This window comes from Brevibacillus sp., assembly GCF_003521185.1.
Lineage (GTDB): Bacteria > Bacillota > Bacilli > Brevibacillales > Brevibacillaceae > Brevibacillus > Brevibacillus parabrevis.
Genome location: NZ_DOTK01000013.1, coordinates 61,822 through 109,967, shown reverse-complemented (window position 1 = coordinate 109,967; position 48,146 = coordinate 61,822). Strand labels below are relative to the sequence as shown.

The 48,146-nt window shown below is 54.5% G+C and carries 37 protein-coding genes (1 of these 37 running past the window's edge); 10 read left to right on the top strand and 27 right to left on the bottom strand.

Features of this window, described 5'->3' with window-relative positions:
- Nucleotides 1-79: 79 nt before the first annotated feature.
- The 12 genes from DEP07_RS03640 to DEP07_RS03585 all read right to left on the bottom strand — a co-directional run bounded on the left by DEP07_RS03640 (nucleotide 80) and on the right by DEP07_RS03585 (nucleotide 16,108).
- On the bottom strand, nucleotides 80-1,003 hold the full coding sequence (locus tag DEP07_RS03640; RefSeq protein WP_287102130.1) for a D-alanyl-D-alanine carboxypeptidase family protein: 924 nt from the start codon (nucleotides 1,001-1,003) through the stop codon (nucleotides 80-82).
- 173 nt (nucleotides 1,004-1,176) lie between these two features.
- The gene (locus tag DEP07_RS03635) at nucleotides 1,177-2,103 is read right to left on the bottom strand and encodes a bile acid:sodium symporter family protein (protein ID WP_122963380.1); all 927 of its coding nucleotides are present in this window, start codon (nucleotides 2,101-2,103) and stop codon (nucleotides 1,177-1,179) included.
- Between the two features lie 239 nt (nucleotides 2,104-2,342).
- Nucleotides 2,343-3,911: a glutathione ABC transporter substrate-binding protein gene (locus DEP07_RS03630; protein ID WP_287102128.1), complete on the bottom strand. Its 1,569-nt coding sequence runs from the start codon at nucleotides 3,909-3,911 to the stop codon at nucleotides 2,343-2,345.
- A gap of 120 nt (nucleotides 3,912-4,031) precedes the next feature.
- On the bottom strand, nucleotides 4,032-5,009 hold the full coding sequence (msrA, locus tag DEP07_RS03625) for a peptide-methionine (S)-S-oxide reductase MsrA (RefSeq protein ID WP_287102126.1): 978 nt from the start codon (nucleotides 5,007-5,009) through the stop codon (nucleotides 4,032-4,034).
- A 147-nt stretch (nucleotides 5,010-5,156) separates the two neighbouring features.
- A complete protein-coding gene (locus tag DEP07_RS03620) occupies nucleotides 5,157-6,539 on the bottom strand; it encodes a M20/M25/M40 family metallo-hydrolase (RefSeq protein ID WP_287102124.1) in 1,383 nt (460 codons plus the stop codon).
- A gap of 59 nt (nucleotides 6,540-6,598) precedes the next feature.
- Nucleotides 6,599-8,623, bottom strand: a complete 2,025-nt coding sequence (locus DEP07_RS03615; protein ID WP_281868496.1) for a S9 family peptidase — start codon at nucleotides 8,621-8,623, stop codon at nucleotides 6,599-6,601.
- A gap of 7 nt (nucleotides 8,624-8,630) precedes the next feature.
- On the bottom strand, nucleotides 8,631-10,424 hold the full coding sequence (locus DEP07_RS03610; RefSeq protein ID WP_174769205.1) for a S9 family peptidase: 1,794 nt from the start codon (nucleotides 10,422-10,424) through the stop codon (nucleotides 8,631-8,633).
- Between the two features lie 133 nt (nucleotides 10,425-10,557).
- A complete protein-coding gene (locus DEP07_RS03605) occupies nucleotides 10,558-12,195 on the bottom strand; it encodes a peptide ABC transporter substrate-binding protein (protein ID WP_122963384.1) in 1,638 nt (545 codons plus the stop codon).
- Between the two features lie 36 nt (nucleotides 12,196-12,231).
- Nucleotides 12,232-13,179 carry an ABC transporter ATP-binding protein gene (locus DEP07_RS03600; protein ID WP_122963385.1) on the bottom strand — a complete coding sequence of 316 codons (948 nt, stop codon included), beginning with the start codon at nucleotides 13,177-13,179 and terminating at the stop codon, nucleotides 12,232-12,234.
- Nucleotides 13,180-14,199: an ABC transporter ATP-binding protein gene (locus DEP07_RS03595; RefSeq protein WP_122963386.1), complete on the bottom strand. Its 1,020-nt coding sequence runs from the start codon at nucleotides 14,197-14,199 to the stop codon at nucleotides 13,180-13,182. It abuts the gene before it with no gap.
- A 28-nt stretch (nucleotides 14,200-14,227) separates the two neighbouring features.
- Complete coding sequence (locus tag DEP07_RS03590; RefSeq protein ID WP_063228298.1) at nucleotides 14,228-15,172, bottom strand: ABC transporter permease; 945 nt, start codon at nucleotides 15,170-15,172, stop codon at nucleotides 14,228-14,230.
- Nucleotides 15,173-15,175: 3 nt separating this feature from the next.
- Nucleotides 15,176-16,108: an ABC transporter permease gene (locus DEP07_RS03585; RefSeq protein WP_122963387.1), complete on the bottom strand. Its 933-nt coding sequence runs from the start codon at nucleotides 16,106-16,108 to the stop codon at nucleotides 15,176-15,178.
- Between the two features lie 388 nt (nucleotides 16,109-16,496).
- Here DEP07_RS03585 and DEP07_RS03580 point away from each other — a divergent pair, with 388 nt between their 5' ends.
- Complete coding sequence (locus DEP07_RS03580) at nucleotides 16,497-17,813, top strand: hypothetical protein (RefSeq protein WP_217364883.1); 1,317 nt, start codon at nucleotides 16,497-16,499, stop codon at nucleotides 17,811-17,813.
- Between the two features lie 324 nt (nucleotides 17,814-18,137).
- On the opposite strand, the gene DEP07_RS03575 is transcribed toward DEP07_RS03580, so the two are convergent.
- From DEP07_RS03575 to DEP07_RS03565, 3 genes are all read right to left on the bottom strand, one after another.
- Nucleotides 18,138-19,058, bottom strand: a complete 921-nt coding sequence (locus DEP07_RS03575) for a DMT family transporter (protein WP_281868493.1) — start codon at nucleotides 19,056-19,058, stop codon at nucleotides 18,138-18,140.
- Between the two features lie 103 nt (nucleotides 19,059-19,161).
- The gene (locus DEP07_RS03570; RefSeq protein ID WP_281868492.1) at nucleotides 19,162-20,088 is read right to left on the bottom strand and encodes an MsnO8 family LLM class oxidoreductase; all 927 of its coding nucleotides are present in this window, start codon (nucleotides 20,086-20,088) and stop codon (nucleotides 19,162-19,164) included.
- A gap of 202 nt (nucleotides 20,089-20,290) precedes the next feature.
- On the bottom strand, nucleotides 20,291-22,432 hold the full coding sequence (locus DEP07_RS03565) for an acyltransferase family protein (RefSeq protein WP_287102118.1): 2,142 nt from the start codon (nucleotides 22,430-22,432) through the stop codon (nucleotides 20,291-20,293).
- A gap of 590 nt (nucleotides 22,433-23,022) precedes the next feature.
- On the opposite strand from DEP07_RS03565, the gene DEP07_RS03560 reads away from it, so the two are divergent.
- From DEP07_RS03560 to DEP07_RS03550, 3 genes are all read left to right on the top strand, one after another.
- A complete protein-coding gene (locus tag DEP07_RS03560; RefSeq protein ID WP_173595903.1) occupies nucleotides 23,023-23,412 on the top strand; it encodes a hypothetical protein in 390 nt (129 codons plus the stop codon).
- A 323-nt stretch (nucleotides 23,413-23,735) separates the two neighbouring features.
- On the top strand, nucleotides 23,736-24,923 hold the full coding sequence (locus DEP07_RS03555) for a multidrug effflux MFS transporter (protein ID WP_281868490.1): 1,188 nt from the start codon (nucleotides 23,736-23,738) through the stop codon (nucleotides 24,921-24,923).
- A gap of 186 nt (nucleotides 24,924-25,109) precedes the next feature.
- Nucleotides 25,110-26,744: a multicopper oxidase family protein gene (locus DEP07_RS03550; RefSeq protein WP_173598738.1), complete on the top strand. Its 1,635-nt coding sequence runs from the start codon at nucleotides 25,110-25,112 to the stop codon at nucleotides 26,742-26,744.
- A gap of 104 nt (nucleotides 26,745-26,848) precedes the next feature.
- Here the strand turns inward: DEP07_RS03550 and DEP07_RS03545 are convergent, their stop codons facing one another.
- A complete protein-coding gene (locus tag DEP07_RS03545; RefSeq protein WP_173598737.1) occupies nucleotides 26,849-28,813 on the bottom strand; it encodes an ATP-dependent DNA helicase in 1,965 nt (654 codons plus the stop codon).
- Nucleotides 28,814-28,979: 166 nt separating this feature from the next.
- Here DEP07_RS03545 and DEP07_RS03540 point away from each other — a divergent pair, with 166 nt between their 5' ends.
- Nucleotides 28,980-29,339, top strand: a complete 360-nt coding sequence (locus DEP07_RS03540) for a Lin0512 family protein (RefSeq protein ID WP_122963395.1) — start codon at nucleotides 28,980-28,982, stop codon at nucleotides 29,337-29,339.
- On the opposite strand, the gene DEP07_RS03535 is transcribed toward DEP07_RS03540, so the two are convergent.
- Nucleotides 29,336-29,668, bottom strand: a complete 333-nt coding sequence (locus DEP07_RS03535) for an MGMT family protein (RefSeq protein ID WP_122963396.1) — start codon at nucleotides 29,666-29,668, stop codon at nucleotides 29,336-29,338. The two genes, DEP07_RS03540 and DEP07_RS03535, sit on opposite strands and share 4 nt — an antisense overlap.
- 103 nt (nucleotides 29,669-29,771) lie before the next feature.
- The gene (pepF, locus tag DEP07_RS03530; RefSeq protein ID WP_173598736.1) at nucleotides 29,772-31,577 is read right to left on the bottom strand and encodes an oligoendopeptidase F; all 1,806 of its coding nucleotides are present in this window, start codon (nucleotides 31,575-31,577) and stop codon (nucleotides 29,772-29,774) included.
- Nucleotides 31,578-31,815: 238 nt separating this feature from the next.
- Between pepF and DEP07_RS03525 the strand changes: the two genes are divergently transcribed.
- Nucleotides 31,816-33,042, top strand: coding sequence for an aminopeptidase (locus DEP07_RS03525; RefSeq protein WP_122963398.1), 1,227 nt, complete (start codon nucleotides 31,816-31,818; stop codon nucleotides 33,040-33,042).
- Between the two features lie 115 nt (nucleotides 33,043-33,157).
- Here DEP07_RS03525 and cdaS read toward each other — a convergent pair whose 3' ends face one another.
- The 7 genes from cdaS to DEP07_RS03490 form a co-directional block, all read right to left on the bottom strand.
- Nucleotides 33,158-33,817, bottom strand: a complete 660-nt coding sequence (cdaS, locus tag DEP07_RS03520) for a sporulation-specific diadenylate cyclase CdaS (RefSeq protein ID WP_122963399.1) — start codon at nucleotides 33,815-33,817, stop codon at nucleotides 33,158-33,160.
- A gap of 75 nt (nucleotides 33,818-33,892) precedes the next feature.
- Entirely contained in the window at nucleotides 33,893-34,654 is a 762-nt protein-coding gene (locus DEP07_RS03515) for a LamB/YcsF family protein (RefSeq protein WP_122963400.1), read from the bottom strand.
- Nucleotides 34,651-35,679, bottom strand: coding sequence for a biotin-dependent carboxyltransferase family protein (locus DEP07_RS03510; protein WP_287102114.1), 1,029 nt, complete (start codon nucleotides 35,677-35,679; stop codon nucleotides 34,651-34,653). The genes DEP07_RS03515 and DEP07_RS03510 overlap by 4 nt, the downstream gene beginning before the upstream one ends.
- Nucleotides 35,676-36,389 carry a 5-oxoprolinase subunit PxpB gene (gene pxpB, locus DEP07_RS03505; RefSeq protein ID WP_242771597.1) on the bottom strand — a complete coding sequence of 238 codons (714 nt, stop codon included), beginning with the start codon at nucleotides 36,387-36,389 and terminating at the stop codon, nucleotides 35,676-35,678. The genes DEP07_RS03510 and pxpB overlap by 4 nt, the downstream gene beginning before the upstream one ends.
- A 57-nt stretch (nucleotides 36,390-36,446) precedes the next feature.
- Entirely contained in the window at nucleotides 36,447-37,094 is a 648-nt protein-coding gene (gene pcp / locus DEP07_RS03500) for a pyroglutamyl-peptidase I (RefSeq protein WP_287102112.1), read from the bottom strand.
- A 31-nt stretch (nucleotides 37,095-37,125) separates the two neighbouring features.
- The gene (locus DEP07_RS03495; protein ID WP_122963404.1) at nucleotides 37,126-37,899 is read right to left on the bottom strand and encodes an IclR family transcriptional regulator; all 774 of its coding nucleotides are present in this window, start codon (nucleotides 37,897-37,899) and stop codon (nucleotides 37,126-37,128) included.
- Nucleotides 37,900-38,172: 273 nt separating this feature from the next.
- Nucleotides 38,173-39,057, bottom strand: a complete 885-nt coding sequence (locus tag DEP07_RS03490; protein ID WP_122963648.1) for a YitT family protein — start codon at nucleotides 39,055-39,057, stop codon at nucleotides 38,173-38,175.
- 291 nt (nucleotides 39,058-39,348) lie between these two features.
- Between DEP07_RS03490 and DEP07_RS03485 the strand changes: the two genes are divergently transcribed.
- From DEP07_RS03485 to DEP07_RS03470, 4 genes are all read left to right on the top strand, one after another.
- Entirely contained in the window at nucleotides 39,349-40,392 is a 1,044-nt protein-coding gene (locus tag DEP07_RS03485; RefSeq protein ID WP_173595894.1) for a DUF4855 domain-containing protein, read from the top strand.
- A 77-nt stretch (nucleotides 40,393-40,469) separates the two neighbouring features.
- Complete coding sequence (locus tag DEP07_RS27790; RefSeq protein ID WP_281868483.1) at nucleotides 40,470-42,074, top strand: SWIM zinc finger family protein; 1,605 nt, start codon at nucleotides 40,470-40,472, stop codon at nucleotides 42,072-42,074.
- On the top strand, nucleotides 42,071-44,938 hold the full coding sequence (locus tag DEP07_RS03475) for a DEAD/DEAH box helicase (protein WP_287102111.1): 2,868 nt from the start codon (nucleotides 42,071-42,073) through the stop codon (nucleotides 44,936-44,938). Before DEP07_RS27790 ends, DEP07_RS03475 begins: the two co-directional genes overlap by 4 nt.
- Nucleotides 44,939-44,940: 2 nt before the next feature.
- Complete coding sequence (locus DEP07_RS03470; protein WP_167470250.1) at nucleotides 44,941-45,078, top strand: hypothetical protein; 138 nt, start codon at nucleotides 44,941-44,943, stop codon at nucleotides 45,076-45,078.
- Between the two features lie 66 nt (nucleotides 45,079-45,144).
- Here the strand turns inward: DEP07_RS03470 and DEP07_RS03465 are convergent, their stop codons facing one another.
- Both DEP07_RS03465 and DEP07_RS03460 read right to left on the bottom strand, forming a co-directional pair.
- Complete coding sequence (locus DEP07_RS03465; RefSeq protein ID WP_122963408.1) at nucleotides 45,145-47,397, bottom strand: EAL domain-containing protein; 2,253 nt, start codon at nucleotides 47,395-47,397, stop codon at nucleotides 45,145-45,147.
- Nucleotides 47,398-47,582: 185 nt separating this feature from the next.
- Nucleotides 47,583-48,146, bottom strand: the 3' portion of a protein-coding gene (locus tag DEP07_RS03460; protein WP_287102110.1) for an IucA/IucC family C-terminal-domain containing protein. It continues 222 nt past the right edge of the window; 564 of the gene's 786 nt are visible here — the last part of the coding sequence; its start codon lies beyond the right edge, outside the window; it ends in the stop codon at nucleotides 47,583-47,585.

The window sequence follows — 48,146 nt, the reverse complement described above, 5'->3', positions numbered from 1 at the left end:
CATGCTGGGCGCACCAAGAAAAACGCCGATTCTTCCGTAGCGAAAAATCGGCGTCTCCTTTTTTCCGAAAAGCTTAGGTTTAGTTTGACTCAGTCTCATTGGCCGAGGCGGGAACCACACCTGAATACTCCTCCAGCGTGATGCCTTGCTCGCTGATTTGCTTGGCGATCTCCACGCCGACGTAGCGCAAGTGCCACGGCTCGTACATATAGCCTGTGATCGCTTCTTTTCCATCCGGATAGCGGATGATAAAGCCGTGTTCTGCCGCGTGCTCGGCAAGCCACAATGCTTCCTTCGTGCCGCCAAAGCAGCTCGTCGCCGCGCATTTGCCGTCTACGCCGGATACGTCGATCGCAAGCCCGGTTTCGTGTTCGCTCGTACCTGGCACGGCGCTGTAAGTGCGCGCTTTTTCCACGCCGTCTTTTTGCACGTAGCGGTTGAACAGCGCTTTCTGGTAAGCGTGAGAGCGGTAGGCCGATACTCCTGCAAGCGCTACTCCGTCCGCTTTTGCCGCTGCAAACAATTCCTCCAGCGCAGCCGCCGCTTCCTTGCGCATTTTCCGCTTCTCGCTCTTTTCCGGGAGCAGGTACGGGACTTTCGGGAATACCAGGTCGTTTGGCGTATAGTTTTCGGGAAGCTTGCGCTGTTTGTTGACCAGGACCGCTACACTTTGCGGTTCAGCGACTACCTCGATATCCGCAAGCAGCTCTTCGTACTTGCCTGCCCCTTCGGCAGACGGCTTTTTCGGCGGTTGGGCCTCTGGCTGCTTGGTTTCTTCCGGTTTCGTTTCTTCCGGCTTCGCCGTCTCGCCTGGCTTGGTTTCCGGTTGTTTGGCTTCCTCGGCAGGTTTGGGCACTTCTGCTGGAGCAGGCTGGGTCGTCTCCTGCGACGGCTTTGCCTGTTCTTCGTTTGGCGCAGCCATGCTGCTGCATCCAGACAGCGCGAGAATCGCGGCTGTTACCAGTATGATGGAATGATTCGTACGATTGGCAAAACGTTTCATCATGACGTCCTTTCGAATCGGGCCCGGCTGTACAGTCAGCCCGCATGGGTGTTGGGTACTTATCCAGCATGGAAGTACGTACCCATTATGACATAAATCGGGCCTTTTTCGTTACAGGAACGTGCCATTTTGGCAAAAAATCAGCGCGCCTTTGCCGGGAGGATGCCAGTCGCCTACTCTTCTTTTTTGGCAAAATAGGTGGCGAGCACAGAGCCGGAAAGGTTGTGCCACACGCTGAAGATGGCGCTCGGCACCGCTGCGAGCGGATTGAAGTGAGCCGCCGCCAAAGCCGCGCCCAAACCGGAGTTTTGCATGCCTGTCTCCAACGTCACCGCTTTGCGCTTCGCCAGATTCAAGCCGAACAGCTTGGCGAAAAAATAGCCGAGCACGTAGCCGAGAATATTGTGCAAAATGACGACAGCAAAAATGATCATGCCTGTCTCGACGATTTTGCCTTTGTTCAGAGCAACGACAATCGCCACGATCAAAACGATAGCAATGGTAGACACGAGCGGCAATGCCTTGGCGCTCGCTTCCGCCTGCTTGCCGAAAAACGCTTTGACGATCACACCGAGTACGATCGGGACAATGACGACCATCACAATATCGAGAAACAGCGACTTCGTATCAATCGCCATCCATTTTCCAGCCAAAAGCGAGATGAGTGCAGGGGTAGCGATCGGGGCGATCAAGGTGGACACAGCCGCGATGGAAACCCCGAGAGCGACATCGCCTTTTGACAAGTACGTCATGACATTGGACGCCGTCCCGCTCGGACAGCAGCCGACCAAAATGACACCAACCGCAATATCCGGCGGAAGCTGCAACGTGATCGCGAGCACAAACGCAAGCGAAGGCATGATCAGGTAGTGACCGACTACGCCGATCAACACATCGACCGGCCTGCGAAACACTTCGCGGAAATCTTCCGAAGACAAAGTCAGCCCCATTCCGAACATGATGACGCCGAGCAGGAACGAAATGTAGCCTTTTCCGCCGACGAACGCTTCCGGCACAAAAAAGCCGAGAATGGCAAACAAAATTACCCACAACGAGAACGTGCTGCCAACAAACTTGCTGATTCTCTCCACAGTATTCATGTTTCTCTCTCCTGTTTTTCGTTTTATGTCTATTTAAAATATTTTTGATTATACTGCACGTTTTTGCATTGTTCTATGCTTTTCGGCAATTCCGTCTATACCAAAAACCTATACAGCTATAGTCTGAGCCAAACAAGTAAAAAAGACGCGCCGTATACACCAGCGCGTCTGTCCCTTATGATCTTGTTCGTCACCCAAGCACCAGCGAGTGCAGCGCCCGTCCGGCAGCAGTTGTCCGCTTATTTTTGAATGCTGACCTGGTCGAGCATGAGATAGCCAGCCGGACTGATGGAAAAGCCTTGAACGTCGATGCTGATGACGGCGAGATTTTCCAGATTGCGAATCGGCACCAGCAGCGCATCCTGCATCTCCAGCTCCTGCGCTTTCGCGTAGATGGCGAGACGCTTGGCCGGGTCTGACTCGACTCGTCCGGCTTCGAGCAGCCTGTCCAGCTCCTGGTTGCTGTACTGAAAGCTGTTTCCGGCTCCGCCGCCCATCGTGTGAAACAGGTTGTACTGGTTGTAGTCCGCGTCACCCGTCGCGTTCCCCCAGCCGCTGACGAAAATCTGGTGCGTCCGCGTCTTTTCGATCGTCGTGACGAAATCGGCGTAGCTGACCACATCCATTTTGGCGTCGATCCCGATTCCTTTGAGCTGGGAACGGATGACTTGCGCAACCATGACCCGATCGTTGCGGTCGTAGGTCAGCATATGGATGGAAAAGCCGTTGGGGTATCCTGCTTTGGCGAGCAGCTCGCGCGCCTTGTTCAGGTCGTACGGATAGCTTTGGACGGACGCACTGTAGCCGAATACTTTTGGCCCGAGCGGCGAGTTGGCCTGCGTGCCTACATTGTTGTAGACGCCTTTGATGATGGCTCCTGTTTCGATGGCTGAACTGATAGCCTGTCTGACGCGAATGTCGTTGAGCGGCTCTTGCGCCACATTGAACCCGAGAAACTCGGTTCCCAACGCTTCGCTGCGATACACATGCAAGCGATTCGATGCGGACAGCCGATCGATCTCCTGCACCGGAATCGATTCGGCTACGTGGGCCTCGCCGTTTTCGACCATGGCAATACGCTTCTGATCGTCCGCCACGACGCGAAAAATCACATGATCGATTTTCGGCTTGTCGCCCCAATACTGCTGGTTTTTGTCCAGCACGATCTGATTTCCCGGCTCCCAGGAGCGAAACACAAACGGCCCGGTTCCAACCGGATGCTCCGCCAGCTTGCGCCCGTACTGCTCGATCGCTTTCGGGCTAATCATGCTGCCTTCGTGACTGGCTAATATAGAGAGCAGCGGCGTAAACGGCCGCTCCAAAATAAACTGTACGGTGTACGGATCGACGATTTTGATTTGCTTGATCTTGTCAAACATCGCAGCTCGCGGCGAAGCGATCTTCGGGTCCATGACCCGGTCCAAGGTTCGCTTCACTGCGGTGGCGTCAAACGGTGTGCCATCGTGAAAGAAAACGCCCTGTCGCAGCTTGAACTCCCAGACAAGATCGCTGACTTGCCGCCAGGAGAGGGCGAGCTGCGGCACGATCACCATGTTGGCATCCCGTCTGACCAGCCCTTCGTACACTTTTTGATGGACGACACTCGCGGCATTGATCGTGGAGATGAAGTGCGGATCGAGATTGCCAGCATCGGACATTCTGACAATCGTCAGCGTCCCTCCTTCCACCGCTTTCGCGGGAAGGTCTTCCTTTTCGGCAGGCGGTTCCGTTGCCATGGAACAGGCCGCAAGCATCGTCACGGCGAGCAGCAGTCCAATCAAGCTGGCAAAACGTCTCTTCTGTATCATCGTGGACTCTGTCGCATCCTTTCTTTCGCGAGATATACGCCTATTTTGTACAAAAAGACCGCCTTCCCGAATGATTCACAGAGAACGGCGGCCCGATGCTGGCAACGCGCTAAGGACAGGTCAGTCTTTTTGTTTATCAAACAACGACTTGTACTCGCCGAAGCCCTCTTCTTCCAGCTTGTCTTTCGGAATAAAGCGCAGCGCCGCAGAGTTGATGCAGTAGCGCAAGCCGTTTTCTCCCGGTCCGTCTTCGAACACATGCCCCAGATGCGAGTCTGCGTGCTTGCTGCGCACTTCTGTCCGAATCATGTTGTGGGTCAAATCGAGCTGCTCGGTGACATTCTCGCTGGCCAGCGGTTGGGTAAACGACGGCCAGCCGCAGCCGGAATCGAATTTGTCCAAGGAAGAAAACAACGGCTCGTTCGACACGATATCCACGTAGATGCCTTCCTCTTTGTGATTCCAGAACTCATTGGCAAACGGGCGCTCCGTGCCGCTGTTTTGCGTCACTTCGTACTGAATCGGCGTCAGTACCTGTTTCAGTTCTTCCTGCTTCTTTTTGTCGCGCCACGCTTCCTTCACGAACTTCGCTCTGCCCGACGCCGCCCGGTAATACTGGTAGCGCACAGGGTTTTTCTTGTAATAGTCCTGGTGGTAATCCTCTGCCGGGTAAAACGGCTTGGCAGGCAAAATCAAGGTCGCTATCGGCTTTTGAAAAATGCCGCTTTGCTCCAGTTCCTCACGCGAGCGAATCGCCAGGCGTTCCTGCTCTGGCGTGTGAAAGAAAATCGCCGGGGCGTACGATTGCCCCCGATCGCCGAATTGGCCGCCTGCATCTGTCGGATCGATCTGTCTCCAAAACATCTGCAACAGCTCCTCGTACGAGATGAGCGCCGGATCGTAGGTGATTTGCACGGCTTCATAGTGTCCGGTTGTATCCGAGCACACTTGTTCATAGGTCGGATTTTCGACGTGGCCGCCTGTGTAGCCCGAGACGACCTTGATGATTCCTGGCAGCTTGTCAAACGGACTGACCATGCACCAGAAGCAGCCGCCGGCAAAGGTTGCGGTTTCCCATCGTGAAATTTCGCTGTTCATGCAGTTCGCCTCCTGATCTATACGAAAGCTTCGATACCCTCGATTGTACATGTTTTGCAAAATGAAAGTCCACTCCGTAGCTGCCGCAAAAACAGTTAACCGAAAAAAAGACCCCGCATCGTGTCGAGGTCTTTGTTGGCAGAGCATTTATTTGGCCAGGGAAAGCGCCTGGGCAAATCCGGAAAGCATCACAACCATGTGGGCGATTCCTTCCTCGAAATCTTTCAGGCGAATCGACTCGTTCGGCGCGTGCACCTTGCAACCGACCCAGCCTACTCCCGTACTGACAACCGGAAGCTTAAGCTGCTCGCCGAAAATGTACATCGGGCCTGTCCCTGCCGAGTTCGGTGCGAGAACAGGCTCGTTCTCGTAGATGACGCGGGCGGTATCCAGCACATGGGCAACGAACGGATGGTGGAAATCGGAGCGGTACGCTTTTTGCCCGTTGATCATCGTCACCGTAATGTCGTCGTAGCCATGCTTCTTCAGATGCGCCTCGATGCAACGCAAGATGTGCTGCGGGTCTTGTCCCGGCACGAGACGGCAATCCACTTTGGCTCTGGCGTTTTTCGGCAGCACCGTCTTCGCGCCTTCTCCGGTATACCCGCTGTCCAGTCCGCAAATCGTCATCGTCGGGTGGAACACCATCGCCTCGCGCGGGTCCACGCCTTTTGCCTTCGTGATCAGCGGGCGTTTCAGGCCGTACAGTTCTGCCGTCGCTTCCTCGCTGAACGGCAGCTCGGACACGAATTTCTTTTCATCTGCTGTCGGTTCTTCGATGCCGTCGAAAAAGCCTTCGACCAAAATTTCGTTTTGCTCATTTTTCATCGTCGCCAGTGCTTGTACCAGACGCCATGCTGCGTTGTCTACATAAGCGCCGACAGAAGAGTGCATGTCGATGTCCGCGCCTGTGCAGGTCAGCTCCAAATACGCCATGCCTTTGATTCCGGCAACCATGCTGATGCGCTCGGATTCGTCTTTTCCGCCAAATTCCCAAATGCACGCATCCGCTGCGAACAGGTCTTTATATTGGCGCAAATACGGTTCCAGGTTCGGACTGCCGATCTCCTCTTCCCCTTCGATCAGGAACTTGATGTTGCACGGCAAGCCGCCCTGCTTTTGCAAAATTTTGATCGCGCTCAGCCGCGCTACCAGGTCGCCTTTGTTGTCGGCTGCGCCGCGTGCGAACAGCTTGCCCTCGATCACAGTCGGCGTGAACGGCTCGGTATGCCATTCGCTGAACGGTTCTGGCGGCTGGACATCGTAATGGTTGTAGTAGAGCAGCGTCTTGCTGGCATCGCCATTGCTGCCTGCTGCAAAAAAAGCATAGACGACGGGGTTGCCGCCAAGATCGTCGAGCACCTTCGTCTCGCCGCCAGCCTCGTGGATCATCTGCACGACGTAGTCGACTGTTTCCGGAATCGCTTTGTGCTGGGCAGAAACGGTGGGGTAACTCAAGTATTGCTTCAGGCGGTCAATCGCCTCCGGGAGTATCTCCTGTACGCAGCCCAATACTTGTTCCTTGTTCATGTTTCGTTCCTCCTCGTGAGCGCTCTTTGGCGGATTTGGATTTGGCATCGATACGACTACTACTGCTGCAAGCTTGGCACTTTTGGCTCCATATACGTCGCGAACCAGTCCTCTGTATACTGCAATCTCAGCACGCGCTGCTCGGGATCTCCGCTGCGGGACAGCTCATGTCCGGCTCCGGGGAAGCGAATGAAGGACACGGGTGCCTTGCCTTGGTGTTTGAGCGTGATGTACAGCTGTTCAGCCTGCTCGATCGGGCAGCGGTGATCCTGTTCCCCGTGCATGATCAGAAGCGGCGTCTCGATGTTTGCGACCAGACGAATCGGCGAATGCTGCCACATTTTCTCCGGATTGGTGAACGGATTGGCCTGAATTTCTTCGGCGCTGAAGTAGTAGCCGATGTCGCTCACGCCGTAAAAGCTCACCCAGTTGCAAATGCTGCGGTCCGTCACACCTGCGCGGAATCTGTTCGTCTGCCCTACAATCCAGTTGGTCATCAGGCCGCCGTAGCTTCCGCCTGCCACTCCCAGGCGGGACTCGTCCACGAAATCAAACTGCTGGCACGCGTAGTCGACTGCGCTCATCAGGTCGAGATAGTCCTTGCCGCCGTAATCTCCGCAGCACGCCTGCATGAAGCGCTCGCCGTACCCGTAGCTGCCGCGCGGATTGGTGTAAAGCACCGCGTAGCCTTTTGCCGCCAAAATCTGAAACTCGTGGAAAAACGTATTGCCGTACATGGAGTGCGGTCCGCCGTGGATTTGCAAGACGAGCGGGTATTTTTCACCTGGCTTGTAACCGACTGGTTTCAGCATCCAGCCGTGCACCTTCCAGCCGTCTTGCGCTGCAAATTCGATTTCTTCCGGCACAGCCAGCTCCACATTCGCAAAAAAGTCGCGGTTCAGTTCGGTCAAACGTTGCTCTGCCTTCGTTTCCAGGTTGAAGTGATACAAGTCTCCCGGAATGAGCGGATCACTGATCGCTGCGATCAGCGTCTGCTTTTGCTCGTCAATCGTGAATCCGTACACGTTGCGGTTGCCGCTAACGATGTGCTCTTTTTGTCCGTCCAGAGCTACGCGGTAAATGCCGGAATTGCCGCGCTCGCTTACAATCACGTACAACGCGGTTCCGTCCTCCGTCCAGACCGCTCCTGGAGTCGGGTGGCCCGGCGAGCGCACATCGCCAATCGTCGAATCGCCGATTTGCACATCCCAATCAGCGGTCACGCAAGTCAGCTCGCCGCTTTCGAGATCGCATGTCCATACTCGCTTTTGCGTTGCGTTCAAGTAAATTCCGTCCGCCAAGCTGCCGATGAACGCGAGCTTTTGGCTGTCAGCAGACCAGGTTGGGTTGGAAAATGTCCCGTTACTGCTCGTCAGCTTCTTCCATTCTCCTCCCGCTGTCCGCAGCAAATACACATCGACCGTGTGCAGCATGTCAGGATTTTCGTTGCGGTTGGCTGTGATCGCCAGCCATTTTCCGTCCGGCGACCAGGAGCCGATCGTGTGATGGTAAGGCCCGTCTGTCAGCGCTTTTACTTCTCCCGTTTCCACATGCACGAGGGCGAGTTGCCGTGTTTTTTCGTACAAATAGCCGTAATCGTCCGATTTGTATTTCATCCGCTCGACATGGATTACTTTCGGCACGACTGCTTCTTTTGCTTCGCCTTCCTGATCGTCAAACGTCTCGCCGCGATCCATCAAGGAAGAAAAGACGATAAGCTGTCCATCCGGCGACCAGAGCGGAGTGCTCACCCCTGTTTTGCAGTGCGTCAACTGGCGCGGCTCGCCACCTTTGGCGTCAATCAGCCAAACTTGTGCTGTCCCGGAACGCTTGGAGACGAAAGAGATGCGCGTACCATCCGGCGACCAGCGCGGATACGTGTCACGCACAGCACCGCTCGTCAGTTGCACCGTTTCTCCTGTCTGCAAGTCGCGGACGAACAAGTGGTTGCGATACGCCCGCTCTTCGTCGATCATCGTCTTCACGTAAACAACCGCATCTCCCTGCGGGGAAAGCTGCGGGTCGCTTGCGTACGTCAGTTGATACAAATCTTCTGCTGCGACTTTTCTTTTTTGGCTGTTCATTTGTCACTCACTCCTTTTCACTGTGGACCGTTTTCAAATGCTCCAGGAAAAAGCGGGTAATGCCCTGATTCAGCGTGATGTGGTTGTCCAGTTTTTCGGTAAAGTGGCCTTCGTCTTCGAAAACGTGCAAAGCCACCTGTTGCCCCCGGTCTTGCATGTCTGCCACAAGCTGCTCCGCCTCGCTGACAGGGACCCGGGTATCGTTACGCCCGTGAAAGACGAGCAACGGTGCCTTGATTTTGGCAGAGTGATTCAGCGGCGCGATTTGTTCGAAGAAATCGTCGTCCTCGCCCAAGTAGCCGTATTCGACTTCGCGCAGCTTTCTCCGCCACTCTCCCGTGTTTTTCAGGAAGGTGCCAAAATGCGAGATGCCGACGATATCGACTCCGGCTGCCCACAAATCCGGGTAATGGGTGAGGGCGGCAAGCACCATGAAACCGCCGTAGCTGCGGCCCATAATCCCGATTGCCTGCGGGTCGACCGTTTCCTTTTGCGACAAGTCTTTGACCAGCCAGGCGAGGTCGGCGACAGAGTCCATCCGCTTGCGGCGATCGTCGAGTTGCACGTACGTACGGCCATAGCCCATGCTGCCGCGCACGTTCGGTGCCACTACCGTGAAGCCCTGGTTGACCAAATATTGAAAGACCGGGTGGTACTCTGCGCGAATCTGGCTCTCCGGCCCGCCGTGGACGTAGACGACAACCGGACTTTTGCCGGAATGGTTTTTGCTGTAGAGAAAATACGGCACCTCCAGCCCGTCAAAAGAACGGAAGCTGCACAGCTCTGGCTCCACGAGGCTGTCTTGAATTTCTTTTGCCACGCCAACATAAGTCACGCGCTCACTCGATTTTTCCGCAAGCGAATACGTCCAGATGTCGCCGGGCAATGTCGGGCTTTTCAAGGCAAAGGCAAGCTGTTCATCCGAGCGGAACGCGAGTCCGCTGATGACGCCACCCGGGATGTTCTCTGCCATTACTTGACGCTGCTCGGTCAAAGAGTAAAAGCCGAGAGCCGAACGCCCGCCTTCATTGATGGCGAAAGCAAGCACTTCCTCGCTGTGCGAAAGTTTCGCTTCCTCCACGTCCCACTTGTCGATCTGGACGAGCTTTTCCAGTTCGGCGCCATCCAGCGCAAAGCGGCAAAGCGCCATCGTGTTGTCATCGCGATCGGTCACGATGTAGCCGTGTTGTCCGTCACGGGTCAACTGCAACGAGTGAAAGCGCGCTTGCTTGCTGCAAATCGGCAGCTTCCGGGCTTGTCTGGTCTGCAAATCCAACAGGTACAGGGCATTGTCGATATTCGTTTCCTGTACGCTGAAAATCAGCCCTGTGCCGTTCGGCAGCCAGGCAATCGGATCGCAGCGCCCGTCATGACGGTACACTTCCTCGTACTGGCCGCTCTCTACGTCCTGCACAAAAATATCGAAGCAGCGTGGCTCGCGACGGTTGCTCGACCAGGCAATTTTCTCGCTGCAAGGCGACCAGCCGCCGAAGTAATGGAAAAATTCGGGCGCATCCGTCAATGGCTTGACGACTGCTCCACCCTCTTTCAACAAAAAAAACTGCTGGCGCTCGTCTCCTTTGTTGTCCATGCCGACAACGGTCTTCGTCCCGCATGGAGAATGGGCGAACTCGACAACCCGGTCAGGCAAAGAAGTCACCTGACGTACGCTCGCGGTTTGCTCATCCCAACTCCACACCTGGGCAATGCCTGTGAGCTTCGTCAAAAAAGTCAGCCCGTTCGTTTTCGGCACCACTTTCAGCTGATAGGCCGACTTGACTTGCAAATAGTCCATAATCATGTGCCATCACCCTTTCCTCGTCATCAAGAAGTGTATGTATAGTAATTCATGGTTGACGAATCGCCAAGAACAGCCAAAAGCAGCTGACTGTTCCGTGTGAAAAGGGAAAAAAGAGGAGAGACTCCTCTTTTTTCTATTTTTTCGTTGCCCAGCGTGCGCTTGGGAATGCATTGACCGGATACGTCAATCCTTCCAAACCTGGTTTTACTAGATAGTTTTGTTGATAGTGGTAGATCGGGATGAACGGCATTTCTTCCATCAAAACAGCCTCTGCTTTGTGCAACAGTTCCATGCGCTTGTTCGGATCTTGCTCCACTTTTGCTGCCATGTTCAGGTCGTCGTACTCTTTGTTTACCCAGCCTGTACGGTTGTTCGGGCTGTCACCCAAGTAGTAATCGAGGTTGAACGCCGGATCGCTGATTTGACCTACCCAGCCCATGCGGCCCATTTGGTAGTTCTTTTGTCTCGTTGTATCGAGGTATACTTTCCACTCTTGGTTGGTCAGCTTCACATCTACACCCAAGTTTTTCTTCAGCATTTCCTGGAGGGCTTGGGCTATTTTTTTGTGGCTTTCATCGGTGTTGTACATAAGTGTTACTTCAGGCAGCGTAGACCAGCCTGCTTCCTGCATGCCTTCTGCCAGCAGTTTTTTCGCTTCTGCCGGATCTTCCTTGAAGTAGTCGCCGCCTTCTTCGCGGAAGTCTTTGCCTGTTGGCGTAATCGCTCCGCGCGGCACCATGGAGTAAGCCGGAGTTTCGCCGCCTTGGCTCACCATTTCGGTCAGTGCTTTGCGATCGATCGCCATAGCGAATGCACGGCGCACTTTTTTGTTGGTGAACGGCTCTTTCGTCACGTTGAACATGTACATGTACGTGCCGTAGTAAGGAACGGATTTGTAGTCAGGGCTTGATTTTTCCTGAGCGAGAATGTCAGATGGCATCTCTTTGTTGAAATCAAGCTCTCCGCTCTTGTACATCTGGTAGGACGTTGTGGCATCGTTCACCATTTTCCAGGTGATCTTCTCCATTTTTACGTCGTCCTTGTTCCAATAATTCTCGTTCTTTTCAATCACCAGTTCGGAGTCATGCTTCCAGGAAACGAGCTTGTAAGCACCGTTGGAAATATACGTCTCGGCGTTGGCTGCCCATTTCGGATCGGCTTCCGCCTGCTTTTTGTTGATCGGGTGCCAGTAGCGGGTAGCAAGCATCTTGTCAAAGTAAGAAGTTGGGGCTACCAGTTCGATTTCCAATGTTTTCGCATCGAGAGCCTTGATTCCGACGTCTTCTGCTTTGCCTGTTCCTTTGTTGTACGCCTCTGCTCCCTTAATATAATAGAGGAGATACGCTGTCGTAGAGGCTGTCGCCGGATCGATATGCTTCATGAACGTATAGGCGAAATCTTCTGCGGTTACAGGCTCGCCGTTTGTCCATTTGGCATCGTCGCGCAAAATAAAGGTGTACTTGAGCTTGTCGTCAGACAGCTTCACTTCTTTGGCTACCCCGAGAACCGGATTGCCTTCTTTGTCTTTCGTGTACAAGCCTTCGCCCAAGTGATCCATGATCCAGAACGATGTCGTATCCGTCGAAGTGAGCGGGTTCAAATCGGGTGGTTCGGACTTGGCGTTGAATACGACTTCTTGTTTGACGGCAGCAGCAGGAGTGCTGGACGCCGTACCCGGGTTGTTCGTTGCTGTCCCTGAGCTTCCGCCGCAGCCAGCAAGCGCTGGTACTACGAGCGAGACGGACAGGGCAAATGCAGCTAATTTCTTCACAATGGTTCCCCCTGTATATAAAGATATAAAATCGTACTACCTGTAGAGATGGCAGGCGACCCAGTGATTGGGCGCTGCTTCCATCCATTCCGGCACCTGCTCGGCGCACTGCGCCGTTGCTTTCGGGCAACGCGTCCGGAAGACGCAGCCGCTCGGAGCGTTGGCCGGGCTGGGCAAATCGCCTTGCAAAATGATCCGCTCCCGCTTGATCGTAGGATCGGGAATCGGGATGGAAGACAACAATGCTTGTGTATAAGGATGCAGCGGTTTGGCGTACAGCTCGAAGCTGTCGGCCATTTCCACCATTTTTCCTAAATACATGACGCCAATTTTCGTGGAGATATGCTTGACCATGGACAGGTCGTGGGCGATGAACAAATACGTCAGCCCTTTGTCCTGTTGCAAATCTTCAAGCAAATTGACGACCTGCGCCTGAATCGAGACGTCGAGCGCAGAGATCGGCTCATCGGCGATAATAAATTCCGGTTCGACGGCAAGAGCGCGTGCGATGCCGATCCGCTGCCGCTGCCCGCCGGAAAATTCGTGCGGGAACCGGCTCGCATGCTGCTTGGAGAGGCCCACCAGCTCCAACAGCTCCTTGACGCGGTCTGCGCGATCTTTGCGAGGAAAGCCGTGAATGTCCAGCCCTTCGGCGATAATGTCCAACACCGTCATGCGCGGGTTGAGACTGGCCTGCGGGTCCTGGAAGATCATCTGCACGTCGCGGTTGAACTGCGCAGAGTCTTTGCCTTTCAACTGATGCACATTTTTGCCCTTGAACAACACTTCTCCATCTGTACGGTCGTACAGGCGAATCATCGTCCTGCCGAGCGTAGATTTGCCACAGCCGCTTTCACCCACCAGCCCGAGCGTTTCCCCCCGATTGATCGTAAACGTGACTCCATCCACCGCCTTGAGCTGGATGCCGTTACCGATCTCGAAGTGTTTTTTTAACCCTGTTACTTCTATTAAAGTGTCTCTCATCTACGTCTGCCTCCCTGCCGCCACGAGTTCATCCAGCTTCGGCGCCCGCGGATCATGCAGCCAGCATGCCGCCTGGTGCGCATTTTCGAACACGGTTACCTCTGGCATTTGCTGCTCGCAAATATCCATGGCAAACTGGCAACGCGCTGCAAACGGACAGCCTTTTGGCGGGTGGAACAAATCTGGCGGCGATCCGTCAATCGGCACCAGCCGCTCTTTTTCTTCGCCGTCAATTCGCGGCATCGAGCGCATCAGGCCCCATGTGTACGGATGCTTGGGACTCTTGAAAATATCTTCGACTTTTCCCGTCTCTACGACGATTCCTGCGTACATCACGACAGCGCGGTGAGCGATTTCAGCTACGACCCCCAGATCGTGCGTGATCATGACGATGGAAAGCTGTTGCTTTTCTTGCAGTTCTTTCAGCAAGTCCAAAATTTGCGCCTGAATCGTCACATCGAGGGCGGTTGTCGGTTCGTCGGCAATCACCAGCTTCGGATTGTTCGCCAGCGCAATCGCGATGACCACGCGCTGCCGCATTCCGCCGGAAAATTCATGCGGGTATTGATCCACCCGTTTTTCCGGATCGGGAATGCCGACCAGCCGCAGCATTTCCATCGCTTTTTTGCGCGCTTCCTCCTTCGAGACGTGGTGAGTCCGCACAAAGCCTTCGACGATCTGCGTTCCGACCTTCATCGTCGGATTCAGCGCTGTCATCGGGTCTTGAAACACCATCCCGATCTCGGTTCCCCGCAGCGAAAGCAGTTCTTTTTTGCTCAGTCGGGTAATGTCTTGTCCGTCAAAACGAATCTGTCCGTCGACGATCCGGCCCGGCGGATTCGGGATCAGCCCCATGATCGCCTGGGCGGTTACGCTCTTGCCACAGCCGCTCTCTCCGACCACAGCCAGCGTCTCGCCACGATCGACGTGAAACGTGACGCCCCTGACCGCCTGTACTTCTCCCCCGTACGTTTTGAAATGAACGCGGAGGTTTTCTACTTGCAGCAAATGCTCTGTCATGTCTGGTTCCTCCTATCCTTGGGCGCGGTTACTCACGAATCCGCGGGTCGAGTGCGTCCTGCAAGCCATCGCCAAAAACGTTGAAGGCGAACATGGTCAGCGAGATCATCAGGGCCGGGAAGAACAGTCTCCACCAGTCGCCTGTCAAAATCACGCCTAACGCATCGTTGGTCATCGTCCCCCAGCTTGCGATGGGAGCCTGGACGCCCAAGCCGAGGAAGCTCAGAAACGACTCGGCAAAAATCGCAGACGGTATCGTGAAAGTCAGGTTGACAATAATGACGCCAATCGTGTTCGGAATCAGGTGGCGCAGCAGAATGCGCGGAAATTTTGCCCCGAGCACCTGTGCAGCCATGATGAACTCCTGGTTTTTCAGCTGCAAAATCTGCCCGCGTACGAGACGGGCCATCCCTGTCCAGCCTGTGGCCGACAAGGCGATAATAATCGTCACGATCCCCGGCTCCATGACAACCATCAGCATGATCACGACGAGCAAGTACGGCAGTCCGTACAACACTTCAATCAGACGCATGATGATCGTATCGATCCGATCGCCGCGTTTTCCCCGGCCTGCCATATATCCGGCAATTCCTCCGACGGTAACGCCGATCACCAGGTCGATCAGTGCCGCCGTAATTCCGATGATGAGCGAGATGCGCGCTCCGTACCACGTACGGGAAAACATGTCGCGTCCCAGCTCGTCCGTCCCAAACCAGTGCTCGGCGGAAAGTTCCTGATTGGCTGTCAAAAGGCTCTGATCCGAATAGCTGTACGGCACCAGATGCGGCCCGATGAGCGCCATGAGCACCATCAGTACGATGAGGGTAAAGCCAACCATGGCGAGCTTGTTGCGGACCAGCTTGCGGGTCACTTGCTGAAAATGAGTCAGGCTCGGCCGCATCGCGACGACTTGTCCGTCTGTTTTTTGTGATCTTGGTCGAAACAGCTCATTCGCTGATTGTTCTGCCGCCATTGGCTACCTCCCCCTTCCCGACAATTTGATGCGTGGATCAATGAACATATAAGCCAGGTCAATCAAGAAAATGATCAGTACGAGAATCGCGCTGTAAAAGACGGTCGTTCCCAAAATAACCGGATAGTCGCGGTTGAAAATGCCATCGACGAAATATTTGCCAACGCCAGGGACGGCGAAAATTTTCTCGACGACAAACGTTCCTGTCAGCAATCCCGCAACCAGCGGCCCGAGAAAAGTAACGACTGGAAGAATCGCATTGCGAATGCCGTGTCTGACCACGATCAGAAAAGTCGGAATCCCTTTTGCCTCGGCAGTCCGTATGTAGTTCTGATTCATGACCTCGATCATGCTCGTCCGCATGTAGCGAGTGATGATCGCGAGCGGCCCGAAAGCGAGCGCAAGCGACGGCAACACGGAGTGCTTCCAACTGGCGAGCGTCGCAACCGGAAACAGCGGCAGCTTGATCGCCAAATAGTTGATGAGCAGCGGCGCCATAATGAAGCTTGGTACAGCAATTCCCAACACCGCCATGACCATTGCCATGTAATCAATCCAGGTATTTCGGTTTAATGCCGCAATTATTCCGAATATAAGTCCAAAAAAAAGTGCGACAGCGATTGCCTGCATCCCGATCAGCGCTGATGAGCCAAAACCGTCCTTGATCATATCGTTGACGCCGCGCGTCTCAGACTTGATCGAAGGCCCCAGGTCGAGCATCGCCAAACTTTTCAGATAAGACAAATACTGCATCGGCAGTGGCTCATCCAAATGGTACTTGGCGCGCAAATTCAGCAAAATTTGCTCCGGCAGTTGATCGGATTCGGATGCAAACGGATCGCCCGGGATCATATGCATCAGCGAAAAGGTCAGCGTCACGATAATCCACAAAGTCACGATCATCATCAAAATTCTTTTTAGCAGATAACGCGCCATGTTTTACTTATCCCCCCTATCCAGGCTCGCAAAAACGACGTATGCTTCGCCCGCTGTTTTCTTTAACGGAAATTAACCTAAAACATTCCTTAAATCAACAATATAGACCTGTCTGTATTTAATGTCAATTCTGATTTTTTATTTTACTGACTATTTTTGCAACAATTGAAATGATGCCGGTTCCATAGTAAACTACCCTAATACGGAATTTTTCCCTAAAACATCCCTTAAACACTTTTTCGTTGCCTGTTGGATTTCCTTTTCTCTCACCGGCGATATATGGCATTTGCATAAGAAATCAAAACATACTATGATGCCGAAAAGAGGATCGATCCGCTTCGCGACGAATAGAGTAAACCCGTACTTTACCGTTTAGTTGGAGGACATAATGATCATACGAGTCGGCATAGTTGGTCCAAAAGATTCCGTGGAATTAATGAAAAGGGTCGGACGAGAGTTCGCAGACCGCATCGTGCTCATTCCGTTTATATACCAGCGTGCGGAGGAAGCCGCCACCATTGTCGCAGAAAACGAAATGGATGTAGACATCTGGTTTTTCTCCGGGATTGGCCCTTATTCCATGGCTAGACAGCATTTGCAAAAGCAGAAAGCTTTTTATCCGCAGATCAACGCCAGCGTGCTTACGAAAGTTCTTTTGGAATTGGTATACCGCGATGGCCTGTCACTTGATCGTGTCAGCTTCGATACGGTGTCCGAAATGCATTTCCGCGAGACGCTGGAAGAGCTTGGCCTGCAATGCGACCAGCCTTTTCTCAATCCGTACCAGGAATTTCGCCTGACCAACCATTTGGTGGCTTACCATACCGCGCTCGTGCGGGAAGGAAAAGTAGACGCTTGCGTCACCGGGATGCTCTCTGTCACCGAAGAATTGCAACGCCAAGGCATCCAGGTGTATCGGATGGGGTTCACCCGCTTGACGTTCCGCGAGATTTTCAAGCAAATTTTGCAGGAAGGCGAGACGTTGCACTTCAAGCGCTCGCAAATCGCCGTTCAGCTGCTCGAAGTATCAGAAGTGGAGAAGCTCGCCAGCGAGCCTGCAAACGCTTACGATTTGCGTCGCCTCGATCTCAAGCTGCAAGAGCTTGTGCTCGATTATGCCGAGTCGATTTCCGGCAGCTTTGTCTCCTTGGGCAATTACAAGTTCATTTTGTTTTCGACTCGCGGCTCTTTTGAGGACAATCCGGCGTTTCACCCCACTACCCTGCTGGAAAAAATCATGCTGCTCACCAGCTCTTCGGCCAATATGGGCATCGGGTTCGGCGTCTCTGCTCTGGCGGCAGAACGCAATGCGCAACTGGCTCTCGTGCATGCGAAGAAACACGGGAACGCCGCTGTCCTCGTCGACCACGACGGCTCGATCGAAGGCCCGCTGCGCCAGGCGAAAAGCATCAGCTACGAATATTGGACAGAAGACAAGGAGATCAGCGAGGGGCTGAAAAAGGCGGGCGTCAGCATCACGACGCTGAACAAAATTATCTCGGTGCAAAAAGCTTTGGGCCAAAACTATATCAGCGCAGCGGAGATGGCGGAATGGATGGGCATGACACCGCGCAATGCCCGGCGAATTTTAAGCGATTTGGCGGAGCACAACGTCATCGAGCAAATTGGCGAGGAGACGCCGACCAACCGCGGGCGGCCACGCAAAATATACCGCGTGCTCCCCGCTTTGTCCGAAAGTCCGTAACGCCTGCCATCTGACATGTCCACCTTGCGCCAGCAAACCATACGGGCAACGCCATGGTGGCCTGCGCCATCATACCAAACAGGCACGAACACGTCGCCCTGCGCAGGCGGCCACCTCCCTTTTCAGGAAAAGCATCAAGCCATTTCGTTTTTCACGCAAAAAACCAGTCGCAGGCACGACCATGGCGCCCTGCGCAGACAGCCACATCCCTTTTCAGAAAAAACAGCAAGCCATTTCGTTTTTTACGCAAAAAAAACCAGTCGCAGACACGACGCACTCGGAAGTGCCGTGTCGGACTGGTTTTTTTGTGTGGCGCACAACATTCTAAACGTTGCAGCGATTCGGGCCATCTGCCATCCGCTGTGCTGCCGCCGTCTGAACCGATTGCTTTTTCCGCATGCTGGCGACGACCACCCCTGCGACAATCAGCAGGGAACCGCCCGCCTGAATCGCGGTGACTTGCGAGCCGAGCAGCAAAAAGCCGACCAGCATCGCGACGAACGGCTGCAAATTGAGGAAAATCGCCGCTTTGCCCGTCCCGACGATTTGCAGTTGCGAGTTCCAGACGATCCCGCAAACCCCTTGCATAAGGATAGCCGTGACGATCAGCATGCCCCACGCCCACGCTTCATGGCTGATGTGCGCCGAGGAGTCGAGCGTCAGCAAGGCCGCAGGCGTCAAAAACAGCGTCCCTACTGTCGTCGAATACACCGTCGTAATAAACGGCTGCATCGTCTGCGTCAGCTTGCGAATGATGATCATCGACGCCGAGAAAGTCACCATCGCAATGACAATCAGCAGCACGCCTTTGGAGATCGAAAGGCCCGCTCCGATCCCGACGACGAAAAAGGTGCCGAGCAGCGCGATCCCCGAACCGATTTTCATGCGTAGCGTAAACTGCTCCTTTAAAAACATCGAGGCCAAAACCGCTGTCACAATCGGAGCCAGCGACAAAATCAGCGAGGCGGTCGTGGCGTCAGTCGTCAACAGGCCGTTGAAATAAGCGGTCTGGTTTGCCAATGTACCGACAAGCCCGAGCAAAACGAGCAGTCCCAGCTCACGCAGCTTGATTTTTACGAACTTTCTCGTCACCCACGCGTACAGGACGAGAAACAGCGACGTGAACAGCAACCGGACATCAGCCAGAAAAAGCGGTGGAAATTCTTTGACGAGCATGCTCCCGAACACAAAGTTACTCCCCCACAGCGTCACACAAAAAAGCAACAACAAGTACGACCGAATCATTGTTTTTCCTTCTTTCACCCGTTACATGATAGAATCACGTATGCAATCGTACATGAGAAGCCCGAAAAAGTCCATGTGAAGATGCGCTATACTCTGAACTAATTTATGTCTTTCCACATCCTGACGAACCACGGTCAAACACGGAATTGGCGATTAGCTCGTACGAACGCAGTCTCCTGGCGTAATCGGGGAAGTCGGTAATGACCATGATTTCCTCTGCCTGATAGCGCCACGCAATTTCTTCCAGCTTTTCGCGAACATGCGACGGGTCGCCGACAATTGGCGGCCTGCGGAAAGCTTTTTGGCTCAACCGGACACAGGCGGTTGCTTCCTCCATCGTTTCCGCGCAAATAACCCCGACGGCGACGATTACCTCCGGATTTGGCTGATGAACGGACGGCTTGTAGTCTCGCCTGTAGGCAGCAACGACTTCCTCCCCCTCCGCTTCGCTCATGAACAGGCCGTAGACGTATCCGGCCCCGTTTTCTGCGGCGTAGCCCGCGCTTTTTTGATTCGTGCCCAAAAGCCACAGCTTGGGCGGCAGCGGCGGGATCGGGCGAGCCACCACCGACTCGCCCTCTACGGTAAACTCCTGACGCAGCAAGGCAGACAACTGTTGCACCAGCTCCGGCATGCGGCCAACGTCCTGCAAAAAACGATCGTTCAACGCAAGCGTCGCATGGGCAGAGCCACCCGGAGCGCGGCCCACGCCCAGATCGATTCGCCCCGGATACAAGGTAGCCAGCAAGTGAAACGCCTCGGCCACTTTGTAAGGCTTGTAATGAGGCAGCAGCACCGCTCCCGACCCGATTCGGATACGGTGCGTCTGCGCCCCGATATGGGCGAGCAAAACTTCCGGTGTGGACGAAGCCAGTCCAGGCATGTCGTGATGCTCGGCAACCCAATAACGGCAATACCCGAGCTGCTCGGCAGTTTGCGCGAGCAAGACTGCTTGCTTCAAGGCGCAAGCTGGATCAACGCCCTCATAAATCGGCGCCAGGTCCAGCACACTCCATTTTTGTATCGGCATAAAAGCATTCCACCTGTTTGTTAGTCGCAACCGTTTCTTTCGTTCCCTCTAGCATAGCGCGATCCGCCTTGCGTGCACAACCGCTCCGGTGCCCCGAAGCTTTTCCCTTTTCCTTGTCCATGCTCCCCTGATCGGTGACGTAACGACAAAAAAACAGGCCCGCTCCCCTTTCGGATGACGGGCCTGCCTACAGGCTCCTGCTTTATTCCTGTGTATCTTGTGCTTCTTTTGGAGCGGCAGTCTCCTGTTTGTTTTCGTCCGAAGCTGGCTTTTGGCTCTCCTCCGGCTTCGGTGCTGGCGCTGGTGTTGCCTCGTTGGCTGGCTTTTCGGCTTTTACCGGAGCAAAAGTTTTCGCGACGAGCAAAGCATACGCCCGCGCGCCTTCCGAGTTGAGATGCACGCCGTCCTTGTAAAAATACGTATTTTTTCCGGCACTCGCGGAATGCCAATCGATCAGCGTCATGTTCGGATGGGCAGCTGCCACCTCTGCCAACGTCTCGTTGACGACGCTCTCCCACGGTCGCGGCACACGCGTGTTGATCAAAATGACCTGGTCAACGCCATCCAGCGCCTTCAACAGCTTGTCGAGCTGACCCTTGCTGAACGAGCCATTCGTTCCCAGTTCGATAATCACCCGGCTGCCAAGCTGTCCCTTCGCTCGCAGCGCCTTGATGACATCGGGCGCTTGCGCCATTTGTCTGCCTACCTTGCCGTCAATGACGATGCCTGGCAACAGCTTCGCCAAGTACGGCTCGATATCGAGCATGACCGAATCGCCGATGGCGGTAATTCCTTTTCCGGAAGTAGCGGCAACATCAGGCTCCTCTGATGCTTTTGGCTGTTTGGAAGCAGCGGAATTGTCCTGATTTTTTGCGGGAGCCGTTCCGCCTTGGACAGGCTTTCCAGTGTTCGGTTTTGACTCGGTTTTCGGCTTCGTCGCGGTTTGCGTACTCGGCTTTTGTGTTGGTTCCGGCTTTTTCTGTGTCACCGGTACTTGCGGGCCGTGCGGTTTGGCATCCACGTCTTGCTCTTGTGAATGGTCTTTTTGTCCCGAATTTTCGGCCGCTGCCGACGCTTCCGCAAGTTTTTGCATGGCAGACGTGTCTCCCGCTGTCGCTCCGGAGGTCAGCGATGCCACCCCGAAGTAGAGCACAGCCAGCGCGAAGGCGCAGCCTGAGGCGAGAATCTTTTTGGAACGCTTGGGAGCGCCCTGCTGCTTGCTTGTGCCGAGCTTCGCCCACAGTTTTCCCAAAGCGCCGTGGCGAATCGGCTCCTCCATGTACTTCCACGACAGGGCAGCAAGCACGATGCACGCCAACACTTGCAGACACGCCCGCAACACGGCGAACGCCCCGCTTTCCTCAGCCGCAGCAGTCGGGCTGGTGAACACAATCACCGGGTAGTGCCACAAATAAATGCCGTACGAGCGCACGCCGAGCCACTTGAGCGGCTTGCAGCCCATCCATTTTGCCAAGGAGCTTGCCGGGTGAGCCAGCACAGCTACCAGTATCGCACTGACAATCGACAACAGGACAAGTCCGCCCCGATACAGAAAATCGTCGTACTGGTTTGTCTTCCAGATCGCCAAGAGCAAAATCGCCAGGCTCACGCATCCGATCACATCCAGCGTGGCCCGCGCTTTGCCGGAGATAGTTGTGGACAGCTTGCGACTCGGCCACATCATCGCCAGGGCGGCCCCGATCAACAGAGCGAATACCCGCGTATCCGTCCCGTAGTAAATCCGGCTCGGGTCCTCTCCCGGTTCATACATGACAGCCATCAACACGGCGGAAACGGCTGCCAGGCCGATCGTCAAAATCACGAGCGGGCCGCGGCGCTTGATCAAGGAAAGTCCGAGCGCGACCAAGAGCGGCCAAATCAGGTAAAACTGCTCTTCTACCGCCAAAGACCACAGATGTCCAAGCGGCGAAGGCGGACCGAACTTCTCGAAGTACGATACTTCGGAAAAGACCAGCCACCAGTTGCTGACGTAGAAAAGAGCGGCCCAGACGTCTCCGCGCAAGCGCCCCATCTGCTCGGGCGAAAACAGCGCGACACTGGCGACAACCACCACCAGAAGCAACAGCAATGCCGGTAAAAGCCGTCTGGCCCTGCGCAGCCAGAAGTCTTTCATATCCAATCGCCCGTTTCTGCTCCACTGGGCAATCAGCAAATCCGTAATCAGGTAACCAGAGAGGACGAAAAAGATGCCGACTCCAAGGAGTCCTCCTGGCGCCCAATTGTAATTCAGGTGATAAATAATGACTGCGAGTACCGCCAGAGCCCTAAGCCCGTCGATCCCGGGCATGTAGCGGCTGTGGGCAGCCTTGATCGGTTCAGGCATGCTGGCGGCCTCCTCTGCTTGTTGTTTGGCGAGTCCGTACTTCCTTGCGTGTGTTCGTCAGATCCTTGCCATTCGTAACATTCCTTGCTTGCTTCTTGCTTACCGTGCTCGCCATGCAGTTCATCTGCATTCTCCCCTTTAATTTCCGTTCTGTTTTGTTCATGAGTTGACGGGGGCAGTCATTACACATCGGGAATTGCGTGCTTTATGAATGCAAAAACCCCTGGTTTCTTTGGTCCGCTGAAGAAAACGGGGGTTGGTCTCGTTCATTATCTTTATGGAAAATGAATTGTTCCAATCATCATTGCCCGTATTCAGGATGTGGTGCCCAACGTTTTTCCTGTGAAATGTGCTCCTTCTTCTTATGTATGGCTGTTTCCCCTCTTTCCTTCCTTGGATTTTTTCGGCACACTCGGCTTTCCTTTTTGCATGAAAGGAGCCTGGCCTGCCTTTTGGCCGACTGGAAATGGGCTTCCTTCTGATCGACCTAAAAAAATTGCCCGGTCATGTTTTTCTGTCGTCTTGCGTCGTGTCCGGCAACTTCTTGTAACCTGATTATAAGACGCAAAACAGTAAAAACGCGTTACAAATTGTTTACATTCCTTCCCGATTTTTTCCGGGCAGAAAAACGCGGCAAAAGACAGGCGGAAAGCTTCCTCTTCCCGTTTGCAGACAAAAAAAGCCGACGGGGAATTTCCACCGTCAGCTCTACTTTTGTCCTGGATATCAAAAAAGGATGTCCGCTACATATCAGGCCCGCATGGGATCGTCTATTAAATGTGATGAGTAAACAAATAGTTCAGGAAAAATCCCCCACTAATGACGGCAATGGCCATACAGACGATGCCGCTGCGCACCCGTTGGGAGAGCAAACGCATAAAGCCTACACAGAAAAACACACCCGTTACCAAAAAATAGGAAATCCCGACCCAAAACACATTCCAAGGCAGGCTCGCAAAATCCACGTTACCCAAAAGTGAACACCATCCCTGTACCAATCTACTTTTCTTTCATTTTTGCATAAAGGATACTCCATTATAACATTGATCGCCCCTTGATTTGCCAATTTCACTCAGATCGTAACAGAAGTGTCATATGTTTTGGGCCAGAACGCTTCCTGATCGCATTCTGCTAGTTCCGCCAGGATGTTTTTTGCTATAATCAGCGCTAACAAAACTCCCCCTATGAAAAAAGATTGGTGAAATGAAATGATGGCATTCTCACAACTGACGAAGTGCAAACCCCCGATCCCGTAATTTCCCTCTGACCGTTTGAGATTTTTCAACGAATAGGGGGAAGTATTTTGCATACCAAAATCTCAACACCGTCACTGTTTTTGCTCATTTTGCTCGTCGGTTTTCCGCAAATCAGCGAGACGATCTACACGCCGTCGCTGCCGGATCTCGCCAGACAGCTTCACGTTGGCAACAGCACGGTTCAACTGACGCTCAGTATATATTTTCTCGGATTCGCCTTCGGTGTGTTTTGCTGGGGCAGGCTCTCTGACGCCATCGGACGCCGCCCGGCCATGCTCTGGGGAATCGTCGTCTACGGATTGGGCAGCCTTGGCTGCTATTTGTCCGCTTCGGTCGAGTGGCTGCTCGTTAGCCGTTTTGTGCAAGCTTTTGGCGCAAGTACAGGTTCTGTGGTCACACAGACGATCTTGCGGGAGTGCATGGACGGTCCCAGACGGCATGCCGCTTTTGCGCAAATTTCCGCCGCGCTCGCTTTTACCCCTGCTATCGGACCGTTGATCGGGGGCTGGGTCGACCAATGGTTCGGGTTTTCGGCGGTATTTTTTACGCTCGTCTTGATGAGTGTCGGGCTGTTCTTCGCGACCTTTTTCTCGCTGCCTGAAACAAGGGTGGCGTCCCCGGCCAAGACAACTGTTCGTACCGTTTTCAAGCAGATGCTTGCGGACCGGAGAATTTGGGCCTTTGCCTTTTTGATCGGGGCGACGAACGGCATTTTGTTCAGTTATTATGCCGAAGCCCCGTTCATCTTCATTGAATTTTTTCAGATGACACCAGGCTGGTTCGGGTTTTTGGGCGTGCTTGTCGCCCTGTCCTCGATCTGCGGAGCCATGTTAGCGAAAAAATGGCTGCCCCGGTTTGCTGCGGAAAAGATCATTTTGATCGGTTCTTTGGTGGCGACAGGCGGCGCAGCATGCTTGACTGTTTTGACTTTGGCTGGCGTGGAGCCGAATCTGCTCTCGCTGTGCCTCATGCTCGCGGCAATTTTTATGCTGCTGCTTGGAATCGGCATCGCCATCCCCAATTGCCTGAGTCTCGCACTCGTGGACTACGGCGCGGTGCTTGGAACGGCTGGCGCGATTTTGGGGCTAGGCTACTACGTGCTGGTCAGCCTGATTACGACTGGCATGAGCTACTTGCACAACGGCTCGCTCGTCACGATGCCTCTGTACTTTTTCGCGTTGGCACTGCTCATGTCGCTGGTCAGCCAAAAACTTGCCGCTCCCAAAAATCGCTAGGCCACGCAGACAGATGTAGCAACTAGCCGCTGTACCTTTCAAGCCGATTTTCCTGTTGCGGGAAGATCGGCTTTTTGCGTGTTTGACGCCTGCTCTGCTGCTTCCTGTTGCCGTGCCTTCATGGTTTCTCCACATTCCTTTGCTACGCTTTTTTCGAAAAACATTATGAGGAGGATGCAGAAATCCATGAATCAATCTATGTTGCGAAGCAGCGTTTTTCCCGTGTTGCTTGGCGGTCTGGTACTTCTCGCCGCTTGCTCGCCGGACCAAGCTTCCACTACAGAGCATGCCGGACACAATATGGCGGCTACCCAGGACAACACGCAGGCAACCGCCCCTGTGACCCAGCCGATGGCAGCGGCAAGCGACAGTCCCATGCAGGTGCTGACTGGCAATGCGTTCACTTTGACGGCAAAAGAAAGCATGCTGCATCTCGATGACCAGACGATGAAAACGGCTTGGACGTACAACGGAACTGTTCCAGGCCCGCAGCTGCGCGTCAAGCAAGGCGAAACCGTTTCCGTCACGCTGAAAAATGAACTGCCGGAGCCTGTGACGATCCACTGGCACGGACTGCCCGTACCCAACAACATGGACGGCATCCCCGGCGTTACGCAAAATGCGGTAAAGCCAAACGAAAGCTTTACGTACCGCTTCACAGCCGATGTCGCAGGCACGTACTGGTACCACTCGCACCAGAACAGCTCGAAGCAAGTAGACAAAGGACTGTACGGCTCGCTCGTCGTCGAACCGAAAACGTCCGCCCCAGTGGACAAAGACTTTACGCTCGTCCTGGACGAGTGGATGCAGGACGACAGCATGGCAGAGATGCACGGAGGATCAGGCGCGATGGCAGGCATGAATCACGGGACTACTCCCGCTTCGCCGGGCACCTCGGCCGGAAGCGGCCACGACATGCCGGATATGAATGGCATGAGTGATGCGAAAATGATGCCGCTCATGTACACGATCTTTTCCGTCAATGGCAAGACAGGTTCGGCGATTGCACCCCTGCGGGTGAAGGAAGGGGAAAAGGTGCGCATCCGCCTGATCAATGCCGGGTATTTGTCCCACAAGCTGAATTTGCAAGGACATGCGTTCAAGATCGTCTCCACAGATGGGCAACCGCTGCACAATCCGCCGCTTGTCAAAGATCAGCTGCTCAACATCGCCCCTGGCGAACGATACGACCTCGAATTTGTCGCAAACCAGCCGGGAGCGTGGCTGCTGGAAGAAAAGAGCAGCAATCCCGGAGCCAAGTCGTTGGCCGTTCCCATCGTCTACGAAGGTCAGGAGCACGCGCAACGCCAAGCCGAATCGGCGAACCCCCTGCCTGTCGTCGACATCACGACTTACGGCGAGGCAGCGAAAAGCAGCTTTTCACTCGATCAAGCCTATGACGTGACGTACCGGATGGATTTGAACACGGACACGCGCGATGGACAAATGGCGTTTACGATCAATGGGCAAACGTTTCCGAACGTCCCTCCCCTCGATGTGCAAAAAGGCGATCTGATCAAAGTCACACTCGTCAATAACTCGCCGGAGGATGTGCACCCGATGCATTTGCACGGACACTTTTTCCAGGTGTTGAGCAAAAACGGCAAGCCTATTTCCGGCTCGCCGCTGCGGAAAGATACGTTGAACGTACAGCCCGGCGAGTCTTATGCCGTCGCTTTTGCAGCCGACAATCCGGGCGAGTGGATGTTCCACTGTCACGATCTGGGGCACGCGGCAAAAGGCATGGTGTCCGAAGTCAAGTACGCAGGCTTTCAGCGCGATTTCACCGTCGATCCGACTGTCGGCAACATGCCGGAATAAAAAAGAAGCAGGACGCCGCCTTGGCTCCTGCCTCTTTTTTGCTTTCCTTTTTTCCACAACAGAAGAACGGCGTGCAAGCTCCCGTTCCCGTCTCCTGCACACGTCTACACCAATTCGCTTGCCCAGGCATCACGCCACTCGACCCCGGCGGGAAAGACGCTCTGCACATGTTTTCGCAGCTGCTCGTCGTTCCACAGCTCCGGGCTTAAAATCGAGACGATGCCGCTGTCCTCGCGCGTCCGAATCAGACGGCCAATCCCTTGGCGCAGACGCAGCAGCATGTATGGCAAATCGACCTCGGCGAACGGCGACGCCGCGCTTTTCCGCTTGGCGGCAAACACCGGATCGTTCGGAGGAAACGGCAGCGACCAGATGATCACGTTGGACAGCGACGGCCCCGGCACATCCAGCCCTTCCCACAACGTCACGGCGCACAGGATGCTCTCCTCGTCGTTCTGAAAACAGGAGATCAGGTGGCTGATTTCCGCATCGCCTTCGTACCAGAAACGCATGGAAACGCACTCCGGGTAAGCTCCCACAGCCGCTTTGAACTCCTGCATTTCCTCCATCGACGAAAACAGCAGCAGCGCACGACCGCCCGTTTTTTGCAGCAGCGACACAGCCAAATCCATTTTTTCCGCAAACGGCTGCGTACAGGACAACGGCGGCACGAAAGCTTCCATCTGCTCCGCATATTCGTAAGGCGAAGCGACGGAGAACGACAAATAGTCTTCGATGCCGAGACTGTCCGCGATGTAGTCAAACGAGCCTTCTACCGACAAGGTCGCGGAAGAGAAAATAATCGGCATGTTTTGCGCGAAAACGCGTTCCCGCAAAACTTCCTGCACCATTTTCGGCATGACGACCAACGTAGGGCCTGTCCATTCTTCGCTCATCCAGGAAATGACGTGATCAGGCTTCTGGAACAAGCCGAGAGCCAGCTGCATCATTTCCAGATGCTCTTCCACAATCCGCAATTGGAACTCGTCCAAAGAATACAGGCCGCTCTCCAGCGCCAGCTCCTCTTCAATCGAAGCAATCAGGCTCGTAAAACGGTGGATCGAGGCAATCAGCTGCGGATGGAAGGAGATCTCCTTGCGCGTCGAACCGGCAACCGGCTTGCTTTCGGCGTTCAGTCGCAAAAACAAATCTTCACTCTGGATAATCGCTTCTTCAATCGCTACCGCCAGCGACTCCCTGATTTCGCCTTGCAGCAGGCGCGTAATGATTTCTTCAAACACGGAATGATTCAGCTTGTAGGTCAACGCCTTTTGCGCCGCAGGCTCCAGCAGATGCCCTTCGTCGAAGATGACAGAGCTGTGATTAGGCAAAAGCGGCAGTTGTCCTCCCCGCTTCCGCGCCTCATACGTCCAGACATGCTCCATGTAAAAATCGTGCGAGCAAATGATCAGATCGGCAGACTGGCGGTAATGGTTGCGCGACAAAGTCTGTCCGCACCGATGCTGTCTGTCGCAGACAAAACAGTCCTGGAAAGCGTCCCAGTTCATTTGCGACCACTGCTGGTCGTTCAGCGCGGAGTAGGCGCTGCGGTCGCCGTATGGAGTAAACGATTGAAGCGCTTCATGCTTGTGGACAAACGATGGCAGCTCCTCGTAAATGTGCATAAACACTTCGTCGCTGTCCAGCTTGTAACGCGCCTCGTCCAGCTTGCGCAAGCAAATGTACTGGTCTGGCGACTTGCCGAGCCTCGCGTCAATGGTCAAGTCGAGATGCTTGGCCAGCTTGGCGATATCCCCCTCCGGCTTCACCAGCTGTTCGATCAACGACTCGTTGGCACAGGCGATGATCGCCGGCTTTCTCGTATAACGCGCATAGCAGATGGCGTACAGCAAATAAGCGAGCGTTTTTCCCGTGCCTACGCCTGCTTCGGCAAAAATCGTCTGTTTCTCCTGGAAGGCCCGCTCCAGCTGAAAAGCCATGTAAATCTGCTCGTCGCGCACTTCGAAGCCAGCCTCAGGCAAAATATCGTAAAACACGTCCGCTACCCAGTCACTTACTTGCGAGATAAACGGCTGGGCGGGATCGTAGGCAAAAGGATACCGTTCCACTTCAAACCTGCCTCCATTATGAACCAAGAATCGTCGAGCAATGATGCCAAAGTGTAATGATGACACGAGTCATGGATAAACACAATACGTCAGGCAGGAAAAAATCGCGATTCGTGGTAAGATGGGAGAGAAACGACGAAGGAAAATAGTAGGAGTGAATGCGACAATGGACAAAGTCATGTTTATCGAAATCGGCATGGGGATCGATCTCCATGGACAAAACGTTACCAAAGCAGCCGTTCGCGCTGTCCAAAACGCCATCCATCACAACTCGATGCCGGGTCTGCGCTCTGTGCTGCCCGGAAATGATATTCACAAAATGAAAGTCAACGTGCGTCTCGCTGTGCCTGCCGACCGCGACAAGCTCGATCTCGATACCGTGCGGGCGGAGCTGCCTTACGGAGAAGTGTCGTTTGAAGTCGTGGACGGCGGCATGCTGACGAGCAGTGGCGTCGTCATTGCGGAAAAGGAAGACAAAAACGATCTGGCGTACGTCGTGATCGCTTCGGTGGAAGTCGGCTACTAATCAGGAAATCGAGCCAGTCCAGGTTCAGGGTGGTGTTGAAACCGTTCCAGATCGATGTCGCCCGTCTTGGACACCGTTACGCCTTCGCCTTCCAGCAACATTTTTTGCAGCGTCATGGAATCGAAGTCTTGCAACCCGATTTTTCCTTTGGCATTGATGACCCGGTGCCACGGGAGCTTGTGCTTTTGCGACATGGAGTGGAGTATCCGCACGATTTGTCTGGCTCCCCGCGGACTCCCGGCCAATGCGGCGATCTGTCCGTACGTCATGACAGTGCCTGCTGGAATGCTGGCGATAATCTGAATGGCGCGCTTCGTAAATTCGGTCATTTCCCGTTCTCCTGTTCTCTTTCATCCAAAAGTCGAAAAAGGCTCGTGATGCTTTCGTCATCACAAGCCTTTTTTCCTGTTCAGCTAAGCTTTGGGCAACTGGTTATTTTTCAAACAGTCTTTCCAGCTCGTCTACGAGACTGCCGACATACGCCACGGCATCGCGGATCGGCTGCGGCTCTGACATATCTACGCCTGCTTTTTTCATCAGCTCCAGCGGCTTCAGCGTGCCCCCTGCTTTCAAAACAGAAAGCCAACGGTCGACAGCTGGTTGCCCTTCCGCTTTAATGCTTGCCGCCATCGCAGTGGAAGCGGTCAATCCCGCCGCATACGTGTACGGATACAGTCCCATGTAGTAGTGCGGCTGGCGCATCCAGGTCAGGCTGGCTGCCTCGTCAAGCTCCACGGTGTCTCCCCAGAACTCTGCCAGCACTTGCCCTTTCCACTCCGACAGCTTTTTCGCTGTCAACGGCACGTCGTTTTGCGCGGCTTCGTACACTTTGCGCTGCATGCGGCCTTCCAGCAGATGCGTCACGAAGTTGTGGTAGTACGTGTTCATCAGTTGCAAAATGACCCAGCGCTTGAGGCGCGGATCGTCAGACTGCTCCATGATGTGCTGGGCGAGCAGCAGCTCGTTGATCGTGGACGGTGCCTCGATAAAGTACAAGGACGGACGCGAGTTGGTATAGCTTTGCTCACGGGTAGCCAACGTGAAGTGACCGCAATGTCCCAGCTCATGAGCCAGTGTGAAGGCGCTGCGCATGTTGCCCGACCAGGTGATCAGAATATAGGAGTGATTGCTGTACGGCGTCGAGCAGAAAGCCCCTGTCGATTTGCCCACGTTGTCGACGTAATCGATCCAGCGCTCGGACAGCGCTTTGTCCATGATCTCTGCGTATTCCGGTCCCATCACCTGCAAAGCGGACTTGATCAGGCGCCCCGCTTCCTCAATCGTAATCGGCGGGCTAAATTCAGGATCGAGCGGCGCTTTCAAATCGCAAAACGTCAGCTTTTCCAGTCCCAGCTCTCGCGCTTTGAGCTTGGCGTAACGGCGCATGTGCGGAGCCAGCTCTGTTCCGATAATATCGAGAATGTTGTGGTACAGTTCGAGCGATACTTGTTGAGGATGCAGCAGCATGTCGGTGACGCTGTCGAAGCCGCGCAATCTGGACAGGACGGTCTGCTTCTTCACCTCTGTGGCATAGACGGCAGCAAACGAGTTTTGATAAGCCGCCAACGTTTTCGAAAAAGATTCGTAGGCAGCCCGGCGCAATGTCGTATCGGAAGACATTTCATAGTCCGCTTCAAACAAAGCAAACGAAACCGGACGTTCTGCCCCCGCCCCATCTTTGACAGGCGCGAAGGACATGTCGGACAGCTTCCCGCGTTGATAAATCGTGTAAGGCGCTGCAAACACTTCACCGAGTGCGGCAATGGCAGACTCCGTATCCGCGGACAGTCGATACGGCTTCGTTTCCAGCAAATCGGAAAGACTTCTGGCAAAAGGCGCAAGTCCCGGCTCTTCTTGCAGGTATTTCTCAATCGTGCCGTCTGGCAGCGCCAAAATTTCGGAAGGCACAAACGAAAGCGCTGCGTTCAGCGTCGACACGACATCGCCCACCCGCGCAGAATTTGCCTGATTGAGCGGATTGGTGCCATCTTCGGAGGAACGCAGGCGGGCGTATGTCGCCACCAGATTCGCCCGCACCTCCATTGCTTCTTTTGCTTCCAGACATGCGAGCAATGTCTCTGCTCCTGTATGTAGCTGTCCTTGGAATGCGGTGACAATCGGCAGCTGATTGACAATCTCGTCAAGCTCCTGCTCCCATGCTTCTTGGCTGGCAAATAAATCGTCCAGGTTCCACGTATGTTCTACGGCCACCTGGTCACGCATGAGTCTCGTTTTCACTCTGTCTGCCTCCTTGTCATTCCCTCAGTAAAATGTTTTTGATTATTCAAGTTTGATTCTATTTGAATTTTCCTCCAATTCGCGAAAATATACAAGTCCGCTTTGCACGCGAAATCCGCCGTAATCTGTCTTTTCCTGCGCTTTCCGAGGAAATTCTTTCGAAAATAACTAGCAAGCCATTCCAAATTCCCAGGTATAATAGAAAAGAATTTATCGCCAAGGAAAGGGAGGTTTTCTTATGTCTTTTGAAGTGATGTTTGATCGCTATGCCGATCTCGCTGTAAAAGTCGGCGTCAACGTACAGCCGATGCAGACACTTGTTGTTAGCGCACCGCTCTCCTCCGCTCCGTTTGTGCGCAAAGTAGCGCGCAAAGCGTACGAAGCGGGAGCAAAACACGTACATATCGAATGGACCGACGACGAATTGACCCGCATGAAATACGATCTGGCACCCGATGAAGCTTTTGCCGAGTATCCGCAGTGGAAAGCGCAAGGCATGGAGGAGCTGGCGCAAAACGGCGCTGCCTTCTTGTACGTTTCCTCCACCAACCCTGACTTGCTCAAAGGCGTGAAGCTTGAGCGAATCTCCAGCGCGAACAAGGCAGCCGGACAAGCCTTGCAGACGTTCCGCAGCTACACGATGTCAGACAAAGTAAGCTGGTGCGTGCTCGCCGTTCCATCCGAGGCATGGGCCGCTACCGTGTTTCCTGACTTGCCAGCGGACGAGCAGGTCCCCGCTCTGTGGGACGCGATCTTCAAAGCGACTCGCACAGACGCGGCTGATCCGGTTCAGGCTTGGCACGACCATCATGCCACGCTCAACAGCAAAGTCGCGTATTTGAACGCGAAGCAGTATCGTTACCTCCACTACGAAGCGCCAGGGACCCAATTGACGATCGAGCTTCCTGACCGCCACGTCTGGATCGGAGGGGGCAGCGTGAACGAAAAAGGCGTTTCCTTCATGGCGAACATGCCTACCGAAGAAGTGTTCACCGCTCCGAAAAGAGACGGCGTGAACGGAACCGTCCGCAGCACGAAGCCGCTCAGTTATCAAGGAAACATCATCGAGAATTTCAGCTTGACGTTTGAGCAGGGAAAAATCGTTTCGGTCACTGCCGAAAAAGGCGAAGAAGCGCTGAAGCAGCTCGTCGCAACGGACGAAGGCTCGCACTATCTCGGAGAAGTCGCGCTGGTTCCCCACCAGTCTCCGATCTCTTTGTCCAACATCATTTTTTACAACACGCTGTTTGACGAAAATGCCTCGAATCACCTGGCGATTGGCAGCGCTTACTCGGTCAATATCGAGGGCGGTGCAGACATGAGCCAGGAACAATTGGCGGCACACGGCATCAATACGAGCCTGGTGCACGTCGATTTCATGGTTGGCTCCGAGCAGATGAACATCGATGGCGAAACAGCTGACGGTGTCCGCGAGCCTGTATTCCGCAACGGAAACTGGGCATAAGCAAGCGGCAAGCAAAACGGCAAAGCGGTTCGCCGGATTCACGGAACCGTTCCAGCGCATGCGCAAGAGGACCGCGCGCCCTTTTCAGGTGCCCCGGTCCTCTTTTTCGTTCCTGCTACATATGGGTAATGATCGGGTAAAGCCTGCCTTGCAAGGCAAACGATGCTTTGCCTGTCTCCTCGGAGACGACGATGATCAGCGCGTCGCATTGCTCGCTGAGTCCCAATGCCGCGCGGTGCCTCGTTCCCAGCTTCTTTTCCCCGACGGTAATCTGCGACAGCGGCAGGACGTTGGCAGCCGAGACAATCTGATCTCCGCGAATGTACACCGCCCCATCGTGCAGCGGACTGCCCGGAAAAAAGATCGATTCGAGCAAGGAATGGCTCAACACGGCCCCAATCGGGATGCCCGCCTGCAAAAAGGGAGCTACGGAATCTTCCCGCTCCATGACGACCAGGGCACCTTGACGCTTTTGCGCCAAATGCGAAACAGCCAAAGACAAGTCGGTATATGTAGACGAATACGGAGCGAGATAGCATTGCAAATAAAAGGAAGCCGCTGTCGTCTCCAGTCGGCTGAATCTGCTGCGAATCTCGTCAAAAGTGCCCAGCAAGCAGCCTTCCGCTTGATCGAGAGCGAGCAAGCTTTGCTGCATAACCGCGAGGATGCTGGTCAATTCCTGCTTCAGCTCCGCTTTCAAGGAGGATGTATCGCAGTTCATCTGTACGATGGTCGTCCTCTCCCTCCACCAGCTTTTCCTCTGATTGTTCCCCATTCACTCCGGTTTCATCCTGCCAGTTGCCTGTGCGCCTTTTCCGGAGGCTGACCCGTTTTGATCTAGCTCATCTGCTTACGAGCGCACGGGACGGATGGAAATATGCGCGGCGGCAAGCGCCTGACGAATGCACTGGGCAAACTCCAGAGCGTGGGCACCGTCTCCATGAATGCAAATCGTATCAGCCCGTATCGACACATCTGCGCCTTGCACAGATTGCACGACTCCTTCTGTCACCATCCGCACGACCTGCCGCACGGCTGCCTGATCGTCCGTGATCAGGGCGTTTGGCTCTGTGCGGGGCGTCAATGTCCCGTCTGCCTGATACGTCCGGTCGGCAAACACCTCATGGGCGGCGCGTAGCCCGATTTTTTCCGCTGCCCGTGTCAATTCGCTCCCGGCCAGCCCAAACAGCACCAGCTCCGGGTTAACCTTGAACACTGCTTCCGCTATCGCTTCCGCCAGGGCCGGGCGCGTTGCTGCCATGTTGTACAAGGCTCCGTGCGGCTTGACGTGCTGCATCGTGCCGCCTTCTGCCTGGACAAAAGCTTGCAGCGCACCGATCTGGTAGACCGTCAGCTCGTAGGCGTCCTGCGCGGAGATATCCAGATTGCGACGACCGAACCCAACCAGATCGGCCAGGCCAGGATGGGCGCCGATTGCCACTTCGTTTTCCAGAGCCAGCTTCACTGTTTTTCGCATCGTCGCCGGATCGCCCGCATGCAGGCCGCAAGCGATATTCGCTGAACTGATATACGGCAAAATCGCCTGATCATTGCCCAGGCGATACACGCCGAAGCTTTCCCCCATGTCGCAGTTCAAATCGACAGTCTTCATCGTTTGCTCCTCCCTCCCAAGTAAAGCTCAATTCCCGTTTCGAGTTCTGCGAGCGCCTTTTCCTGCTCGTACCATGCCTGCTGGGCAGCGCGCAAGGTCACTTGTTGAAACTGTACCCGATCATGTGGACGCAGCTGGGCCAGGATGGGCAAATCGACAGTCGCCACATGGCCGATTTTCGGATAGCCGCCTACCGTTTGCCGATCTGCCAGCAATACGATCGGCATTCCACTCGGCGGAACTTGGATCGTTCCGGCAGACACAGCGGAAGAGATCAGCTCGACAGGTTCGTTCAGCGCAAGCTCTGGCCCGTGCAGCCGATATCCCATCCGGTCTGACTGCACGCTGATTTGATATGGTGTTGTCCAAAAATCGCGGCGGCTTTGCGCGGTGAACAGCTCGCTCTCGGCCCCGGGCATGACCCGTACGACCGCGTCTTTTTGCTGTGGATAAGGGAAAAATGATTGTGGGACAAACCAGTCGGCCTCGCAAAAAGAATCGGCTCTGTTCACGCTCCTGTCTTGCAGTTGCCGGGCAAGCCGTACACTCTTTTTTCCCGGCTTTCCCAGGGACAGCCTGTCTGTTTCCGCAAGCGCTCTGCCCCATGCCCCGCCAAATTTGGCCCGCACGTTCGTGCTTCGGCTGTTCATCACGAGCGGCACGTCAAAGCCGCCTGCGATGGCGAGATAGGCGCGGCACCCTTCTCTCGCATGCCCGAAGCGGAGGACACTGCCGCTTTGGACCAAGACTGGGCGATTGCGGCGAAGACGGCGCTCATCTAAAACAGGCTGCATGTCCGCCCCGCATACCGCCACGAGCACATCCTGGTGAAAGCGCAGCGCTGGCCCTTTCATGGTCAGCTCCAAAACAGCTGCGTCAGGCTCGTTGCCGACGAGCAGGTTCGCCACTCGCAGCGCCAGCGCGTCCATCGCTCCGCTGACATGGACGCCATGCCGCTGATACCCGTATCTGCCCAAATCTTGTACGGTCGTGAACAAGCCTGGCGAGATAACTTCGACACTCATCGCCCCACCTGCTTTCTCTGTTCATACTCGGCCGCAGAAATCGGAACGAAGCGCACCCGATCACCTGCGCGCAGCAAGCTGGGCGGATGCTCTTCCGGGCGAAACAGACGCTCTGGCGTGCGACCGATAATTTGCCAACCGCCGGGACTTTCCAGCGGGTATACGCCTGTCTGTGCCCCACCGATCCCGACGCTGCCCGGCGCAATCGCCGTACGTGGCGTCGACCTGCGCGGAGTGGCGATCCGCTTGTCCAGCCCGCCCAAATACGGGAAACCGGGGGCGAAGCCGATCATGTGCACGATGTACGCTTGACCGCTGTGAATCTGGATGACTTCTTCCTGCGTCAAACCGTGGTATTCGGACACTTCTTGCAAATCCGGGCCGTACTGTCCGCCGTAGCAAACCGGAATGTCCACCACCCGTTGCTCCGATGCGGCGGAAAAAGACAATTGGCGCAACTGATTTTCGAGCGCTGCCTGGAAACGATCGTACGCCAACTCTTGCCCAAGCGGATCGCGCCATGCGAGCGGGTCGTAATAAATCGTCACAGTCGTGTAGCCAGGCACGTATTCGGTCATTCCCGGCAGCGGCTGCTGCTCCAAATACGCGGAGATCGCCATGATCTTTTGCCGCGTCTGTTCGTCGATCACATCCCCCAGCTTGAGAACAATTCCTGCATCTCCGAGCGGAAAAAACTCCAGTCGCTCCACTCTGCACTCCTCCTGCCCATCTGTGTCGCTACGCTGCTGTGCCACGCGATCTTGGTGTCAGCTGATTTGTCCGCCGCCCTCCACGATGTCGCGTTCGTGGTTCACAGCCGTTTCGATGGCAATCTGCAAACCGTTGACAATCGTCTCTACCGACATGCTCGGCTGCCCCGGATGCTTGGCCGCTTGTTCAGGCAAATACGGAATATGGACAAAGCCTCCGCGAACAGCCGGATATTCTTTGTCCAAGCCGTGCATCAGCCCGTAAAACAGATGATTGCAGACAAACGTGCCCGCTGTTTGCGACACGGAGGCAGGTATCCCTTTTGCCCGCATTTCTTTGACGATAGCTTTGATCGGCAAACTCGACCAATAGGCGACAGGGCCGTCTTCCACGATTGGCGTGTCGATCGGCTGCTTGCCCTCGTTGTCCGGGATTCGCGCATCGTCTACGTTGATCGCTACCCGCTCGATGCTAATATCCGCACGTCCGCCAGCCTGTCCGATGCAAAAAACGAGATCGGGCGAAATCTCGCGGATCGCTTGCAAAAGCAGTTCGACCGATTTGCCGAACACCGTCGGGAGCTGCCTTGTCACGATGCGGTACTCCCCAGCTTCCACCTCAGCCAGCCGTTTTACCGACTCCCAGGCTGGATTGATCGCCTCCCCGCCAAACGGGTCAAATCCTGTGACCAAAATCGTTTTCATTTCGCTTCTCTCCCTTTTTTCTAAAAGTAGATTACTCATTCCGGTTTGCCCGCCGATAGCCAAGCGCCGTCGAGATCCGCTCCGCCGCATTCGTCAGGTGAGCAACCAGTTCAGGTAGCCGCGCCTGCGAGAACCGCTCCTGTGGCCCGGCAATACTGATGCCCGCACAAATCCGGCCGAGATGGTCAAAAATCGGTGCAGCAATCGCTACCGTATCGTTTTCCAGCTCGGAATGGCTGATCGTAAACCCTTTGGCCCGAGACTCAGCCAGCAGACGGCGCAGCTCGTCCTTGTCCGTAATCGTCCCGCGACCGATTGGCTGCAAATCCACCTCTTGCAAATAGCGTTCGCGCTCCTGCTCCGCCAAAAAAGCAAGGATGATTCGCGAACACGCCCCCGCGTACAAAGGCGCCCGTCTCCCGATCTTCGTATACAGCCGCACCGGATGCGGAGTATCGAGCTTTTCCACATAGATCGCCTCGTCGCCGTCCCGAATGATCAGGTGGACCGCTTCCTCTACCTCGTCGCGCAGGACACTCATCACGGGCAAAGCGAGTTGCCGGATATCCAGCCGCTCCGCCACCAGTTGTCCGAACTGCAAAAACAGCAGCCCCAACGCATACTTGCCATCTTCTCCCCGCTGCAAAAAGCCCATCGCTTCCAGTGACCCTGCCATGCGGTGAACAGACGTTTTTGGCATTTGCGCGTACGCGATCATTTCATTCAGGCTAAGTCGCTCGTGCTCGATGAACAATTGGAGCAGCTCCATCGACTTCACAACCGTCTTGTTTTGGTGTTGGTTCATAAAAAGCTCCCGTTTGTCGCGAATTTTGTTCCGAATTTCGGAACATCAGTTTCATTTTTGTTATCTCCATCATAATTTTCTGTCTGCCAAAAATCAATTGCTGCTTTTCGAGTTTTCAGAAAAATAAGCACTTCCTTTTGCCACATTAGAAAACGTGGCTGCGTCAAGCCTTTGGCGCAGCCTTAGTTGCACTTATACTGGATAAGAATCTTGTAAATTCTTATCTGCACGCAAAAAAAGCAAGCTGTTCGCTTGCCGTAACACTTCCCGCTGTTAGTGAATATTCTTTTTCTTGAACCGTCCGCCTGATACATCGTGAATATGTCCAATTGCGAGAAAGGCAGAAGTGTCGATCTCCTCGACGATCGACTTCAGCTTCGCTTCCTCCAGTCGCGTGATCACACAGAAAATGACTTTTTTATCGTCGCCGGAATAGCCGCCCTCGCCGCGCAAATACGTAATGCCTCTTCCCAGCCTGGCTGACAAGGCATCGCCGATCTCGTCAGGAAAGTCGCTGATGATCCAGACCGACCTCGATTGCTCCAGTCCGACCATCGTCAAGTCAATCATTTTATAAGCGATGTAGTAGGCAATCAGCGAGTACATCGCCCGATCCCAGCCAAAAATGAAGCCTGCGCTGCCGAGAATAAAAATATTGAAAAACATCACGACCTCGCCGACCGAAAAAGGACTTTTCCGCGTCAGCAAAATGGCGACGATTTCAGTGCCATCCAGCGAACCGCCTGCACGAATCACCAGTCCGACGCCAATCCCGATTATGATTCCGCCGAACACCGCAGACAACAGCAAGTCGTCGGTCAGGCTTGGGACATGGTGCAAAAAATTCGTGCCCAACGACATGACCGCGACGCCAAACAGCGTGGAGATCGCGAACGTTTTTCCGATCTGCTTGTAGCCGATCAACAAAAACGGCAAGTTGAGCAGAAAGAGGAAAACCCCGAGCTTGATCCCGGTCAGGTGCGACATCATGATCGACAGACCCGTCACGCCGCCGTCGATAATATTGTTCGGCACGAGAAAAATTTCCAGTCCGACTGCAACCATCAGCGCTCCGATCACAATGGCGAGCGCCCGGGTGACAATCCTTCGTTTTTTCGCCCGCCTGTGGGTAATCGGACTCGTTTTTGCCGCTTCCATGAAAATCATCCTTACCCGTTTTTTTCTTTCTGCATCAGCTTTCCCCGGTTGGCAAAAAAATAGCCAGCCGTTTTTCCTGGCTGGCTGGCGAATCCGCCCTTGTTTTCCTGCTAAAATACGGGCTATCCCCAAAACACGATCAAAATAATGCCGACGGTAATCACAGACGACATCGTCAGTCGCCACACCCATCCCGCCAAAAAATGAAGCTTCTTTTCGCAAATGGAGGTACATACGTGTTAGCGAAGGTTTCTTTTCGCCATGAATCCGAGGAAAAAGAGGTGTTGCATCATGGCCCCCTACCCTTCGCTGCGAAACAGCCCGATCGATCAACTTTTCCTCACGTATACTGGCTACAGCATCGGCACGGACGGAACGCCGCACTATCAGTTTTGGGAGTGTACCGACTTTCTTCCTCTGCTGTTTCACACGGACCCGGCAACCGGGCTGACAGATGGTGTCATGTTCACCGATTTTCTCTTTTTGGCTCTCGGCATTTTGAACCAGTCGGGAGAAGGACGCTTTTTGGCGCGACATGACAAGGCACCCGCCAACTGGAACGAATGGCTGCGCTATATGGATGAGCTGTTTTTGTGCGACCGGAACCTGGATGCCTTGTGCCAGGCGGTGCGCTGTTCGCCGTTGTCGCGCACGAATGTGTGGATTGCGCTGCCTTACCCGAATCCGCAAGTTTTCGGTGACGACGAGTGCCGCATCCAGGCTGTCGTCGACTGGATGTGCCTGTTTCTTGAGCGCTGGGCGACAAAGCCGTGGCAAGATTGCCTATGCCTGAGAGGTTTTTACTGGCTTCAGGAAAGCTTGTACTTCCAAGGACCAGAGTACGACGATCGGCGGGTGATTCAGGCTGTCAACGCGGCGATCCACAGTTGCAAAATGGCTGGGCAACCGCTCCGCAGCATCTGGATTCCGTACCAGCAGGCGGCTGGCTGGAACGAATGGTCACAGCTCGGCTTCGACCTCGCTTTTTTGCAGCCCAATGCTTACTTCAATCCGAAAAAAAGTCTGGATGCGGCGGCGGTTGCCAGCTACGACCAGCAAATGGGCGTCGAAATCGAATTTGACCTCGGCGTGACTTATGATCAGGACAAACGGGCGCGACTGCTGGAATATTTGCGGGCCGGAGCTGCTGGCGGAACAGATCGGCAAGGCCAAAGCTACGGGCCGTTCCAATACGATTCGCCGCTCGCCTGGTACACGGGCGGCTGGTTTTTTGGCAAAAACGGGCGCAAACAGGCAATGGTCAGCCTGTACCAATCGGGCGATCCGCTTTATGAGCAGCTGTTCTACTTTTTAAATGGAATGACGCCACCGTAAATACGCTTGTTTTTTCCATTCACCCGACTTTTGCGTTATAATGGAGGGATGACACTTCGTTCGGAGGATCAAAGCAGATGTTGCAAAGAGAGTTGACACGGGAACAGGCGATAGCTGTTGCAGAGCAAGTCCTGCAACATGTGGAAGGCACGATTATCGAGCGTGGGTATTCGTACTTTTCCGATGGGGTTGTTTTCAATACGCGCGTCGAGAATAACCGCACACTATGCAGCGATGTGCAAGGATCACAAGTGTACCATGTGCGCCTCGATTTGGAGGAAGTGCAAGGCAGCTCCTGTACCTGCCCCTACACCCGTCTTTGCAAGCACATCGCGGCGACTTTTTTTCAAATGTATAGCGTCTTTGAAAACCCGCGCCATTTTTTGGGCAAAGCCCAGCAGCCACGCCGGGCGACATTTTCACCTGCCATGCTCATCCCGAACTATCGGCCAGCGGTCAGCCCGCCGCAAGGAAACGAGAGCGCTCCTGTGCAATCAGGGCTTACCGCAGTCAGTTCCGTTCACGACTGGTGGGCCTTTTTCGAGAGCTGGACGCGCAATTTGTTATCGGCGATGGAATCGTTCCGCGCTTCCTCCGAGATTTTTTCCAGCTATCAAAACGTGTTGTCCGTGACCGCTGGCTGGCCGACCGAACGCGCCCAACTGTTCCACATCCACGCCAATTTGTTTCACCTGCAAAAATTGCAGCAATACGTCCAAACGTATCGGCAGTCCCACTGGTACCCGGATCTCGCCCAAACCGCGGAACGATTGCTGGAGCAATTGGAGGGCGCGATCTATTTCTCCGATCGGCAGGCTTTGTGGAGCAAACATCGGCTTGCGCTGGAAGAGACGCTCACGATCATCCGCCGTTGGAAGGAAAACGACCTCTCCTCGCTTTATTGGGTGTACGCCTATCGCCTGGTCTGGTGGTCGCTGCTTGACGCCCCCGAGTGGATCGAGCAGGAGAAAGCGGAGCTTGACGAGACGATCGCTTCGCCTAATACGTCAGAGGCGGTGCTGGAAAAAGCCCGCTTGCTTCGCGCCCACTTTTCCGTGATGGATCGGCAGGACGATCTCGCCTTGGCTGTCTGGATGCCCATGCGTCGCCTGCCCCTGGCTTTTTATTTGCCGTACATGAAAGCTTTTGCCCGCGAAGCGCAGTGGCAACGTTTCCTGGACTGGACAACAGCCCTTACCGGACGGATCGGCCAAGCAGAAGCGCAGCAGTACCGCTTTGTGCTCACGGTCTGGCGGGAAGCGATGAAACAGGTCGGTCGAGAAGCCGAGTGCGGAGCGATGCTGAAAACGTTTTTGCCCAGCAGCTATCCCGAATACGCGCTCTATTTGTATGAGGAAAAGCAGTTCAAGTCATGGATCGACTTGCAGATGTCTTTTCGGGTCCCATTTGCCGATCTCTCGGCTGTCCAGTTGAAAGAGATCGAGGAAGCCGATCCTGCCCTGTTGTATCCGTACTATGTGCGTGAAGTGAATCGGCTGATTCGCGAGCGCAATCGCACGGCTTACAAAGAAGCGATCAAACTGTTGAAAAGAGGGCGCGCCACCTACGCCAAGGCAGATCAGGAGGCCGACTGGGAACGCTTCGTGGACAGACTGTCTGCCAAGCACAACCGCCTGCGGGCTTTCCAGGAGGAGCTAAGGAGAGGAAATCTGAATCTATGAACACGGTTACAACCATGGTGCTAACAGCGGAGCTTTTGGCAGACGGCCGTTTTCTCATCGCCGGATGCGATCAAGAAGGTCAGGCAATCGATCCGGAGGAGGTTGCGGCAGCGCTTTTTGCCTGGGATGAATCATCCTACTACGGCACATTTGTGGAAAAAAACGAGCAAGGCTTGCTGCTCAGTCCGCTGGAGGCCCTGTCCTTTTTTTCCGATCCGCCATGGCTCTTGCACGGGAGTTACTCTGTGGACGAGCGTTTTTCGGAGTACCGCGATGCGGCTGTCACACTGACGCATACGCTTGCCGCCGGTGCCATCCTCCCCGATTTTGCCGAATGGAAACGGGGGCGGTTTGGCTGGAAAGCGGAGCCTGCTCCTTCGACGCTCCCCTCCTACGGCGACAGGTGGCTCTCGCACGTCCTCGAAGAATTGGTCGATGCGCCTGGAGAAGTCGGGCGTGCCTGGGATCAGCTTGTCGCCCATTTTCCCGCTCTGTTGGTTGCGGGCGACGAGCTTTCCGTCCATTTGCAAGAAGGAGAATGGCTGCAATCGATCGGCTGGCTCCCGGATGTGACGCCGTTTCGCACTTGTTTGCAAATTATCGAGCCTGCCCATTCGGAAAGCGACTGGCTGCTGCAAATTTACTTGCAGGACCGGGAAGAACCGGATCGGCTGTTCGTGATCGAGCCTCATTTGTTGGGGGCGGCTACTGCGCAAATGGCGAAAATCCCGCTGGAATGGAAAGAGCATTGGCGGCGCCTGCAGAGCGATCTGGAAAAATGCCGCGAGATTTTTCCTTGGCAACGATCCGGTGCAGGTGAACGGACTGAACTGCGCACCCAGCTCACGAATGAGGAGGCGTGGATTTTTCTTACCTCTTGCAGCCTGCAACTCGTGCAAGCGGGCATTCACGTCTTTTTGCCCGCCTGGTGGGAGCAAGTACGCCGGGTCAAACCAAAGCTCAAGGCAAAAGTTTCCTCGTCTGTCGGTGCGAGCAGACAGTCTTTTCTCGGCATCTCCCAAGTCATGGACTTCGAATGGAAGCTCGCCCTCGGGCCTGTCGAGCTGAGCGAAGAAGAGTTTGCCCAGCTGATTCGCCAAAAGCAACGGCTGCTGAAAATAAGAGGGCATTGGGTTCAGCTCACGCCCGATCTGTTTGCTGAGCTTCAGCAAGCGTTGCAAAAAACGAACGCCAAAAACGGCCTGACCTTGCGCGACGTGATGAGCATGCATCTCACCACCAATACCGAGGTCGAGGAATCGCCTGACGACCACGATCCGGATGAACCGTACCCGCTCACCGTGGAAATCCAGCTCAATGCCCATCTGCTGGAGCTGATGCACCGTTTGCAGGAGACGAAGCGCATCCCGATTTTGCCCCAGCCGGACGCTTTTCACGGGACGCTGCGCAACTATCAGTTGGAAGGAAGCTCGTGGCTGTTGTTTTTGCGGCAATTCGGCTTGGGAGCGTGTCTCGCTGACGACATGGGGCTGGGAAAAACGGTGCAGTTCATCACGTACTTGCTGCACGTAAAGGCTTCCGGCGCGAGCCAGTCGCCTTCGCTGCTCATCTGTCCGACGTCGGTCATCGGCAATTGGCAGAAGGAATTGCAGCGGTTTGCCCCTTCGTTGAAAGTGTTCATTCACTATGGGAACAATCGTCCCAAAAAAGCAGAGTTCGAGCCTGCCATCGCGGGGGCCGATCTGGTCATCACGTCCTATGCCCTCTCCCATCTCGACGAACAGGAGCTGTCCACGATCACCTGGAGTACGATTTGTCTGGACGAGGCGCAAAACATCAAAAACGCCTACACGAAGCAGGCATCCGCCGTCAGGGACTTGAAGGCGTGGCACCGCATCGCGCTGACGGGAACGCCGATCGAAAATCGATTGAGCGAGCTTTGGTCGATCTTTGATTTCCTCAATCCCGGCTATTTGGGCAGTCTGGGCGAATTTACGCACCGCTTTGTGCAGCCGATTGAGCGCGACCGCGATCAGCAGCTGATTCAGACCGTGCAGCGGCTCATTCAGCCGTTTTTGCTGCGCCGGGCCAAGACCGATCCAGCCATCCAGCTTGATCTGCCGGAGAAAAACGAGAGCAAGGAATACGTTCCGTTGACCGCCGAGCAAGGTGCGCTCTATGAAACAGCGATTCAGGAAATGTTTTCGCGGATGGAAAACGTCTCCGCCATGGAACGGCGCGGTCTGATTCTCACGACATTGACCCGGTTGAAGCAGCTGTGCGACCATCCCGCGCTGATCTTGAACGAGATCACGACTGCAGATGAAGCAAGCCGCTCCCACAAGCTCGAAAGACTTCTGGAGTTGATCGAGGAAATTCGGCAAAAAAACGAGCGCTGCCTGATCTTCACACAGTATATCGAAATGGGCAATTTGCTCCAGCGCGTGTTGACGCGCGAAGGCTACGGTCCGGTGTTCTTTTTGAACGGGGCGACCAAAAAAGAAAAGCGCGACGAGATGATCGCCCGCTTCCAGGATACGTCCCTGCCCGATGAGGAACGCGGCGCTATCTTTATTCTTTCGCTGCGCGCGGGCGGCACAGGGTTGAACCTGACCGAAGCCAACCACGTCATTCACGTCGACCGCTGGTGGAATCCGGCTGTGGAAAACCAGGCTACCGACCGGGCGCACCGGATCGGGCAACGCCGCAATGTCCAAGTGTACAAGTTCATTTCACTCGGCACCATCGAAGAGCGGATTGATGAAATGATGGAGCGGAAGCTGTCGCTCAGCCAGCAAATCGTCAGCAGCAGCCAGGAAGCGTGGATCACAGAGCTGTCTACGGCTGAGCTGCGCGAGCTGTTCGCCCTGCGCCACGATTGGAACGATACGAAAGGACTGTGACCATGAACTCTCCAGATGAAGAAAAAACTTCTGTTCCCGTGTCCTCTGACCAGCAAAAGGCAGACTTGCCCGACGTCTGGAAACGGTTTTTGCAGACGATCCAGACCCGGTTTGCCGAGCAAAAGCGCCCTCGTCCATGACAATGCGCAAAAGGTCCGACCTGCCAGCCTGGCGTTCGGACCTTTTGCTTTTTCAGTCTATTCGCTTCAAGCCGTATCCGGCGGCCGATTCAAAGGGAAGTACACTTCAACCGTCGTACCTTTGTTCGGCGTGCTGGAAAAATGAATGTACCCGTCGTGATACTGAATAATTTTATAAGTAATCATTAGGCCAAGCCCTGTCCCCTTTTCTTTTGTACTGTAAAAAGGCTCACCCAGCCGCTGCAATCTCTCTTCCGACATGCCGCAGCCTTTGTCCACAATCCGAATCAAGATGTGCTCGTGCTCTGTCCGCAAAGCCTTGATCCGAATCGGGCCTCCATCTGGCATGGACTCTACGGCATTGGACAGCAGATTGATGAAGACTTGCCTGATTTGGCTTTGATCGCCCCACAGACGTATCCCCTCCACCTCTTCCACATCCAGCAGCAGTTGATGGTTCGGTGCCTCTTCCTGGACCATCCGGGCAACGCCGCGCAACAAGTTTGCGATGGACAGCGCTTCAAACTGATGCGATCTTTTCTGGGTCAAAAACACAAACTCGCGCAAAATGCTTTCCAATTGGTGAAACTCCGCGAGCATGATATCGAAATATTCATTCTTCCATTGATCACGTCGCAACAGCTGGACGAAACCTTTGATCGAGGTAACCGGATTTCTGATTTCGTGCGCTACTCCTGCGGCCAGCTGACCAACGACCGTCAGCTTGTCCATTTTGCGCAAAAACTCCTCCGCTTGCACCTGGGCTGTACTGTTGCGAATGATGAAAACGACTTGCGACACTTCTCCTTGCTCGCTCTGGACAGGCGTTCCTTTTGCCTCCAAAATGAGCTTGCTGCCATTTTTATGCTGGCAGGAGAACGTAATCAGCCGCGGCAGCTTCCACTCCATAATTTCCTGAAACGTCTGCCAAACCCGTTTCAACTGTTCGGCTGGCAATAAGTTTTGCAGGTTTTGATGCAGGAGAACCTCCGGAGCTACCTCCAGCACGGCGCGAACGGACGGCGACACGTATGTAACATATCCGTGGCAATCGATGACCACGATCATATCCGATATGTTTTCCGCTATCAGACGGTACTTGGCTTCGCTTACCCGCTTTGCTTCTTCTGCTTTTTTCAGTTCGGTGATGTCGACACAGGAGGCAATCACTTCCTTCACACGGCCATCGCGAAAAATCGGCCGCATGGCTGCCAGATAGCAGACGCCATTGACGACACCTTCGTATGTGACATGTTCTTCGCCACTCCATGCCCGCTCGTAATACATCGTCTTGCGCAGAGCCTCCTGCATCGGTAAAATATCGCGCAACTCGCTGCCTACCACTTGCTCTGGCGTCAAGCCGATGCGATAGATCAATTCTCCGGCGCAAAACGTGTGGATGAACGTCGCGTCCTGTTTGCGAAACGTAAATGTCATTCCTTGCTGATTGCGCATCACCTCTCGCAAGTAGACGAAAGGCTCGCCCCGCTCCTTGTGTGCATGCACGGCCAGGTCAAGCATGGCTTTTCCTTGTTCTCGCATTCGCACTTCCAGCTCGTCGGCCGAAAGCGGTTCACAAAAATAATGACCTTGTGCGAGATCGCAATCCAGTTTCAGCAAAAGCTCCACTTGCTCGCGATGCTCTACGCCATCGACTGTCGCCTGGATATCCATGGCTCGTGCGACCGCCAAAAGCGATTTGACCGCCATCTCCTGAGCAGAATCTGTCGTCGCTTGCTGGATCAGGGAGGAATCTATTTTCAACTTATCCAAAGGCATGCGCGAGATAACCGAGATAGAGCTGGCTCCTCTCCCAAAGTGGTCCAGACTTACCTGGACGCCAAGCTGCTTCAGTTGGGAAAGCACCATCATCCTCTCCCCATGCGTCTTTGCCTCTTCCGTAATTTCCAGTTCCAGATAGCGGGCAGGCAATTGACAATCGCGGAGAATCGCCTGGACGGTGTCCGCCAGTCCGACAGACTCAAAAGCATGCGCGGACAAATTAACCGCTATGACCAACGGCCCAAAACCGGCATCAATCCACTGCTTGCACTGCTCGCACGCTGCCCGCAAGACCCATTCTTCCAGCAGATGCACCACTCCGCTCCTTTTGGCAAGCCCAAGCAATGCTTTCGGCGACAAAAATCCCCGCTTTGGGTGGTGCCATTGGACAAGCGCCTCCACCCCCCTCATTCCTCCCGTTCTCAAATCGAAAAAAGGCTGGTAATGGAGCGTGAGCTTGCGGTTCACAATCGCTTGATACAAGTCTTCATCACTCTGCTTCTGCTCATCCTGGTCCATTGTTTGAATACGAACCACTTCCCTCCTATTGGTTAGTCATCAAGCACGATCAGCCATTTCAAGCTTTGCAATTCCGAACTATTCTGACTCTTTCTCTCTTTCTACTTTATAGGAAGAATGCATACCCTGTCCAGATATCCGCAACAACGACAAACACCCTCTCACAAGAAGAGGGTGCTTTTTTGCCATGCTCTTTCGCTTGCTCAAGCTTGCAAGGCCGCCTGTCTGCGAACGGCGCGCGCGTCTTCCTTCAGCCGCGGACACGTATAGCAATATTGTCCTTCCCCGGTCTGATAGTACAAACAGCATTGATTTTTCAGGCGTACCTTTTTGCTCGGATCGCGCATGTCTTCCACCCAACGCACTTTTACGTCGAACGGATTTTTGTCCAGACCGAAGCACGCTCCTTCGAGTTGCCGACAGAGAGAGTCGTAGTCATCGCGCAAATGCTGCCGGACGCGCTCGTCTTGACTCTGCTCCACGAAGTAATCCAGATAGTAATTGAATCTGGTCGGCAATTGCCCCCAGATCAGCTTTTCCGGGTTATCCGTAGCCTTGGCAAGCGACTGGATCAACGGTTGCAAGATATGCTGGTAAAACGCGCGGTATTGCTGATCCAGCCAAGCTGCACGCCCGGTTTCCGGTGCCTCGACTTTGTTCCATTCGTCTACGACAAAGGAAAACTGGGCATAGTCATCTGCAACGTAAAGCTGCACAGTCAGTTGATCGAGCGACAGGTGGAGCGAAACGTTCCACACCGACTGCAT

Bases quoted from the DNA above. Each gene is read 5' to 3' on its own strand.
- DEP07_RS03640 (WP_287102130.1), bottom strand. From the start codon at position 1,003: ATGAAACGTTTTGCCAATCGTACGAATCATTCCATCATACTGGTAACA.
- DEP07_RS03635 (WP_122963380.1), bottom strand. From the start codon at position 2,103: ATGAATACTGTGGAGAGAATCAGCAAGTTTGTTGGCAGCACGTTCTCG.
- DEP07_RS03630 (WP_287102128.1), bottom strand. From the start codon at position 3,911: ATGATACAGAAGAGACGTTTTGCCAGCTTGATTGGACTGCTGCTCGCC.
- msrA (WP_287102126.1), bottom strand. From the start codon at position 5,009: ATGAACAGCGAAATTTCACGATGGGAAACCGCAACCTTTGCCGGCGGC.
- DEP07_RS03620 (WP_287102124.1), bottom strand. From the start codon at position 6,539: ATGAACAAGGAACAAGTATTGGGCTGCGTACAGGAGATACTCCCGGAG.
- DEP07_RS03615 (WP_281868496.1), bottom strand. From the start codon at position 8,623: ATGAACAGCCAAAAAAGAAAAGTCGCAGCAGAAGATTTGTATCAACTG.
- DEP07_RS03610 (WP_174769205.1), bottom strand. From the start codon at position 10,424: ATGATTATGGACTATTTGCAAGTCAAGTCGGCCTATCAGCTGAAAGTG.
- DEP07_RS03600 (WP_122963385.1), bottom strand. From the start codon at position 13,179: ATGAGAGACACTTTAATAGAAGTAACAGGGTTAAAAAAACACTTCGAG.
- DEP07_RS03595 (WP_122963386.1), bottom strand. From the start codon at position 14,199: ATGACAGAGCATTTGCTGCAAGTAGAAAACCTCCGCGTTCATTTCAAA.
- DEP07_RS03590 (WP_063228298.1), bottom strand. From the start codon at position 15,172: ATGGCGGCAGAACAATCAGCGAATGAGCTGTTTCGACCAAGATCACAA.
- DEP07_RS03585 (WP_122963387.1), bottom strand. From the start codon at position 16,108: ATGGCGCGTTATCTGCTAAAAAGAATTTTGATGATGATCGTGACTTTG.
- DEP07_RS03580 (WP_217364883.1), top strand. From the start codon at position 16,497: ATGATCATACGAGTCGGCATAGTTGGTCCAAAAGATTCCGTGGAATTA.
- DEP07_RS03575 (WP_281868493.1), bottom strand. From the start codon at position 19,058: ATGATTCGGTCGTACTTGTTGTTGCTTTTTTGTGTGACGCTGTGGGGG.
- DEP07_RS03570 (WP_281868492.1), bottom strand. From the start codon at position 20,088: ATGCCGATACAAAAATGGAGTGTGCTGGACCTGGCGCCGATTTATGAG.
- DEP07_RS03565 (WP_287102118.1), bottom strand. From the start codon at position 22,432: ATGCCTGAACCGATCAAGGCTGCCCACAGCCGCTACATGCCCGGGATC.
- DEP07_RS03550 (WP_173598738.1), top strand. From the start codon at position 25,110: ATGAATCAATCTATGTTGCGAAGCAGCGTTTTTCCCGTGTTGCTTGGC.
- DEP07_RS03540 (WP_122963395.1), top strand. From the start codon at position 28,980: ATGGACAAAGTCATGTTTATCGAAATCGGCATGGGGATCGATCTCCAT.
- DEP07_RS03535 (WP_122963396.1), bottom strand. From the start codon at position 29,668: ATGACCGAATTTACGAAGCGCGCCATTCAGATTATCGCCAGCATTCCA.
- DEP07_RS03525 (WP_122963398.1), top strand. From the start codon at position 31,816: ATGTCTTTTGAAGTGATGTTTGATCGCTATGCCGATCTCGCTGTAAAA.
- cdaS (WP_122963399.1), bottom strand. From the start codon at position 33,817: ATGGGGAACAATCAGAGGAAAAGCTGGTGGAGGGAGAGGACGACCATC.
- DEP07_RS03515 (WP_122963400.1), bottom strand. From the start codon at position 34,654: ATGAAGACTGTCGATTTGAACTGCGACATGGGGGAAAGCTTCGGCGTG.
- DEP07_RS03510 (WP_287102114.1), bottom strand. From the start codon at position 35,679: ATGAGTGTCGAAGTTATCTCGCCAGGCTTGTTCACGACCGTACAAGAT.
- pcp (WP_287102112.1), bottom strand. From the start codon at position 37,094: ATGAAAACGATTTTGGTCACAGGATTTGACCCGTTTGGCGGGGAGGCG.
- DEP07_RS03495 (WP_122963404.1), bottom strand. From the start codon at position 37,899: ATGAACCAACACCAAAACAAGACGGTTGTGAAGTCGATGGAGCTGCTC.
- DEP07_RS03490 (WP_122963648.1), bottom strand. From the start codon at position 39,057: ATGGAAGCGGCAAAAACGAGTCCGATTACCCACAGGCGGGCGAAAAAA.
- DEP07_RS03485 (WP_173595894.1), top strand. From the start codon at position 39,349: ATGGCCCCCTACCCTTCGCTGCGAAACAGCCCGATCGATCAACTTTTC.
- DEP07_RS27790 (WP_281868483.1), top strand. From the start codon at position 40,470: ATGTTGCAAAGAGAGTTGACACGGGAACAGGCGATAGCTGTTGCAGAG.
- DEP07_RS03475 (WP_287102111.1), top strand. From the start codon at position 42,071: ATGAACACGGTTACAACCATGGTGCTAACAGCGGAGCTTTTGGCAGAC.
- DEP07_RS03470 (WP_167470250.1), top strand. From the start codon at position 44,941: ATGAACTCTCCAGATGAAGAAAAAACTTCTGTTCCCGTGTCCTCTGAC.